This is a genomic window from Kocuria sp. CNJ-770 (genome assembly GCF_001942375.1).
GTDB classification, from domain to species: domain Bacteria; phylum Actinomycetota; class Actinomycetes; order Actinomycetales; family Micrococcaceae; genus Kocuria; species Kocuria oceani.
The window spans coordinates 1-55,514 of record NZ_MKJW01000076.1 but is presented as its reverse complement, the minus strand read 5'-3'; the positions used below and the strand labels follow the sequence as shown (position 1 = coordinate 55,514).

The window sequence follows — 55,514 nt, the reverse complement described above, 5'->3', positions numbered from 1 at the left end:
CGCTTCATCTCCGCGGCGTTCCCCTCCGCGTGCGGCAAGACCAACTTCGCGATGCTCGAGCCCACGATCGAGGGCTGGAAGGCGGAGATGGTCGGCGACGACATCGCCTGGATCCGCTTCGGCAAGGACGGCCAGGCCCGCGTGACCAACCCGGAGGCCGGCCTCTTCGGGGTGGCCCCGGGCACCGGGTGGCCCACGAACCCCAACGCCATGCGCGCCATCGCCCGGGGCAACACGATCTTCACGAACGTGGCGCTCACCGACGACGGCGGCGTCTGGTGGGAGGGCATGACCGAGGAGGTCCCCGAACACCTGACCGACTGGAAGGGCCGCGAGTGGACCCCGGAGTCCGGCCGTCCGGCCGCGCACCCGAACTCCCGGTTCTGCACCCCGATCAAGCAGGTCGACATCCTGGCCCCCGAGTACGACGACCCCGAGGGCGTGCCGCTGTCCGCGATCGTCTTCGGCGGGCGCCGCAAGACCACGGTGCCGCTGGTCTCGCAGTCCTTCGGCTGGGAGCACGGCGTCTTCCAGGGCGCCACGCTCTCCTCGGAGACCACGGCCGCCGCCAAGGGCGCCGTGGGCGTGGTGCGCCGGGACCCGATGGCCATGCTTCCCTTCATCGGCTACAACGCCAACGACTACCTCGCCCACTGGGTCGAGATCGGCGAGCGCGTGGGCGAGGAGAACATGCCGAAGGTCTTCTACGTCAACTGGTTCCGCCGCACCCCGACCGGCGGGTTCGCCTGGCCGGGCTTCGGCGAGAACTCCCGGGTGGTCAAGTGGATCGCGGAGCGCCTCGACAGCACCGCCGGCGGGCAGGACACCCCGATCGGGACCGTGCCCACCCCGGAGGACCTGGACCTGACCGGTCTGGAGCTGGCCCCCGAGGACCTCGAGGCCGCCCTGAAGGTGGACCCCGAGGAGTGGAGGGCGGAGCTGCCCAGCATCGACGAGTGGTTCCACCGGCTGGGCCACGTGCCCGAGTCGATCCTGGAGCAGCGCGCGGGCCTGGAGGACCGTCTGCACCAGGCCTGAGCCGGTGGCCCGGGCGGCGCGGCCCGGGCTCTCGCACCCACGGAGGGGTCCCCGCACCGGGGGCCCCTCCTTCGTGCGTGGGAGAATGGGGGAGTTCCCGCGGACGGCCGGGAGCGCCGGGATCCGGGAAGGAGCCGCCATGAGGAACGGGAGGGGCCGGTCGTGCGGCTGACAGCATTCTCCGACATCGCCCTGCGGGTCCTGCTGCTGGCCGGGGGCGCCCCCGAGGGGGAGAGGCTCACCACCCGTGCCATCGCCGAGGGGGTCGGCGCGCCCTACCACCACGTGACCAAGACGGTCGGCCGGCTGAGCGGGCTCGGTCTGCTCGCCTCGAGCCGCGGGCGCACCGGCGGGGTGTCCATCACCTCCGCGGGGCTGGACGCCGGCGTGGGCACCCTGCTGCGCGAGCTCGAGGCCGGTTCGGCGATGGTCGCGTGCGAGGCCCCGGACGGGCACTGCCCCCTGGACCACGAGTGCCGGCTGCGCCGGGCGCTCGCGGACGCCCGGGAGGCCTTCTACCGGGCGCTCGACGACGTGCGGGTGCGCGATCTCGTGAGCGAGCGGCAGGTGGGGCCGGTGCTCCTGTCCATCGGGATGCGGCCCCCGGGGGAGCCGGAGGGCCGGCCGGCGGTCCCGGCGGCACCGGTTCCTTAATAAAGCATCTCAAATGCTATTTTCGGGGTGTCAGATACCGGCACCCCAGGAGGCAACGATGCTGTCCGAGAAGTCCCGCCCCGTCATCGAGCAGACCATCGGCGTGGTCGCCGAGCGGATCCCGTTCATCACCCCCGAGTTCTACCGCTCCATGTTCGCGGCGCGCCCGGATCTGCTCGACGGCATGTTCAGCAGGGCGAACCAGGAGAACGGGAGCCAGCCGCAGGCGCTCGCGGGCTCCATCGCGATGTTCGCGTCCTGGCTGCTGTCCCACCCGGAGGGCTACCCGGACGAGCTGCTCTCCCGCGTGGCGCACAAGCACGCGTCCCTGGGCGTGCTCCCGGAGCACTACCCGGTCGTCCACGAGCACCTGTTCGGTGCGATCGCCCGGGACCTCGGTGACGCGGCGACCCCCGAGGTGGTCGCCGCCTGGGACGAGGTGTACTGGCTGATGGCCGACGCCATGATCAGGATCGAGGAGGGGCTGTACGGGTCCCGGGCCAACGACGTCGTCGTCGCCCCGTTCCGCGTCGCCGCGAAGGAGCAGGCCGGGGTGGGCACCGTCGCCCTCACCCTCGAGCCGGCCGACGGCACCCCCATGACCCCCGCCGTGGCCGGGCAGTACGTGACGGTGCAGGTGCGGATGCCCGACGGCGTGCACCAGCCGCGCCAGTTCACCCTGGTGCCCGGTCCCGAGGGGACCCGCCGGATCGCCGTCCGCCTCGACGAGCGCGGTGAGGTCACCCCCGTGCTGCACCACGACGTCCGGGTGGGCGACGTCCTGCAGGTCTCCAACCCCTACGGCGACGTGGTGCTCCCGGAGGGGGACGGGCCGCTCGTGCTGGTCTCCGCCGGCATCGGGGTCACGCCCATGCTGGCGTTCCTGGACCGGCTCGTCCGCCAGGAGTCGCGGCGCGAGGTCCTGGTGCTGCACGCCGACCGCTCGGCCGCGACGTGGCCCCTGCGCGAGCTGCACGAGCTGCTCGTGGCCGAGCTGCCCGGTGCGCGTCTGGAGACCTGGATGGAGGCCCCCGGCGAGGGCGACCACGACGGGTTCATGGACCTGACCGGAGTGCGGCTCCCCTCCGGTGCCCAGGTGGTGCTGTGCGGTCCGCTGCCGTTCATGCGGGCGGCCCGCTCCGCCGCGGTCGCCCAGGGCGTGCCCGGGCGCAGCATCGCCTACGAGATCCTCGGCCCGGACCAGTGGATGCTGCACGACGACGCCCGCGAGGCCGCCGTCGCCTGAGCCCGTCCCGGCAGCACGGAGCCCCGCGGGACGCGCTGTCCCGCGGGGCTCCGTGCTGCCGGCCCCGGAAGGCCTGCGGGTCCCGCCGCGCTCAGGAGCGCACGAGCCCCAGCACCCGGTCCCGGACCCGCTCCATGGTCTCGACGTCCTTCGCCTCGACGTTGAGGCGCAGGAACGGTTCCGTGTTGGAGGGCCGCAGGTTGAACCACCAGCCCTCGTCCGGGCAGCTGAGCGTCGTCCCGTCCAGGGTCTCCACCACCACGTCCCGGTCCGCGAGGGCGTCCACGACGCGGCGGACGGCGCCCGCCTTGTCCTCGACCGTGGAGTTGACCTCCCCCGAGGCCGCGTACGGGTCGTACTGGTGCATCAGCTCGCTCAGCGGGCGCTCCTGCTCGCCCAGCGCCGCCAGCAGGTGCATCGCGGCGAGCATCCCGGTGTCCGCGTTGAAGAAGTCGCGGAAGTAGTAGTGGGCGGAGTGCTCGCCGCCGAACACCGCGGACTCCTGCGCCATCACGGCCTTGATGAACGAGTGGCCCACCCGGGTGCGCACCGGCCGGCCGCCGCGGGCGGTGACCAGCTCGGGGACGGCCCGGGAGGTGATGAGGTTGTGGATGATCACCGGCGTCTCGACGCCCTCCGCCCGGGCCCGCTCGATCTCCCGCTCGGCCACGAGCGCGGTGACGGCGGACGGGGAGACCGTCCCGCCCCGCTCGTCGACCACGAAGCAGCGGTCGGCGTCGCCGTCGAAGGCGATGCCTAGGTCCGCCCCGTGCTCCTGCACGGCGCGCTGGAGGTCCACGAGGTTCTCCGGCTCCAGCGGGTTGGCGGGGTGGTTGGGGAACGTGCCGTCCAGCTCGAAGTACAGGGGCACGATCTCCAGGGGAAGGGCCGGCAGGACCGCGTCGCCCAGCACGGCGGGAGTGGTCAGTCCGGCCATGCCGTTGCCGGCGTCGACCACCACCTTGAGCGGGCGCGTCCCGGAGAGGTCCACCAGGGAGCGCAGGTACTCCGCGTAGCCGGCCAGGACGTCCCGCTCGGTCACGGTGCCCGGAGCCGGGGCGGCCGGTATCCCGTCCTCGTCGAGGTAGCGCTGCGCCAGGTCGCGGATGTCGTAGAGCCCGGTCTCGGAGGAGACCGGCACGGCCCCGGCCTTCGACATCTTCATGCCGTTGTACGCGGCGGGGTTGTGGCTCGCCGTGAAGGTCACCCCGGCGGCGTCGAGGGTGCCGGAGGCGTAGTACAGCTCGTCGGTGGAGATCAGCCCGATCTTCAGCACGTCCGCGCCGCGGCGGACGGCGCCCTCGGCGAAGGCGTCCATGAACTCCGGGGAGGAGGGGCGCATGTCCCCTCCGACCAGGACCGTTCGGCCGGCGAGGTCCAGGACGTCCACGAACGCGGCTCCGGTGGCCCGGACGGTCTCCGCGGTGATGGACTCGCCCACGATGCCGCGGACGTCGTAGGCCTTGAACGAAGCTGAGAGATCGATAGTCACAAGCGCCGATCTTAGGCCACGACCGTCCCGGGTCGCCGCCGGACCGGCGGGTGGTCTGTGATTGGATGACGGGCATGGGTGAGATCCTCCGCATGCGCAATCCGGTCCAGCACTATGCCTGGGGCTCGCGCGAGGTGCTGGCCCGGCTCCGGGGCGAGCCCGTGCCGAGCCCCGAGCCCGAGGCCGAGCTGTGGGTGGGAGCGCACCCCTCCGCCCCGTCGGTGGTCCTGCTCGACGGCCGCGAGCGGCCGCTGGACCGGCTCGTGCAGGAGGATCCCGAGGGCTTCCTGCCCGCGTCGGCGCGCGGCGGCGAACTGCCCTACCTGCTGAAGATCCTGGCCATCGACGCCCCCCTGTCCATCCAGGTCCATCCCTCCCCGGAGCAGGCGGAGGAGGGCTACGAGCGCGAACAGCGGGCGGGGATCCCCCGGGACGACCCGCGGCGCAACTACAAGGACCGCTCGGCCAAGCCCGAGACCGTGGTGGCGCTCACGGAGGTGGAGCTGCTCACCGGGGTGCAGCCGGCGGAGCGGCTGCGGGCCACGGCCGACCGGCTCGGCCTGGCCTGGCTGCGCGCGGCCGCCGACGGCGAACGTCCCGTGCTGCCCCGGGTGCTCGCCCTCGACGACGACGCCGCCGCGGACGCCGTGGCGGAGACCGTCGCCGCGGCCCGCGCCGCCGGCCCGCAGGACCCGGTGGCCGCGCTGGTCCGGTACGTGCACGACCGCCACCCGGACGACCGCGGCCTGCTGGTGGCCGTGTGCATGCGGCACGTGCGCCTGGCCCCCGGCCAGGCCCTGCACACCCCGGCGGGACAGGTCCACGCCTACCTCTGCGGAACGGCCGTCGAGGTGATGAGCTCCTCGGACAACGTCCTGCGGGCGGGTCTGACCGGCAAGCACGTGGACGTGCCGGAGCTGCTGGCGGTGCTGGCCGAGGTGCAGTCCGACCCCGAGGTGGTGGAGCCCCCGGCCGACGAGCACGGCGCGCGCGTCTACCCGCTGTGGGACGAGCGGCTTTCACTGGTCGCCCACGAGCTCGTGCCGGGCCGCGCCGTGCCGTTCGAGCTGCGCGGGACCGCCGTGCTCCTGGCCGTCGGGGACCGCGCGGTGGTGCGCACCCCGGAGGCCGAGTGGACGCTGGGCGGCGGGGAGTCGCTGCTCCACCGGGGCGCCCCCACCGCCGTGGAGCTGTCCGGGGACGCCCGGGTCTTCACCGTCTCCTGCGGCTGAGGCCGGTCCCCGTCCGGGGTCACTAGACTGGGCCCACCGGCCCCGGAGCGCCCGGTGCCTGTTCTCCCCGGGAGACCCGCCATGAGCACCACCCCGTCCGACGGTCTGCGCGGCACCACCGCGCCGTGCCCGCGCTGCGGCGCCACGGGCTTCGAGCTCGTCTACGTCCAGATCATGCCCGACGACTGGGACACCGCGCGCGACGTCGAACTGGCGTCCCCGTCGATGATGCTGCCCGACGGGCGCGCCCCCGAGTTCTCCTGCCAGAACGGGGCCTGCCGCCACCTCTGGTGAGCCGGCGGACCCGCTCGTCCGGCTCAGCCGACCGGGGCCTGCGGGCCCTCGGTCATGCCCGGCGCGGCCGGGCCCTCGAACCGGGACATCTCCGGTCGCGGCCCGTAGTAGCGCCGCAGCCACCGGGAGAGCCCGTCGAGGCCGGGGAAGAGCACCCGTTCCGTCACGTTGGCCTGGTCCAGGTGGTCCCGGATCCGCCACTTGAGCCCCGCCGGGATGATCACCTTGCGGTAGAGCTCCGGGTGCTCGCCCAGCCAGTCGTGCAGGGAGGCGCTCGCCCCGGACATCGCGGAGAAGACGGCCGACTGGTTGACGATCCGCTCGTCCAGCGAGGGCGGCTCGAAGAACAGGGGCGCGGTCTGCGCGCCGCCGCTCACGCACCGGTCGAAGTCCTCGAGGGTGTAGGCGATCCGGCCGAGCATGCCGGTGGTGAACAGGCCCGCCTCGTGTGCGCGGATCTCGCGGCGCAGCTCGGCGGGGAGGAGCTCGTGGGCCGCGGCGTAGTCGACGCACCACACGGCGCCCGGGGCGTCGTAGCAGCGGGGGTCCGCGGTGGCGAAGTGCAGCGCCACGTAGGGGGAGTTCGTCCAGTCCAGCAGCCGGGTGGGCAGCCCGTGGTGCTGGGCCACGGACAGCCAGTTCCAGTCGGAGTCCCCCGGCGAGGTGTCCCGGGCGGCGTACTTGCGGAAGTTGCGCAGGATGTGGGACTCGATCCGGTCGCTGGCCCCGCCCCGGAGCCGGTACAGGCTGGTGTGCAGGTCGTGGTCGGCCAGCGCGTGCCCGCGGTAGACCACGTTGATCCGGAACTGCCCGCGGGAGGGCTGCCAGTCGCTGTGCGTGAGGGCGTCGATCAGCCCGTAGAGGTCGTCCTCGGCGATCTCGATGACCGGGTCCATGAACGGCGTCCCTGCCTCTCCGCGGGTCTCCCTCGACAGCGTGCGCTCCACCGTAGTGCGCGCCCGCCGTCCGGGGAAGACCCGCGGTCAGCGGAGGACCCGCGGTCCGGGACGGCCCCCGGACCGGGGCGGCTCAGTTCGCGAAGACGTCCTGCAGCCGGTCCTCGTCGGTCCACAGGGCCACGGAGTCGCCGCCGTTGTTGAGCACGGAGGCGGAGCGGCCGTTGTAGGAGGCGTCGTCGGTGTCGGTGCCGGGGCCGGTGTACACCCGCAGCTGCTCGCCCGGGGCCAGCTCGTAGCCGGCGCCCACGGACAGGACGTTGTTCGCCGCGTCGCGCAGGATCCAGCCGCTCACGTCCACGGTGCGGGGGCCGGTGTTGGTGAGCACCACGTGCTCACCGGTCCCGAACTGGACGTCGTCGCCGGGCACGTCGTTGACGGCGCCGGAGATCTCCACGCCGTGGTCGCCCGGGTAGGGGTCCAGGCCGTCGAGGAGGCGGTCGGTCTGGATCGGGAAGTCGCCGGTGACCATGTCCACCCCGAGCTCGAGCACGTGCTGGACGGCCTCCGGGGAGTTGACGGTGTACACGCCCAGGTCCAGGCCGGCGGCGTCGACGCGCGCGACGTCCTCCGCGTCCAGGGCGCGGTAGTTGGTGCCGACCGAGTCCACGAAACCCGCCCAGCGCTGGATCGTGGCCGCGTCGGGCACGGACCCGGTCAGCTGCTGGAGGGGGACCTCGGGCGCGAGACCGGCGAAGGTGCGGTTGGAGGCCTCGTCGAAGCCGATCACGGTGACCTTGCCGGCCGCCAGCAGCTTCGACCAGTCCTTGTCCTGCGCCAGGGCGTCGGCGACGACCTGTTCGATGCCCGGGGAGTTCCGCGGCGACTTGATCTCGATGTAGACCCCGGTGTTGACCGTGGCGACCTTCGCGGCGTCGTCGAGGTGGGGGATCCGCTCGCCGGCGAACCGCGGGCCGAAGTAGGACCCGGCGTCGAGCTGCTGCAGCTCCGCCCAGGTGAAGGAGGTGACCGGGTCGTTCTCCCGGCCCGGGAAGACCTCCGCCACGTCCGTGGTGCGCGCCGGGGTGTCGTCGTGGAAGAGGAACGGCACGCCGTCGGCGCTGAGCTGCACGTCGATCTCGAGGTAGTCCACGCCGGCGGCGCGGGCGTCCTTGAACGCGGAGACCGTGTTCACGGGCGCGGTGCCGGCGGCGCCGCGGTGGCCGATCACGAGCGGGCGGTCGGCGTCGGCGGGGGCCGCGACGGCCGGCGCCGCGACGGTCAGCACGGTCGCCGCGCCGAGGGCTCCGGCGGTCACGGCGCGCAGGACGGGAACGAGGGGATCGGACACGGGGGTGCTCCTTCGAGCTCGGGGACGGTGCCCCGCCAGTCCAGCCGGGCCGGGTGACGGCGTGGCCGACGCGAGGTGAAGCGCCGGTGATCTCCTGGCGTCCCGGGACCGGCCGGTACCGTGGGCGGCATGGACTCCGACACCCTGGTCAACCTGCTGCTGGTCCTGCTGTTCGTGGTGGTCGGGGGTGTCTTCGCCGGCACCGAGATGGCGATCGTGAGCCTGCGCGAGAGCCAGATCCGCCGGATCGAGCGCTCCGGGCGCAAGGGCGCCCGGACCGCGGCGCTCGTGCGCAACCCCAACCTGTTCCTCTCGGCGGTGCAGATCGGCGTGACGGTGGCCGGGTTCTTCTCCTCGGCCTACGGCGCCTCCACCATCGCCCCGGACCTCGCCCCGCTGATCGAGCGGGCCGGGCTCTCTGAGTCCGCCGCCCGGACCACCGCGCTGATCGGGATGACCCTGGTGATCGCCTACCTGTCCCTGGTCTTCGGGGAGCTCGTGCCCAAGCGCCTGGCCATGCAGCGCTCGGTGGCTTCACCCAGCTGCTGGCCCCGCCGCTGAACCTGTTCGCCAAGCTGATGCGCCCGGTCATCTGGCTGCTCTCGGCGTCCACGAACCTCGTGGTGCGGCTGGTCGGCGGGGACCCCCACGCCGTCGGGGAGGAGGTCTCGGCGGAGGAGATCCGCGACCTGGTGGTGGACACCCGGGGGATCGGGCCCGTCTCCCGCTCGATCCTCACGGACGTCTTCGAGGCCGGGGAGCGGCGCCTGGCCGAGGTCATGCGGCCCCGCCCCGACGTGCAGTTCCTCGACGGCACCCTGTCCATCACCGAGGCGTACCGCACGGCGCTGGGCCTGCCGCACTCCCGCTACCCGGTCACGGGCGCCACCGTGGACGACGTGCTCGGCTTCGTGCACATCCGCGACCTCGTGCAGGCCGACGCCGACGGTGACGGCGTGATCGAGGCCCCGCCCCGCACCCTGCGGGACGTGGTGCGGCCCATCCCCTTCCTGCCGGAGACCAACCACGTGCTGCGCACCCTCCAGGCGATGCGCAAGAACGGGCAGCACATCGGTCTCGTGGTCGACGAGTACGGCGGCACCGCGGGCATCGTGACCCTGGAGGACCTGGTCGAGGAGCTCGTGGGAGAGATCTACGACGAGTTCGACGCCGGGGTCCGGGAGCACGAGGACACGGTGCTGCGCTCGGGCGAGGCCGTGCTGGTCGACGGCGGGCTCATCATCCAGGAGGTGCCGGAGGAGACGGGACTCACCATCCCGGAGGGGCACTACGAGACCGTGGGCGGGTTCGTCATGGACCGGCTGGGCCGGGTGGCGCGCCCGGGCGACGCCGTGCAGGTGGACGGGTGCCGGCTCGAGGTCCTGGCCGTGGACCGCAGCCGGGTGGAGCGGGTCCGGATCACCCGGCTGCCGGACGACGGGCCGTCCTGACCGGGGCCCGCGCCCGGCGCGGACCCGGTGGGCTCAGTGCCCCCGGAAGGCCTCGGCCAGCCACCACGCCCCGCCGTCGGAGGCGATCTTCGCGTCGATCACCAGCGGGCGGTCCCGGGGCCCGTCCGCCCAGGCGCGCACGGCGGCGAGGTCCTCGACCGTGCGCACCACCACGCCCTCGGCGCCGAATCCGCGGCCGACCGCGGCGATGTCCACGTCGGGGAACACGACCGTGTCCAGCGGGACGTCACCGGCGCCCGGACCGGAGAAGTGGTGCACCTCCGCGCCGTAGGCGGCGTCGTCGTAGACCACGCAGACCAGCGGCAGGCCCAGCCGCACCGCCGTCTCGAGCTCCGCGACGCCCATGAGGAAGCCGCCGTCCCCGGTGCCCAGCACGGGCAGCCGGTGCGGCTGCGCCAGGGCCGCGCCGATCGCGGTGGCCAGGCCCAGGCCCACCGACTGGAAGGCCTGGGTGAAGCAGAACCCGCGCTCGTCCGGCACGGAGAGGTACTGGCTGGGGTAGCCCATGAAGTTGCCGCTGTCGACCGCCACGACCCGCTCGGCGGGCAGCAGCGCGTCCAGCTCGCGGGAGAGCACCCGCGGGTCGATCCGCTCGCCCGTGGAGAGGTCCTCGAACGGCACGTCCCGCCAGCGCCCCTCCCGGGCGATCCGTGCCGCCAGCTCCGGGGTGCGCCAGGACGACGACGCCGCGGGCGCGCCCTCCAGCGCGGCCAGGACGTCGCGGGCGGTCTGCCCGCACTCGCCCACGACCCCGAGCTCCAGCGGGCGGTCCACGGGCCGGTGCGCTCCCAGCGCGGTCTCCTCGAGGTCGACCTGCACCACGGCGGCCTGCGGGCCGAGCAGCCGTCCGTGCCGGGTGGTCCACATGTTCAGGGCGCAGCCCCAGCCCACCACGAGGTCGGCCGCGCCGATCAGCTCCGCGGCCAGCGGCGTGGAGAAGCCGCCGGAGATGCCGAGGTCGAACTCCTCGCCGGCGAACAGGCCCCTGGCCACCGCGGAGGTCGCCAGCAGCGCGCCCGTGCGCTCGGCCAGGGCGGCCAGCTCGGCCCGCGCCCCGCGCGCCCCGCGGCCGGCCACGAACACCGGCCGCCGGGCGGCGGCCAGCAGCGCGGCGAGCCGGCCGGCGTCGTCGCCGTGCGGGCGCACCCGCGGGGCGGGCGGGAGCACGGGGACCTCGGAGGTCTCCGGCGCGGCGGCGGCCTGGACGTCGAGGGGCACGCTGAGCACCACGGTGCGGCGGTCGTTGCGGGCGCGGCGGAAGGCCCGGACGACGTCGGCCACGGCGCTCGCGGGGGAGTGCACCCGTTCGGCCACCGCGCCCACGGACCGGGCGAGGCCGTCCTGGTCGACCCGGAAGTTCGAGTGCACGGCCGAGGCCTGGGCGTCGGCGGTGAGCACGACCAGCGGCGTGCGGGACTTGGCGGCCTCCCCGATCCCGGTCACCGCGTTGGTCAGCCCGCAGCCCTGGTGGGTGCTCAGCACCGCGACGCGCCCGCTGGTGCGGGCCCAGGCGTCGGCCATGGTCGCGGCCCCGCCCTCGTGCCGGGCCGCGGTGAACGGCACGCCCGCCGCGATCAGCGCGTTGGTCAGGTGGAAGTTGCCGCTGCCGACCACGCCGAAGACGTGTCCGGCCCCCAGCTCGGCGAGCGTGCGGCCCACGAGCTGGGCGACGGTGCCGGTCACGCCCCGGCCCGCTCGACGAGGGCGAGCACCCGGGCGGGGCTGCCGGTGCCGCCCACCACCGGCAGCGGGGCCACGACCAGCTGGGCGCCGAGGACCGGCAGCCGGTCGAGGCCGCGCAACGACGTCAGCCCGTACTTGTCGGCGCCGAGCAGGTGGTGGTGGGCGGGGAAGGGCGGGTCGAACCCGCCCGCGACGCCGGCGTCGATGCCGACGGTCTCCACTCCGAACCCGCTGACGTGCGGGTGCGCGGCCAGCCACTGCGCGGCCGCCACGGAGGGCCCCGGCGCGTGCAGGCCGTGCTCGTCGGCGTTGAGGAACCGCGTGGGGTCCTCCCCGCGCGCGGACCAGCCGGTGCGCAGCAGCACCCAGCAGTTCCGCGGGAACCGCCCGTGCTCGGCCTCCCACCGCTCCAGGTGCTCGGGCTCGAGCAGGGCGTCGGCGTCCGCCTCGGCCTCCGCGGTGAAGTCCACCACCGCGGCGGGCCCGACGAGCCGGGCCGGCTCGATCCGGTCCACCGACTTCCCGTGCCGGCCCGTGATCCAGTGGACGGGGGCGTCCAGGTGCGTGCCGGCGTGCTCGCCCAGCCGCAGGTCGTTCCACGCCCAGCCCGGCCCGGCGTCGTCGAAGGCGCTCACGGGGGTCATGGACAGGCCCACCGTGTTGGCGAAGGGCGCGGGCAGCTGCAGGATCGGCGTCTCCGGCGTCAGCGGCGTGGTGAGGTCGACGACCTCCACCGTCCCGGCGGCCAGCGCCGCGCCCAGTTCGGTCAGGACGTGCATGGGACGGTCCTCCTCCGCCCCCAGCGGGGGCCCTCTGCGCCCGTGGCCTCCGTCGCGGGCCCGGTGCCCTCGCCATGGTGCGGTCCCCGCCATTGTGCCCCGCCCGGGCCGGCCCGGGCACCCGGCCCGGGCACCTGCTCCGGGCCGGCCGGGAATCGGGCACGAAAAGTTGTGCTATCCATGGCCGCCGATGCGGCGCATCCTGGAAGGACGAAGAGGCCGCCGCCGCCGGCCCGGTCTCGTGGACATCCCCAGGAGGATCAGCCATGGCCACCACCGAGTTCGTTCCCGTCTCCGACTGCAGCGTGGGGCAGTGCTCCTACAACCACGACCACGAGTGCACCGCCCACGCCATCACCGTCGCCGGGTCCTCCGGCCACGCCCACTGCGGGACCTTCATCCCGCTGGGCAAGGAGGGCGGTCTGCCCACCGTCCACGCCGAGGTCGGCGCCTGCCAGCGGGCCGAGTGCGTGCACAACTCCCACCTGATGTGCACCGCCCACGACGTGAAGATCGGGGCGGGTGCGGACGAGGCCGACTGCCTCACCTACCAGGCCGCCTGAGCCCGTCCGCCCGACGCCACCCCCTGGTCCCGGCAGCCTGCCGGACCAGGGGGTGGCGCCGTCCCCGGGCCGTGGCGTTCCGCGCCCCGGGGCGGCCTCGCGTCGGTGCCCGGGGACGGTGCCGCCCCGGACGCCGGGCGCTCAGGGGCAGGCCCCGGTGCGCCCGGCGGGGGACAATGGAGGTGTCCGAACGGAGACCACCGACGACGAGAGGACGGTACGGCCATGGACGAGGAGATCCGGCTCAGCGGAGCCGACCACCCGCACGTGCAGATCCCACGGCTCGGGGAGCTCGATGCGATCTGGGCGCGGCGGATCGTCCTGGCCGCCGTGCTCAGCCTGGTCGTCGGCCTGCTGGGCGGCATCGCCGCGGCGCTGCTGCTCGGTCCGGACGGCCTGCTCGGCCCGGCGCAGTGGGGGCTCCTGGCCGGTGGCGCGGCCCTGCTGCTCAGCGGCGTCGTCCTGTCCCTGGTCCGCGCGGACGACGCCCCCCGCAACGACCTGATGGACGCCCGCGCCCGGGCGAGCAAGGGACTGCGGATGTCGGTGCGCCGGGGTGCGATCCCGCAGGACCCGGTGCTGCGGGAGATGCAGGACTACATGGCGGTGGAGATGGTGCAGTACGCCTGGCCGATCGCGCTCGCCGTGCCCGGCATGGCGCTGGTGGTCTGGGCGATCTTCGTGCCGGCGCCCGTCGTGGTCGTGGCGCTGCTCCTGGTGCTGGTGTGGGCCGCGATCCGGGTCAACGGGACCGTGGTGGGCCGGCGCTACTACGGGCTGCGGGGCCTGCGCTGACCGGCGGTCCCGCTCCCGCCGGTCCGGTCCGCCGGCTCAGCGCCGCGGGAGGCGGAGGAGCTCCACGTCGGTGAGCCGGCCACCGGCGGCGACGGCCGTGACGTAGGTGCAGTACGGCTGCCGCCGCCGGTCGGTGGGGGAGCCCGGGTTGAGCAGCCGCATCCCTCGGGGGGTCGTGCTGTCCCACGGGATGTGGCTGTGGCCGAAGACCAGGACGTCGAGACCGGGATGGGTCCGGTCCATGCGGGCCTCCCGGCCGGCCGCGGCCCCGGTCTCGTGGACCATGCCGAGGCGCACGCCTTCGATCGTCTCGCGGGCCACCTCCGGCATCCGCTCGCGCAGCTCGGGGCCGTCGTTGTTGCCCCACACTCCCACCAGCCGCGCGGCCCGCTCCCGGAGCCGCTCGAAGGTGGCGAGGTCGACCCAGTCGCCCGCGTGCAGGACCACGTCGGCCTCGTCCACCGCCCGCCACACCGGCTCCGGCAGGTCGCGGGCCCGTTTGGGGACGTGCGTGTCGGCGAGCAGCAGGAGTTTCACCATGCGCTCAGCCTCGCACGGGCAGCGGGTCGCCGTCGCGCCGCACCCGTTCCACCAGGCGGGCCGCGAGCCAGGAGAGGACGAAGAACGCGAGCACGCCGATGCCGAGGACGTTCAAATCCACGGCGGCGACCGCGGCCAGCGGGCCGCCCGCCGGCCGCAGGAGCTCCGCGGCCACGGACAGCAGGCCGGTGCCGCCGATCACGAAGGCGATGGCGACCGAGACGGTGGTGACCGTGAGGTTGTACTCCAGCGTGCGGTGGGCGTCCACGCCGGCCCACCCGTAGACCCGGTGCATGAGGATGCCGTCGGCGCTGTCGAACAGGGTCATGCCCGCGGTGAAGAGCACCGGCAGCACCAGCACGGCGTACCACGGCAGGTCCGGGGCGAGCCGCCCGCCACGACGAACAGGCCGATCGATGCGGCGGTGTCGAGGCCGAGTCCGAACAGGAGGCCGACCGGGTACATCCGCGCCGGCCGGTCGACCACGCGGGTCACGGGGTGCAGCAGGCGGTGCAGCAGCCCGCGCCCGTCGACGTGGGCGTCCAGCTCCGCGGGGCCCAGGGCGCCGGCCCGGGCCGAGCTGTGGGCGCGGCGCAGGCGCAGCAGCACGGCCAGGTTGAGGAGCCCCGCGGTGAGCAGGAACAGCCCGGACACGGTGCCGCCCCAGAGGCCCGCGGCCCGGCGCAGCCCGGAGCCCTCGTCCGCGAGACCGCCGGCGAACACCTCGACGCCCAGCGCCAGCAGCAGCACGGACAGCAGGACCACGGAGGAGTGGCCCAGCGCGAACCAGAAGCCGGTGGCCGCGGACTCCCGGCCACGGGCCATGAGGGCCCGGGTGGCGTTGTCGATCGCGGCGATGTGGTCGGCGTCGAACGCGTGCCGGACCCCGAGGGCGTAGGCGCTGAGGCCGAGCCCCAAGAGCAGCCCGTCCCCGCCGGGCCCGGCGCCCGCTGCCAGGCCCAGCAGGGCGCCCCAGCCGATGAGGTGCAGGAGGACGACGGCGGCGCCGATCGCCGGCACGGCCCGCCGACCGGCGCGGGACGGGCGGGGGGAGCGGAACGGGGGCGAGGTGCGGGTGGAGCTCTCGGGAGGCCTTTCACGGGGCGGTGGGCGTCGGGTGCTCGATCCGGTGGCCGAGGGCAGGGCGCGGGGACCTGGCGCCCGCCGCCGGTCCCCGGCCCGGTCACCGCTCGAGCGGGACGCCCGACCGCTCGGCCTCGTCGAACATCGCGTCGATGTGCACGGCGTCCCTGCCGGCGCGCTCCAGCAGGGAGGCGGCCACCCCGGAGCGGTAGCCGGAGCCGCAGTGCACCCACAGCCTCCCCGCGGGCAGCTCGCCCAGGCGGGGCAGCAGCTCGTGCAGCGGGATGTTGATTGCGCCCGGGATGTGCGAGTCCTGGTACTCGTCCGCGCGGCGGACGTCCAGGATCGGCTCGTCGGCCGGACGGTCGGCGAGCACGTCCTGCCAGCCCACCCGCGGGTAGGAGGACACGGCCGCCCCGGGGGCGAGCCGCCGCGGGTCCTCGCCCAGCGCCGCGTCGGGGGAGTCGATGCCGATCCGGGACAGGTCGCGGATCGCGTTCTCGACGTCCTCGCGGGAGCCCACCAGGGTCAGCTGCCGGTCGTAGGGGAAGACCCAGCCCAGGAAGGTGGTGAAGCTGGAGCCGTCGCCGTACTCGAAGCTGACCGTGCCCCTGAGATGGCCGGCGGAGTACGCCACGCGGTGGCGCAGGTCCACGACCCACTCGCCGGCCGCCAGGCGCGCCCGGAGCTCCTTCGGGGCCAGGGACTCCGGCACGGACAGGTCGGCGGCGGAGGGTCCGGCGGCGTTGGCCGGACCCATGTGCACGTAGTAGTTCGGGTACGCGGTGAGATTGGCGATCAGCTCCGTGACGAAGTGCTCCTCGTCGGGATCGGTGAACACGTGGTTCGTCTCGAGCTGCTCGCCCATCGTGGACCCGGAGGCCCCGGTGGCCGGTCCGGAGGAGCAGAAGGAGCCGAATCCGTGGGTCGGGTACAGGGCGGCCTCCGCCCCGGCCTCCTGCGCCAGGCGCCGTGCCGAGGCGTACTGGTCGTGGGCCAGGCCCACCGTGTGCTCCCGGCCGAGCAGGTCCGTGCGGCCCACGGAGCCGTAGAGGACGCTGCCGCCGGAGAACACGGCCTGTTCCTCCCCGTGCTCCACCACGAAGGAGAGGTGGTGGTGGGTGTGCCCGGGGGTGGCCACGGCCTTGACGGTCATTCCCCCGACCCGGACGGTCTCGCCGTCGGTGATCGGGGTGCGCTCGAAGGAGACGTCGTCGGCGGCGTTCACGAGGTACGCGGCCCCGTGCTTCTGGGCGTAGACGTAGCCGCCGGTGACGTAGTCGTTGTGGATGTGCGTCTCGGCCACGTGGGTGACCCGTACCCCGGCCTTCTCGGCCGCGGCCTCGACCCGGTCGATGTCGCGCTGGGCGTCGACGACGAGAGCGACCGTGCCGTCGTGCACGAGGTAGCTGCGGTCGCCGAGCTGGGGGGTGTCGATGACGGTGATGTCCATGGTGCGTTCCTCCTGGTGTCGTGCGGCGCGGGGCCCGACACCTGCGCGGTGTCGGCGCCGGCCGCGGCCTCGGTGCGGGTGCCGTCCCGGACGGCGGCCGGGTGGCGCCCGGATGCCGGTCCGGCCGGTGGCGGTGCGGCCGGGCTCAGGCCCGCGCGGACTGCCCGCCGGTGGTCCCGGCGGCGGACCGCCGGGCGGCGAGCTGGGCGTGGACCTGTGTCATGTCCAGGTCCCGCACCGCGGTGACGACCTGCTCGAGTCCGGCGGCCGGCAGCGCGCCGGGCTGGGAGAAGACGAGCACGCCCTCCCGGAAGGCCATCAGGGTCGGGATGGAGCTGATGCCGGCGGCGGCGGACAGGCGCTGCTCGGCCTCGGTGTCGACCTTGGCGAACACCACGTCCGGGTGCTTCGCCGAGGCGGTCTCGTAGGTGGGGGCGAACATGCGGCACGGGCCGCACCAGGACGCCCAGAAGTCCACGAGGACGATGTCGTGCTGCTTGATGGTGGAGGCGAAGTCGGCTTCGGTGAGGTCGATGGTGGCCATGGGATTCTCCTTGTCGGTGCTCGGGCTTGTCGGTGGGATGTCGGTGGTCGGGGGCTCGGTGGGTTGCCGGTGCTCCGGGGTGCCAGGGGGCGGCCGGGCGGCGCGGCCCGGGCGCGGTGCGGCGCGGGTCAGGCGGTGAGGGGGTGCGCAGCGGGCACCGGGGCACCGCGAACCAGCACACCGCGGCCGCCACGCCGGCCGCCGCGGCGGTGACCCCGACGACGGCCCCGGCGGCGCCGGGCAGTTCCTGGACCAGGACGAGGACGCCCATGGCCAGGACGAAGACGCCGAAGCCCTGCCGCAGGGCGGCCTCGGGGATGCGCCCGGCGAGCCGGGCGCCCGCGAACGAGCCCAGGACGGCGGCGACGGTCACGGCCCCGACCAGGCCCCAGTCCAGGGAGACCGTGGTGAGGTAGCCGCCGAGGCCGGCGAAGGACTTCATGGCGATGACGACCAGGGAGGTGCCGACGGCCACGGGCATGGACAGACCGCCGAGCAGGGCCAGGGCCGGGACGACGAGGAAGCCGCCGCCGGCCCCCACCAGGCCGGTGACCAGGCCCACGACCAGGCCCTCGGCGACGACCTTCAGGACGGGCAGCTCGCCGTCGTGGGCGCCGGCGGGCCCGTTCCTCCGACCGCGGAGCATGGCCAGGGAGGTCGCGACCATCATCAGGGCGAAGGCGATCATCAGCACGGCGCCGGGGATGCGTCCGCCGAGCAGGCCGCCGGCGAACGCTCCGGCCATGCCGGCGGCGCCGAAGACCAGGCCGGTGCGCCACTTCACGCGGCCGTTGCGGGCGTGGTGGACGGCGCCGACGGCCGAGGTCACCCCGACCACGAAGAGCGAGGCCGCGATGGCCTCCTTGGGGTCCAGGCCGGTGACGTAGGTGAGGATCGGCACGGTGAGGATGGACCCGCCGCCGCCGAGCAGTCCGAGCGAGATTCCGATCAGCACCGCCAGCAGCAGGGTCAGCACGAGGGTGAGAGTCATGGGTCGTAGTCCTTTGCCTTCGCCCGGCGCCTGTCGTCCGGCGCGGGTCGTGCGGCGGGCCCCGGGGCTCCGGGTGCCGCTCAGGAGGTCGTCGCCAGTCTGGCAGATACCCCAGGGGGTATGCAAGTACCCCCTGGGGTATTCCAGGAGCCCGGATGATCGCCGTGCGAGAACGGGCCGCCGGCAGGCTTCCCGATCCGGGCCGTTGCGGCGAGAGTGGACGGGTACGACCGGGCGGGACGCAATCCGTGGGACGCAACCCGTGGGACGCACCGGCGAGAAGCGGTCGCGCGACAGGCCGCGGCGGGACCGGCACGGCAGCCGGTGCCGCGGTTCCCAGTGACCGCGCGTCCGTGCCCACCCGCCCGCGTCCGTCCGTCCATGTCCGTCCACCCAGCAGGAGGTATGCGCATGACCACCGACATCACCGGCAAGAAGATCGCGTTCATCGCCACGAACGGCGTCGAGGAGCCCGAGCTCACCGAGCCTGGAAGGCCGTGCAGGAGGCCGGCGGCACGCCCGTGCTGCTGTCCCCGGAGCAGGGCAGCATCACCGCCATGCAGGGCGACTGGGACCACGCCGGCAGCTACGACGTCGACGCCACGCTGGCCGACGCCAGGGCCGAGGAGTTCGACGCCCTGGTCCTGCCCGGCGGCACCCTCAACGCCGACAACGTGCGCGTCGACCAGGACGCCCTGCGCCTGGTCAAGGAGTTCGACGCCGCGGGCAAGCCGATCGCGGCCATCTGCCACGCCCCCTGGATCCTCATCGAGGCGGGGCTCGCCCAGGGGCGGCGGCTCACGTCCTACAACTCCCTGGCCACGGACCTCAAGAACGCCGGCGCGGAGTGGGTCGACGAGGAGGTCGTCGTCGACGGCCGGCTCGTGACCTCCCGCAACCCCGGTGACCTCGAGGCGTTCAACCGGGAGGCCCTGAAGCTCTTCGCGGGCTGACGGCACCGAGCACGCGAGAGACCCCCGTCCGGGATCCCGGGCGGGGGTCTCTCTCGTGCGGGGACCGGGCGCGGCGGCCCGGCGGCTCAGCGGCGGCCGTCCGGCCGGACCTCGCCCTCCTGTGCGGCGTCCTGCCGCGCCTCGTCCTCCTCGTAGACGTCGGGGATGCCGTCGTGGTCGGCGTCGACCGACTCCAGCCGCTCGATCTCGCGGTAGCGCCTGTTGCGGGCCCGCAGCAGCACCGAGGCCACCGTGGCCGCCAGCAGGGACGCGGTGAGGATCGCCACCTTGGCCTGGTCGCCCGGCAGGCTCCCCGGGTCGAAGCTCAGCTCCGCGATGAGCAGCGAGACGGTGAAGCCGATGCCGGCCAGCAGGGCGACGCCCACGAGGTCGATCCACTGGAAGGCGGGGTCGAGCCGGGCGCGCGTGAGCTTGGTGACCAGCCACGTGGCGCCCACGATGCCGATCGGCTTGCCCAGCACCAGTCCGGCCACGATGCCCAGCGTCACCGGCGCGGAGAGCGCGGAGGTCAGGCCGTCCCAGCCGCCCACGGCCACGCCGGCGGAGAAGAAGGCGAACACCGGCACCGCGAAGCCGGCGGAGAGCGGGCGGAAGCGGTGCTCGAAGACCTCGGCCAGGCCCGGCCCGGCCGAGGGGCCGCCGCTGGCCTGGCTGCGGATCACCGGAACGGCGAAGCCCAGCAGGACGCCGGCCACGGTGGCGTGGATGCCGGCCTCGTGCACGAGCGCCCAGACGACGACACCGAGGGGCAGCAGGATCAGCCAGGCGGCCGGGGCCCTGAGGCCGAAGAACCGCCGGTACCTCTGCGCCAGGAACAGGTACAGCGCGAACGGGATCAGGGCCAGCAGCAGCGGCTGGACCGAGACGTCCTCCGAGTAGAAGACGGCGATGATCGTGATGGCCAGCAGGTCGTCGACCACCGCGAGGGTCAGCAGGAACAGCCGCAGCGAGGTGGGCAGGTGCGAGCCGATGATGGCCAGCACCGCCACGGCGAAGGCGATGTCGGTGGCGGTGGGAATGGCCCAGCCGCCGGAGGTCTCGGGGTCGGAGAGGTTGATCGCGGCGTAGATCGCGGCCGGCACCACGACACCGCCGACCGCTGCCGTGATCGGCACCACGGACTTGCGGAACTCGCGCAGGTCACCGGCCACGAACTCGCGCTTGAGCTCCAGGCCCACCAGGAAGAAGAAGATCGCCAGCAGGCCGTCGGCCGCCCACGTGCCGAGGCTGAGCTTCAGGTGCCAGGGCTCGTAGCCGACCTCGAGGTCGCGCAGGGCGAAGTAGCTGTCCGCGAAGGGGGAGTTCGCCCAGACGATCGCGACGAGGGCTGCCGCCACGAGCAGCAGTCCGCCGACGGTCTCCTTGCGCAGGATCTCCCCGACGCGCAGCGCCTCCCGGTAGCTGCCCCGGCGCAGCGTGTCGTTGCCGTGGTTCTGCGCGCGGTGGTCGGGGTGGTCCTCAGGTCGGACCGTGGGGTCGTGGCTGGACATGGTGGCTCCTTCGTCCGGGGTCGCTGAATGTGCTCATGCCGACCAGACTTCCCGGCTCACCTGGTGCTCAGTCTACGGAACTCGGTGGCGTGCGCGATCCGGGGCCGGCCCCGCGGAGGCGCCCGCGCGACCGGCCGAGGGGCCGCGCACCCGGCCGTCTCCCCGCGTCCCGCCCGCCCGAGGACCGCGGGCGGGCGCGCCCGGGTCAGCCGATCAGGTCCCGGCGCCGGAAGCCCGCGGCGGCGGCCGCCACGAGCGCGAGCCCGGCGGTGGACAGCCCCAGCAGGGGAGCGGCCGCCCAGCCCTCGGAGGGCAGCAGCGGCGTCAGCTGCACCGGGGAGAGGTTCATCGCCCACTCGGGCAGGTCCAGGAGCATGCCGAACCAGGCCACGAACACCACGTACGCGACCACGGCCCAGCTCAACCCCGCCGCCCGGGGCACGATGCCCACCAGGGCGGCCGTGAGACCGCCCACGGCGAGGACCGCCGGGGCGTAGGCGAGCGCACCGACGGCCAGCTCGCCGGTCCAGGAGGTCTCGCCGGTGGTCGCGGTGACCCCCGCGCCCAGGGCGGCCCCCGAGAGCAGCAGCGCCAGGAGGGCCTGCACCCCGACGACGGCCAGCCAGCCCAGCCACCAGCGCAGCCGCGGCACCCCGGCGGCGAGGACCAGCCCGGTGCGCCCGGCCTCCTCCTCGCCGCGCAGCCGGAGCACGGCCGAGACGGCGAACGCGACCACGCCCAGCGCCAGATAGGACAGCATCGCCGCGGCGAAGGACTCGGTGAGGGCGTCGAGGTCCACCACGAGCATGTCGGTGATCGCCGGGATGTCCGCGATGCTGTCCTCCAGGGAGTCGGCCAGGGTGCCGAAGGCCAGGCCGAACAGCACCAGCCCGGCCGTCCAGCCGAGGAACCCGCCGCGGAGCAGGCGGTGGGCCAGTCCCGTCACCGAGAGGAGGGAGCCGCGGGCCGCCGCGGGACCGGGCCGGGCCGCCCGCAGGCCGGCGCCCAGGTCCCGGTGCTGGGCGAGCACGACGGCCGCCGCGAGGAGGACCAGGGTCAGCGCCGCGGAGAGCGCCAGCGGCCACCAGCGCAGGTCCACGTACATCCGGGTCTGCTGCGCCCACGCGAGCGGGGAGAACCAGGACAGCCAGGACCCGGTCGGTTCGAGCACGTCCCCGGTCCCGCGCACCAGGAAGGCCGCCCCCAGCACGGCCAGGGCCGCGCCGGACGCCGCCCGGGCGTGCTCCGTCAGCTGGGCGGTCACGGCGGCCACCGCGCCGAAGACCAGCCCGGTCAGCGCCGTCGCCAGCCCCAGGCCACGGCGTCGGGGCCGCCGAGCCCCGCGGCGGTCAGCGCCAGCACGACCGCGGCGCCGACCGCCGCGTCCGCCACGGCGACCGCCCCGAGGGCGGCCGCCGGCGGGGCGAAACGGCCCACGGGCAGGGCGCGGACGGTCTCCAGGCGCCCGGACTCCTCCTCCGCGCGCACGTGCCGGCTCGCGAGCAGGATGCTCATCACGGCGGCCGCCACGAGCACCGACAGGCTCAGCTCGTTGACCGTCATGGCGCCCAGCGTGTAGTCGTCGGCGCCGAAGGCCGGGCCGGTCATCATGACCGCCGCGGGGTTCTCCAGCAGCGCCGCCCTGGCCTGGCGGGCCTGGTCGTCCGGGAAGGTCGTCTCCAGGGTGCGCACGGTCCCCCAGACGGTCCCGGCCAGGGCCAGCACCCAGATGAGGATCCGCACCCGGTCCAGCCGCAGGTTCAGCCGGAACAGCCGGTCGGTGGCCGCCCACGGCTCGGCGGTCCTCATCGCGGCGCCCCGGCCCCGTGCTCGTCGAGCCGGTCGCCGTAGTGCCGCAGGAACAGCTCCTCCAGGGAGGGCGGGGCCACGGTGAGGTTCTGCACGCCCAGGTCGGCCAGCACCCGGAGGGCCTCGCCGGCCCGTGCGTCGTCGACGTCGAAGGACAGCCGGCCGTCCTCGTGCACGAGGTGGTGGACCCCGGCCACCGCCGCCAGCCCGGCGGGGTCCGCGGCCGTGGTCGCGGTGACGGAGGAGCGGGTCAGGTGGCGCAGCTGGGCCAGCGTCCCGCTCTGCACGTCCCGGCCCGCCCGGATGATGGTCACGGTGTCGCAGAGCTTCTCGACCTCGGCCAGGATGTGGCTGGAGAGCAGCACCGTGCTGCCCTGCTCGCTCAGCCGGCGGACCTCGTCCGTGAACACGGCCTCCATCAGCGGGTCCAGACCGGAGGTCGGCTCGTCCAGGACGTAGAGCTCCGCCTCGGCGCTCAGGGCCGCCACCAGCGCCACCTTCTGCCGGTTGCCCTTGGAGTAGCTGCGGGCCTTCTTCGTGGGGTCGAGCTCGAAGCGCTCGACCAGCTCGTCCCGGCGGCGCCGGCGTCGGCGGCCGCCGCGGATGCCGGTGAGCAGGTCGATGATCTCGCCGCCGGTGAGGCCCGGCCACAGGCTGGTGTCCCCGGGACGTAGGCGGTGCGGCGGTGGATCCGCACGGCGTCGGCCCAGGCGTCCTGGCCCAGCACCCGCGCCGTCCCGGCGTCCGCCCGGAGCAGCCCCAGCAGCACCCGGATCGCGGTGGACTTGCCGGAGCCGTTGGGCCCCAGGAAGCCGGCGACCTGTCCCGCGTCCACGGTCAGGTCGAAGCCGTCCAGGGCCGTGGTGCTGCCGAAGGTCTTGACGAGCCCGCGGGCCTCGATGACCGGGGTCTCCATGGGCTCTCCTGACGGACTCGGTGCCGGTGACGGGCTCGGTCCCACGCTAGGCACGGGCCGGGCGGCGGACAAGGGACGCGCCGCCCGGCCCGCCCCCTGTCACAAACGTCCCGGGACGCGGCGGGGCTAACGCGCTGGTCAGGGCGCGTGCGAACCTGTCAGCAGATCCGCCCGAGGAAGGGGAACCCCGTGCTGGAGATCCGAGGCGCCGCCCAGAACCGGGCCACGGCCGAGCCCCGGCGAGCCGCCGAACCGGCGGCCCGGGAACGGCCCGCCGCGGTGCCGGTGGCACTGGTCGTGCTCGGCGCGGCGCTCGTCGTCGGCGCCTCGCTGGGCGGGGCGCCGTGGTCCGGGGTCCTGCGGGACGCCGGCATCGTGCTGCTCACCGTGGGCGGGGTGGGCCTGCTGCTCGCCGCCGCCCCGGCGCGCCGGTCCGCCCCCGTGCCCGCCGAGGCGCCGGCCCGTCCGGCTGCCGAGCCGGCCGTGCCCCGCGGCGACCAGCTGGGCCTCGTGGGGGTCCGCGAGGAGCTCGACGTCGTCGACGTGCTCCGGAGCGTGCGCCCCGGCCAGGAGCTGTGGTGGATGGACACCTTCCCGCTGACCCTGGCCGGTGATCTCGACGCCATCCACCGCTCGCTCCGCGCCGGGGTCCGGGTGCGGCTGCTGGTCCTGGACCCGCGGTCGCCGGCGCTCGCGGCCCGGCTGCGGGAGATTCGCCACCACTACGGGCTCTCCCCGATGGACCTGCGCCGCAGCTTCGACACCCTGGTCCACCAGCTCCGGGCGCTCGGGGAGACCGACCCCGTGGTCGCCGAGCGCCTGGCGGTGCGGGTCCACGACGGTCCGCCGGGAGCGCCGATGTTCCTGGTCCTCGGGGAGTCCGCCCCGGCGGAGGGCGCCGCAGCGGAGGCCGGCGCGGCCGCGGAGCAGGTCCCCGCCAGGCCGGAGGTCGTGCGGGCCTTCACCAGCTACTACCTCCTCGACGCGAGCCAGGACATGCCCTACCTGGAGTGGCGGGAGGGGTCGTTCGCGGAGCGGCTGCACGACTACGCCCGGCACCACTGGACCGAGGGCCACACGGTCTTCCCGCTCGAGCCCGGCGACCGCTCGGCCTCGGCGTTCAACGTCCGGAGCGAGCACGTGCCGCGCAACGGCCGCAGCGCCGCCGGCTCCTGACGTCCCCTCCCGCGCACGCCCCACGGGACCGTCCCCGGAACGCCACGGCACATGGCAACAGGACCGTGAGTCTGCTGAGATGGCGGCATGGACGTTTCGGACTTCAAGACCCTCTTCGGGGAAAGCATCCGCACCTGGCTCGACTGGGACGCGCTCGACGACGAGAACGCCCGGGTCGAGGACCTGGTGCTCTCGTCCCGGGAGGACATCGGCGCGCTCTACACCGTGTGGCACGTGGACCCCGAGGGCAATCCCGGCGAGTGGTCGCACCCCCAGCACCGGCCGCTGACCATCGAGCAGGCGGCCGGGACCGGCTGGCCGGAGGACCGGCAGGCCAAGCTCGACGGGATCCGTGAGGAGCTCGCGGACGACGACGAGCCCGTGGTGCTGACCCTGCCCGTCTACCGGGCCGACGACAACCTCGTGGTCCTGGACTCGAACCACCGCATCGTGGGGGCCTACCGCGCCGAGGCGGAGCTGCGGGTGCTGCTGGTGGTGCTCGCCGGACCGGCCTCCTCCCTGATCCTGCCGGGTCTGGCCCAGGTGGAGAACGACCGGGCCGACCGCATCTGAGGCGGTGTCCGCGGCGGGAGGGGCCCGGACCCGGTGCCGGCCGAACCGGTCGGCGAGCAGGCGAGCCGGGCGCTGGACCTCGACCGGTCCTCGGCCGCGACGGTCTCCTCGGCCCGGTCCAGACCGGACTGGTCGGCCGGCCGGTCCACGAGACCTTGCGGTCAGCCCGTCGCCGAGGCGTTGGCCCCCATGACCAGCAGCCCGGGGACCGCGTCCGCTGGGCCGACGTTCTCGACCCACAGCGCGTAGTGCTCGTCCACGCGCACGGTGTGTTCCACGGAACCCACCACGGCCGTTCCGTGTGCGGCGTCACACCCGCCGGTAGCATGGCTCCATGAGCGACCACGACGCCCGCTGCCCCGTCCCGCACGGTGATCCGTCCGGTGATTCGCACGGCGATCCGCACAGTGACCGGCGCCGGACCGCGCCGCCCGGGGAGCGGACCACACCCCGGGTGGAGGTGCGCGACGGCGTCTGGCACGTCCGCGCCCTGCCGCTGGTGCGCCAGGTGCTGCGGGAGGCCGACGCCACGGTGCAGGCCGGGTTCAGCGCCGAGACCGCCCGGCAGGGCCTGACCGGCGACCACCCGCCCGTGCTCTACGCGGACGGCCCGGAGCACCGGCGCCAGCGCAGCGCCACCGCCAAGTTCTTCACCCCGGCCACCGTGCGCCGCCGCTACCGGGACCTGATGGAGGAGCGGGCCGACGAACTGGTGGAGCGGATCCGACAGGACGGCGGGGCGGAGCTCTCCGCCGTCACGCTGCGCTACTCGGTGGAGGTCGCCGCCCAGGTCGTGGGACTGACGAACTCGGACATCGACGGGATGTCCCGGCGCCTGGAGCGCTTCTTCAGCGGCCCCGTCACCGGCTCCTCCGGGGCCCCGCAGCGCCGGCTCCCGGGGCGGCTGGGCACCGTCGTCGGCGCCGTGCGGCCGGTGTGGGCGATGAGCGCCTTCCGGCTCCGGGACGTCCGCCCGGCCGTCCGGGCGCGGCGGAGGCAGCCGCGGGAGGACGTGATCTCGCACCTGCTCCAGCAGGGCTACACGGACCGGGAGATCCTCGTCGAGTGCCTCACCTACGCCGCCGCGGGCATGGCCACCACCCGGGAGTTCATCGCGGTGGCGGCCTGGCACCTGCTGGAGGACGACGGGCTCCGCGCGGAGTACCTCGCCGCCGAGGAGCCGGCCCGGCACGGGATCCTGCACGAGATCCTGCGCCTCGAGCCGGTGGTGGGCCACCTCTACCGCCGCACCACCCAGGACCTGGTCCTGGAGGACGGCGAGGAGCGCCACGAGGTGCCGGCGGGGGCGCTGCTGGACCTCTACGTCCGGCAGGCCAACGCGGACCCGCAGGAGCTGGGGGAGGACGCCCGGCAGCTGTGCCCGGAGCGCTCCCGGCCCAAGGGCGTGCGCCCCGAGGTGATGTCCTTCGGCGACGGCGCCCACCGCTGCCCGGGCGGGTTCATCGCGATCCAGGAGACCGACGTCTTCCTGCAGCGGCTGCTGCGGCTGCCCCTGGAGTTCGCGCACCCGCCCCGGGTCTCCTGGGTGGAGCTCATCGCCGCCTACGAGGTGCGGGACGTGGTGCTGCGGGTGGGCGCCGGTCAGGGATGGCGCGAACCCTCCCCGGCGAGCACCGCCCGGTAGCCCTCCCGGTAGGTGGGATAGCGCAGCTGCACCCCGGACGCCCGCAGCCGGGCGTTGGACAGCCGCTTCGAGCCCCGCCGCGGCGCGTCGGCCTCCGGCACGTCCTCGGGCAGCGGGGCGCCGAGCTCCTGGGCCAGGAACTCCAGGACCTCCCGCTCCGGCACGGGCTCGTCGTCCGTGCCCAGGTACAGCGTCAGCGGCTGGGCCTCCATGGTCAGCAGGTGCACGGCGGCCGCGGCGGCGTCGTCGCGGTGGATCCGGTTGGTCCAGGCGGCCCCGGCCGCCGTGTCCCCGGAGCGCACCTTGTCGATCAGCCGGGTCCGGCCCGGCCCGTAGATCCCCGACAGCCGCAGGACGGTGCCGTGCGGGAACTGCTCGTGGAACAGCTCCTCGGCCTCCAGCAGGATCTGCGCGGTGGGGGTCGCGGGGGCCGGGGGATCGTCCTCGGTGACCTCGGCGCCGTCGGCGTCCCCGCACACGGCGGTCGAGGAGATCAGCAGCGCGCGGCGGGGCAGCGCCCCGGCGGTGCGCAGCCCGTCGAACAGGTGGCGCTGCCCGTCGAGGTAGGCGGCGCGGTAGGCCTCCGGGGTGCGCCCGTCCGCGGCCGTGGCCACGACCAGCAGCTCCACGTCGCCCGGCAGCCCGGGCGCCTCCGCGCTCAGGTCCACGGGCACCCCCGCCAGGGGCGGCGGCACCAGCTCCGCCCGGCGGCGCAGCCCCAGCACCTCGTGCCCCTGGTCGGCCAGCCGCAGCCCGATCTCCGTGCCCAGGTCTCCGCATCCCGCGATCACCACGCTCATGCCGGCCATTCTCGCACTCCCCGCCCGTTGGGCATGACCGTTCCGCCGGCCCGTTCCGCCGGGCCGGTGCGTCATGCCGTTCCCTCTGCGCCCGGCCCGGCATAGGTTGGGCACAGGCACGCCCCGCGGAAGGCACCGCGGGGGAGGCGCCGCTGGACGGGCGCCGCTGGACGGGCGCCGTGGCGGGACGCGAGAGGCAGGAGCCGGTGATGGAGTGGTACCGCAAGGACGTGGAGGAGCTCCCGGCCGGGGCCTGCTGGCAGCTGCTCAGCACGGCCGGGCTCGGCCGGCTGGCCGTGGTGGTGGACGGGGCACCCGAGATCTTCCCCGTCAACTACGCCGTGGACGGGGAGTCGGTGGTCCTGCGCTCCGCGGCGGGCACGAAGACGGCCGCCGCGATGGCCGCCGCTCCGGTGGCCTTCGAGGTCGACGGGCACGACCCGGCGACCTCCACGGCGTGGAGCGTGGTCCTCAAGGGCCCCGCCGAGGAGGTGCGGCGGGGCCACGCGCTCATGGCCGCGCTGGAGCTCCCGCTGTTCCCGTGGCAGGCCGGGATGAAGGACCGGTTCGTGCGGATCGTCCCGGACGCCGTGACGGGGCGCCGCTTCCCGGTGGTGGACCCGGCCGCGTGGAACAGCCCGGCGGCCGTGGACCGGCGGACCCCGGGCGGCTCGGCCCGCTGGACCGAGGCCGGGCCCGGCGAGCCGTGAGACCCCGCGGCGGCCGCAGCCGCCCCAGCGGCCGCGGAACCGGCCGTGTCGGCCCCGGAGGGCTCCCGTGGGGGCGGTCAGTAGGGTGGGGGCATGGCAGCGCACACCCTCCACACCGTGGGGCACTCCACCCGCTCCGCGGGGGAGCGCGGGGAGCTGCTGCGGGAGTTCGGCGGGCAGCGCGTCGCCGGCATCCGCACGGTGCCGCGCTCGCGGACCGATCCGCAGTTCGACCTCGACCGGCTGCCTGCCACGCCCGCGCGCGCCGGGACCGGCCACAATCACTGCCGGGGGCCGGGTGGCTGCGCCGCGCGTCGAAGAACCCGGTGAGCACCGCCTGGCGCAATGCCTCGTTCCGCGGCGACGGCGACCGGATCACCCACCTAGGAGGAGAACCATGCGGCACCTGAACGAGATCGCCCTGCAGCACCTCAACGAGGCCCGCCACAACGGCCACGGCCGCAGCTCGGAGCGCCTGCTGCACCAGAGGGTGCTCCGCCAGACGCTGGTGGCTCTGAAGGAGGGCACGGTGCTGGCCGAGCACAACGCCCCGTACGCCGGCAGCCTCCAGGTCCTGCACGGACGCATCCGCGTCACCTCGGGCGAGGATCTGGTGCTCGAGGCCGGGCAGCTGCACGTGCTGCCCGTGGAGCGGCACTCGGTGGAGGCCCTGGAGGACGCGGTCCTCCTGCTCACCGCGGTGACGGGCATCGAGGACGCCGCCGAGTAGCCGCGGCCGGACCGCCGGCACGCGGCCCAGCGCCCGGAGCGCCCCCGGGACGGCTCAGCGGCGGCCCAGCTGCTTCTCCCTGCGGTAGGCGATGAACACCCCGGACAGCGCGATCATCAGCATCATCGCCGCGATGAGCGCGAGGGTCGCCGCGCCGTCGATCAGCGCGGCGACCAGCAGGACCAGGGCGATCGTGGAGAGCAGGACCTGGAAGATCAGCACGGGGAGCCTTCGGTCGGGAACAAGGGCCGCACCGAGGCTACCCGAGCCGGACCCCGCGGCGGTGGGGCCTGCGCGCATTCCCGGTTTCGCCCTGCGCGTGAGCCGTGTCCCTGTGGCCCGGACACGGCTAGCGTCGGGGAGGAAGACGCACTCCCTCCCCACTGTTAGGAGCACCCCCATGTCCCACGTAGCCATCATCGGCGGCCACGGCAAGGTCGCACTCATCCTCTCCCAGCTGCTCAAGACCGGCGGCAACGACGTCACGAGCATCTTCCGCAACCCGGACCACACGGACGACGTCGAGAACACGGGGGCGAGCCCCGTGGTCGCCGACGTGGAGCAGCTCTCGGTCGCGCAGATCGCCGACCTGCTCGAGGGCCACGACGCCGTGGTGTGGAGCGCCGGTGCCGGCGGCGGCAGCCCCGAGCGCACCTACGCCGTGGACCGCGACGCGGCCATCCGCGCCATGGACGCCGCCGAGGTGGCGGGCGCCAAGCGCTTCGTGATGGTCTCCTACTTCGGGGCCGGCCAGGATCACGGCATCCCCGAGGACGACCCCTTCTACGCCTACGCCCAGGCCAAGGCCGACGCCGACGACCACCTGCGCGCCTCCGCGCTGAACTGGACCATCGTGGGCCCGGGCGGCCTCACCGAGGACGAGGCCAGCGGCAAGATCGACGTCTCCACGGGCGAGCGCGACGGCGAGCGCAAGACCTCCCGCGCCAACGTGGCGCTGGTGGTCGGGGCCGTGCTGGACGACCCCTCCACCGTGGGCAAGAAGATCGACTTCTCCGACGGGGACACGCTGATCTCCGACGCCCTCGAGGTCGTGGGCTGAGCGGCTGATCCCGTCCGGACCCGGGGCGGCGCAGGGGCCCGCACGGGTCCCGGCGCCGCCCCTCGTCGCGCGGGCCCTCCGGGACGCCCCCGGGCGCCCACCGCGGCGTCGAGCCGGGCCGCCCGGGCGGCCCGGCGGCCGACACACGGTTCCGCCCACGAAGAATTCCCGCGCCCCGCCGTGCCCCGGAGCACGGTCGTTCCCTACGCTGGGCTCATGAGCACGCACCAGGATGACATCCAGCACATCGTCGAGTTCGTGAACCGCACCCGCGTGGGCATGCTCGGCACCCGGGAGCCCACCGGCAAGCTCGTCAGCCGGCCCATGACCGTGGTCGACGTCGCCCCCGGGGAGGACCTGGACTTCTTCACGAGCCGGGACACCTCCGCCGTGCGGGACGTGCGGGCCAACGACGCCGTCAACGTCGCCTTCGTGGGCGACCACGAGTGGGTGTCGATCTCCGGCGCCGCCGAGGTGGTCGAGGACCCTGCGGTGGTCGAGGGGCTGTGGTCGGACGCGCTGAGGGCCTACTACCCGGACGGGCCCTCGACCCCCGGCCTGGTCGTGCTGCGCGTGCGCACCGAGACCGCGGAGCACTGGCGCGGCCCGGGAACGGTTGCCACCGCCCTGCGGTGGGCGAAGGCCCGGGCCACCGGCGAGCAGATTGACCCCGGCGAGTCCACGGTGGTGGACCTGTGAGCCTGCCGCCGGTCCACCAGGGCGCCTCCGAGGGCCGGGACCCGGACGAGCTGGACCTCGACGAGCCGCTGCGGCTCACCGCGGTGGTGCACGGCGCCGTGCAGGGCGTCGGCTTCCGCTGGTGGACCGCGCACCGGGCCGAGGAGCTGGGCCTGGTCGGCTCGGCCGTCAACAACAGCGACGGCACCGTGGGCATCATCGCCGAGGGTCCCCGGCGGGCCGTGCGGGACCTGCTCCAGGCCCTGCACGGCCGCGAGGCGCCCGGCGCGGTCATGAAGGTGGACTCGCACTACGGCCCGGCCACCGGCGAGTTCAGCGCCTTCGGCACGGGCTGAGCCCGCCGGTGCGCCGGCCCCGCCGCGCTGCGGCGAAGGCACGCCCCCGCCGTTCTACGATGGAGGCATGGTGCACGACCACACCGGAGTCCGCGGGCGCGCGGCGGACGGGCACGACCACGGGCCCGGGCACTCGCACGCCGGGCCCGGCACCGACCGGTGGCGGATCGCCACCGCGTTCGGCATCACCGCCGCCCTGTTCGTCGTCCAGCTCGCCGGTGCGCTCTGGACCGGGTCCCTGGCCCTGCTCCTCGACACCGCGCACGTGCTCACCGACGCGGGGGGGCTGCTGCTCGCCCTGGTTGCCGCGCAGCTGAGCCTGCGCCCGCCGACCGCCCGGCGCACGTGGGGCTGGCGGCGCGCCGAGATCGTGGCCGCGGCCCTGCAGGCGGGGGTGCTGCTCGCCGTGGGGCTGTTCGTGCTGGTGGAGGGGGTGCGCCGCTTCGTCGAGCCGCAGCCGGTGCCTCCGCCGAGCTGATCGTCTTCGGCGTGCTGGGGCTGGTCGGCAACCTCGTGGCGATGGTCGTGCTCTTCGGGGGCCGCCGCTCCAACCTCAACCTGCGGGCGGCGATGCTCGAGGTGCTCAACGACGCGCTGGGCTCCGTGGCGGTGATCGTGGCGGCCGTGGTCATCACGCTCACCGGCTGGGTTCAGGCGGACGCCGTCGTGGCCCTGCTCATCGGGCTGCTCATCGTGCCCCGCACCATCCGGCTGCTCACGGAGTCCCTGTCCGTGCTGCTGGAGAGCGCGCCCCCCGGCCTGGACCTCGCCGACGTCCGCGGGCACATCCTCGGCCTGCCCCACGTGGTGGAGGTCCACGACCTGCACGCCTCCCGGATCTCCTCGGACCTGCCCGTGCTCACCGCCCACGTGGTGCTCGAGGAGGAGTACTTCTACGCGGGCGGGTCGGCCGAGGCCCTGGGCCGGATCCAGCGCTGCGTGGCCGAGCACTTCCCGGTCTCCGTGCAGCACTCCACGATCCAGCTGGAACCCGCCGACCACATCGAGCCGGAGGTGTGCGCACCCCATGACCCCTGAGCCCCCGAGCGAGCCCCCGGGCGCCGGGCAGCACTGCCTGGTCGTCTACGTCCCCGCCACGCACGCGGAGCAGGTCCTGCAGGCCCTCGGCGACGCCGGGGCCGGCCGCGCCGGTCACTACTCCCACGTGGCCTTCGTCAGCCCGGGGACCGGCCGCTTCACGCCGCTGCCCGGGGCCGACCCCGCGATCGGGGAGGTCGGCCGGCCGGAGGAGGTCGACGAGGTCCGGATCGAGACCCTCTACCCGGCGGCCGAGCGCGAGCGCGTGCTGCGGGCGATGGCCGGGGCCCACCCCTACGAGGTCCCGGCCTTCGCCACCTTCCCGGTCCACGACCGGGGCCCGTCCTTCGACGAGCAGGGCCGGCTCAGGGGGCGGCCGGGTCGGTCATGAGCGCGGAGCGGATGAGGAACCGCTTGCCCTCCGGGGCCTCCACCGAGAAGCCCGAGCCGCGCCCCACCACCACGTCCACCGTGAGCAGGGTGTGCTTCCAGTACTCGAACTGCTCCCGGGACATCCAGAACTCCAGCTCGGCCGTGGCCGGGTCGCCGGGCAGCCGGAAGACGCCCAGGAGCACGTCCGCCGGACCGGTGAGGAAGTCCCCGGCCGGATAGCACATGGGCGCCGACCCGTCGCAGCACCCGCCCGACTGGTGGAACATCAGCCGGCCGTGCCGCTCCCGCAGCGTCCCGAGCAGCTCCACGGCGGCCGGGGTCAGGGCCACCCGGGAGAAGGTCTCGCCCTCGACGGCGGGGGAGGACTCCAGGACGGCGGTGCCCGCGGAGCGGTCCGCGGCGCCGCTCCCGGCGGTGCCCGGCACGGTGTGGTCGGTGCTGCTCACGGCGCGCTCCTCGGCTCGGCGGTGTGAGCCAGGCTACAGGCGGGCGAGCAGTTCCTCCAGGCCCAGCCCGTCCAGCACCCCCGCCGGGTGCGGCCCGGCCGCCGCGAAGGCGCCCGCCCACTCCCGGGGCAGCGGGCGGCGGCCGGCCACGAGGACCAGGTTGCCCGGGTAGCGGCCGGTGAGCAGCCGCTCCTCGGCCAGGCACCACACGTCCGCGAACGCCGAGCGCACGGCCCGGGCCTGGCCGGCGAAGAAGTCCAGCCCGGGGTCGTCGCCCACGTTGACGGCGAGCACGCCGCCCGGCGCCAGCAGCCCGGCGGCCTCGGCGTAGAAGGACGGCTCCGTGAGGTGCCCGGGCGCGTCCCGGCCCGAGAAGACGTCGAGGACCACGAGGTCGGCGGTCCCGGGGGCCACGACGTGCGGCAGCGCCGCCCGGGCGTCGTCGACGACCACGCGCACCTCCGCCCCCGCGGGCAGGGGCAGCGCCTCGAGCACGAACGCGGGCAGCTCCCGCTCGAGCTCCACGGCCGCCTGCGGCGACCCGGGCCGGGTCGCCGCCACGTACCGGGCCAGGGTCAGCGCCCCGGCGCCCAGGTGCACCGCGGTGACCGGCGCGCCCGGGGGAGCCACGACGTCGACGACGTTGGCGACCCGGCGCAGGTACTCGTAGAAGATCTCCTCCGGGCGGGCCAGGTTCACGTGGGACTGCTCGGCCCCGCCGATGGACAGGACGAACCCGCCCTCGGTGAAGCCGTCCGGGATGATCTCGGCGTGCACGCCGGCGTCCTTGAGATATCTGCGCATGAGCCCATTGTCACGTCCCGGACGGGAATGAACCGGGGCGCGGTGCGGCTGCACCGGTGTACCCCTGCTGCGTCCCGAAGGATCCCCCGCCCATGAGCCCCGACGTCCCCGTGTCCGAGACCGCGCCGGTCCCCGCCCCCGCACCCACCGCCGGCGTCCCGGGCACCGGTGCCCCGGCCTCGGGCACCGACCACTCCGCCCGCAACCGCCTGGTGATCGGGCTGCTGCTCGTCTCCACGTTCGTGGTGATCCTCAACGAGACGATCATGGGCGTGGCCCTGCCCCGTCTCATGGCCGACCTCTCCGTCACGGCGGTCGCCGGCCAGTGGCTGACCACCGCATTCATGCTCACCATGGCCGTGGTCATCCCGGTGACGGGGTTCCTGCTCCAGCGCCTGCACACCCGGCCCGTGTTCCTGACCGCCATGACCCTGTTCAGCCTCGGCACCCTCGTCTGCGCGGCCGCGCCCGGGTTCGGGACCCTCCTCGCCGGGCGGGTGGTGCAGGCCTGCGGCACCGCCATCATGATGCCGCTGCTGATGACCACGGTCCTGACCCTCGTGCCGCCGGCCGGGCGCGGGCGGGTCATGGGCAACATCTCCATCGTCATCTCGGTCGCCCCCGCCGTGGGGCCGACCATCTCGGGCGTCATCCTCAGCGTGCTCGAGTGGCGGTGGATGTTCATCCTGGTGCTGCCCATCGCGGTGGGCTCCCTGCTGCTGGGCGCGTGGCGGATGCAGAACGTCACCGAGCCCCGCCCGGCGCCGCTGGACGTGGTCTCCGTGGTGCTCTCGGCGCTGGGCTTCGGCGGCCTGGTCTACGGCCTGAGCACGCTCGGCGAGGGCGGGGAGGCCGCCGTCCCGGCGTGGGCCCCCCTGGCCGTGGGGCTGGCGGCGCTGGCCGTGTTCGTGCGGCGCCAGACCCGGCTGCAGCGCACGGACCGGGCCCTGCTGGACCTGTGGACGTTCCGGTTCCGGGTGTTCACGGCGTCCACGGCGGTGCTCGCGGTCAGCATGATGGCCCTCTTCGGCACGCTGATCGTGCTGCCCATCTACCTGCAGACCGTGCACGGTCTCGACCCCCTGGGCACGGGCCTGCTCCTGCTGCCCGGCGGTCTCGTCATGGGCCTGCTCGCGCCCGTCGTCGGGCGGGTCTACGACCGTTCGGGCCCCACCGTGCTGCTCGTGCCGGGCTCGGTCCTGCTGAGCGGATCCCTGTGGTACCTGGCGTCCACCTCGGCGGCCACGCCGGTGCCGATGGTGCTGCTCGCCCACGTGGTGCTCAGCACGGGCCTGGCCCTGATGTTCACCCCGCTGTTCACCGCGGGCCTGGGCTCCCTGCCGGAGCGGCTGTACTCGCACGGCTCCGCCATGGTGGGCACCCTGCAGCAGGTGGCGGGGGCCGCGGGCACGGCCCTGTTCGTCACCGTCCTGACCCTGGGAGCCGCCGGTGCCGCGGCCTCCGGGGCCGCGGGGCCCGAGGCCACCGAGGCGGGCGTGCGCAGCGCCTTCCTGTGCGGCGGGATCATCTCGCTGCTGGCCGTGGCCGGGTCCTTCGCGGTGCGCCGGCCCGCGCTCAGTCCTGGACCCGCTCCCGGATCCGCCGGCTGAGCTCCGCGGCGTCCTCGACGGCCCGCTCGCCGCGGGCCGCCTCCGCCCGCAGCCGCTCCACCACGGACTCGTCCTTGAGCGCGCGGACGTTGATCTCCAGGGTGACCAGCGCGGTCGCGACGGCGGCGCGGGCGGCCTCCACGGCCGCCGCGACGTCGCTGAGCACGTTGGGGTTGCACCAGCCGGTCAGCTCCCGGGCCAGGCCCAGGACCTCCGCGCCCACGCCGATCAGCTCCTGCGGCGGCCGGGCCGCCCCCGCGGTGGCCTCCTGCACCGCCCGCGACCGGGCGGTCCGCTGCTCGTCGGTGTCCCGGGGCAGCCCGTACGCCGCGGAGAGCTCCCCGAAGGCCTCCGCGTCCGCGTCGGCGAGCCGCAGCGCGGCCGGGATCAGCTCCTCGGCGCGGGCGGCCGCGTCCGCCGCGTGCTCCGAGCCGGTGGAGTACCGCGCGGACATGGCGAGCAGGGCCGCGCCCAGTGCCGCCTGCAGCGCCCCGGCGGCGCCGCCGCCCGGGGCGGGCGCGTCCGAGGCCATGCGCTGCACGTAGGTCCTGATGTTCTCCGAGTTGATCTTCTGCGGGCTGGTCATCTGCGGGCTGGTCATCTGCGGGCTGGTCCTCTCGGGACCGGTGTTCTGCGAGCTGCTCACGGCGGATCCTTCCGGTGGCGGGCCGGCGCCGGGACGGGCGCGGCGTCCGCACGAGCCTAACGGCCCGTGGCCGATCTCACAGGCCTCCCGGCGTGACGGCACGCTCCGTCAACCGGACCGAAACGTCCCGGCCACATCGGCGGACGATCCTGGGGACGTCCGACGAAACCGCAGTCGACGGCCCCGGCCCCCACAGGGCCCGGCCCCGATAGGACGTGCCCCATGACCGCTCTTCCCGCCCCCGCCGGCCCCACGATCCCCGCCGGTCCCACGATCGCCGCGGCACCCGCCGACATCGTCCCCGTCCCCGCCGCTCCTCCCGCCGACTCTCCTGCCGGCTCTCCCGCCGAGGCGACCCCGGTCGACGAGACCTGGCTCGGGGACCCGGCCCTGATCCGCCCCGGGGACCGGATCGAGGTGTGGGAGCAGGGCACCCTCTGCCACGTGGGCACCGTGGGCCAGTCCGCCCCGCACCTGGGCCTGCTCTGGATCCTGGAGGCGGGAACCGGCGCCCGCCGGCTCGTCCCGGTCCACGGCTACCGCCTGCGCCGGTCACCGCTCGCCCGCGCCGCCTGAGCCGCTCTCCGTTCAACCGTTGTTCGCCCGGACCCGCTACCGTCGGCGCTGACAGCCGGGCGGACGAGGAGGATCATTGGGACCGAGCAGATCGACGGCGGCAGTGGGGCTCGCGGCGCTCCTGATGGGCGCCGGCCTCCCGGCCGCCGCCGGAGAGGGCCCGGCCCGGGCGCAGGGCCACGACCGGGCCCCCGGACACGGGAGGGAGCAGGCCGTGGCGGCACAGGACCCGGTGCGCTTCATGACCTACAACGCGTCCCTCAACCGCGCGGCCCCGGGGCAGCTGCAGCAGGACCTCGCCACCCCGGACGACGCCCAGGCACGGGCCGTGGCCGAGGTGGTCCAGCGGACCGCCCCGGACGTGCTGCTCGTCAACGAGTTCGACCACGACGCGGCGGGCCGCTCGGCGGAGCTGTTCCGCACGAACTACCTGGAGGTCCCGCAGCGCGGACAGGACCCCGTGCACTACCCGTACGTCTACACCGCCCCGGTGAACACGGGGGAGCCCTCGGGCCTGGACCTGAACCGGGACGGTGTCGTGGGCGGGCCCGAGGACGCGTGGGGCTTCGGGCTCTTCCCCGGCCAGTACGGCATGGTCCTCTACTCGAAGCACCCGCTCGACACCGACGGGATCCGCACCTTCCGGGACTTCCGGTGGGCGGACATGCCCGGCAGCCGCCTGCCCGCGGAGCACTACGCCCCCGGGCACGCGGAGCGGCTGCGGCTGTCCAGCAAGTCCCACTGGGACGTCCCGGTGCGCATCGGGAGCACGACGGTGCACGTGCTGGCGTCCCACCCGACCCCGCCGACCTTCGACGGGCCCGAGGACCGCAACGGCCGGCGCAACGCCGACGAGATCCGGTTCTGGGCCGACTACGTGCGCGGTCCCGCGGCGTCCTCCTACGTCTACGACGACGAGGGCGCGCGCGGCGGGCTGCGGCCGGGGGAGCGGTTCGTGGTGATGGGCGACCAGAACGCGGACCCGCTCGACGGCGACTCGTGGCCCGGGGCGATCCAGCAGCTCCTGGAGCACCCGCGCGTGCAGGACCCCCTGCCCGCCTCCGCCGGCGGCCCCGAGGCCGCCGCCCGGCAGGGCGGGGCGAACCTCGCCCACCGCTCCGACCCCGCCCACGACACCGCGGACTTCGCCGACGACCCCGCCCCCGGCAACCTGCGGGCCGACTACGTGCTGCCCTCGCGGAACCTGCGGGTGACCGGGGCCGGGGTGTTCTGGCCCGTCCCCGGCGAGCCGGGCGCCGAGCTGACCGGCGAGCACCCGTTCCCCACCTCCGACCACCGCCCCGTGTGGGTCGACGTGGCCCCCGGAGGCCGGCGATGACCGCCCGGCAGGAGCGCGCCGCGGAGCTGCTCGACCGCCTCCTCGCCCTCGTCGAGGTGGTCGCCGCGGCCCGCCGCGCCGCGGTGCCGGAACTGGAGCGGGTGACCCCCCGCCACCGCCGCTCCGCCCTGAACCTCGTGGACTACGTGGCCGTGCGAAGCCAGGACGTCCGGGACCTGCAGCGCGACCTCAGCCGTCTGGGCGTGTCCTCGCTCGGACGGATGGAGGCGGGCGTCATGACCCACCTGACCGCGGTGGTGGAGACCCTGCAGGTGCTGGCGGCCCGCACCGACGAGGTCTTCGCCGCCCCCGACCCCGGGGTCCCCCTCGAGGAGCCGGAGCTCCCCGGGGCCGAGGTCCTGCGCCGCAACACCGACGCCCTGCTGGGACCGGGCCGGGAGGACCGGCCCACCCGCATCATGGTGACCCTGCCCGCGGAGGCGGCCGGGGACCGCCGTCTCGTCGAGTCCATGGTCCGCGCCGGGATGGACGTGGCCCGGATCAACTGCGCGCACGACGGCCCGGAGCAGTGGGAGGCCATGATCGGGCACGTGCGGGCGGCCGAGCGCGCGACCGGGCACGAGGTGCGCGTGGCGATGGACCTCGCCGGGCCCAAGCTGCGCACCGGGCCGGTCGAGCCGGGCCCGCAGGTCGAGAAGATCAAGCCGGTCCGGGACAGCCGCGGCCGGGTCACCGCACCGGCCCGCCTGTGGCTGGGGGACCCGGACCCGGGGGTGGACGACGACGCCCCCGCCGTTCCCGTGGCCGACCCCGCCTGGATCGCGGCGCGCGTGCCGGGGGAGAGGCTGCGGCTGAAGGACGCGCGCGGCTCCGGGCGGACGCTGCGGGTGCTGGAGGCGACCGGCCCGGGGGTGCTGGTGGAGTGCTCCAAGACCGTGTACTTCGCCACCGGCCTGGCCGTCGAGGCGGAGGACGGCGCCGAGGGCGTGCTCGGCGAGCTGCCCGCGGTCGAGCAGCACCTGCGCGTGCGCACCGGCGACGTGCTCGTGCTGACCCGCGACATGGCCCCCGCTCCGGTCCGGGCGCAGGGGCCGCACCGGATCGGCTGCTCGCTGCCCGAGGCCTTCACCGACGCCCGGGAGGGGCAGCCCGTGTGGCTCGACGACGGGAAGATCCGGTGCCGGATCACGGCCGTGTCCCCCGAGGAGATCGAGCTCGCGGTGCTGCAGGCCGCGCCCGGCGGCGCGAAGCTCCGGGCGCGGAAGGGCATCAACCTGCCCGAGACCGACCTGCGGATCTCGGCGCTCACCGACGAGGACCGCGCGCACCTGCCCTTCGTGGCCGAGCACGCGGACGCCGTCAACATGTCCTTCGTGCGCTCGCGCCAGGACGTGACCGACCTGCTGGAGGAGCTGGAGGCCGTCGGCCGCCGCGAACTGGACATCACCCTCAAGATCGAGACGGTGGGCGGCTTCCAGGCCCTGCCGCTGATGCTCCTGGAGGCGATGCGCTGGCAGGACGTGGGCGTGATGATCGCCCGCGGCGACCTCGCGGTCGAGGCCGGGTTCGAACGGCTCGCCGAGGTGCAGGAGGAGATCCTGTGGCTGTGCGAGGCCGGGCACGTCCCGGTCGTGTGGGCCACCCAGGTGCTCGAGTCGCTGGCCAAGAAGGGCCTGCCCTCCCGGGCCGAGGTCACCGACGCGGCGATGGGCCAGCGCGCCGAGTGCGTGATGCTCAACAAGGGGCCGTTCGTGGTGGACGCGATCGAGGCGCTCGACGACATCCTGGTGCGCATGGAGGGGCACGCGCACAAGAAGTCGGACATGCTCCGCCGGCTCAACGCCTGGGCGCCGTTCGCCCGGTGAGACCCGGCCCGGGGCGACCGTGCCACACTGGTGCCATGGCCGCCCGTGACACCGCTGTGCTCCGTTTCCTCGCCGCCCCGACCGACGCCGGGCGCACCGGCACCGTGGACGGCGGGCGCGTGCTCGAGTGGATCGACAAGGCCGCGTACGCGTGCGCCGTCGGCTGGTCGCGGGCCTACTGCGTCACCGCCTACGTGGGCAACATCCACTTCGACCGCCCGGTCAGCGTGGGGGACATGGTCGAGGTCGCCGCGCAGATCGTGCACACCGGCCGCTCCTCGATGCACATCCGGGTCGAGGTGGCCTCCGCGGACCCCCGCGAGCAGGGGGTGACCCTGCGGGACACCTGCCTGATCATCATGGTGGCCGTCGACGGCGAGGGCCGCCCCACCCCGGTCCCGCAGTGGACGCCCGAGACCGAGCACGAGCGCCGGCACCAGGCGGTCACGAAGCGGCGGATCGAGCTGCGCAACAGCATCGAGGCGCTGATGGCGGAGCAGAAGTACACCGACGAGGGCACGGCCGAGGAGACGGTGCTGCGCTTCCTCGCCGCGCCCACGGACATCAACTGGGGCGGGAAGGTGCACGGCGGCACGGCCATGCGCTGGATCGACGAGGCCGCGTTCGTGTGCGGGTCCCGGTGGGCCGGGCGCCCGGTCATCGCCGTGTACGCGGGCGGGGTCCGCTTCTACCGGCCCATGCACATCGGCCACCTCGTGGAGGTCCGGGCGCGGCTGATCCACACCGCGGCCCGGGGCCTGCACATCTCCGTCAACTGCTGGTCCGGGGACCCCGCCACCGGCGAGCTCCAGCTGACGACCAACTGCCTCATGGTCATGGTCGCCCTGGACGACACCGGGCACGCCCTGCCCGCCCGGCAGTGGCACCCGGTGAGCCAGGAGGACCGGGACCTGGACGCCTTCGCCCGCGAGCTGGTCCGGCTGCGCGCCGAGTTCCCGGACTCCTTCCAGCGGGTCGACCCCTCGGTCTCCCTGCTGCCGGGGGACTGAGGGTCCTCACCTCCGCCGTCGGCGAATCCCGGCGCCTGCTCAGTGGGCTGTGCATATAGTGGGCCGCAGACCACCGTCCCGGCACTGCACGAGGAGAGCACCCCCATGGACCTGAACCCCCTGAGCTCGGCCTTCGACGAGCACGGCAAGCCCAAGCCGGCCATGAACAAGTTCCTGGACACCGTTCTGCGCGCCCAGCGCCCGGTCGTGCTCGCGTTCGTGAAGAAGGTGCGCGCCAAGTACCCGGACGAGACGCCCGAGCAGCTGGCCCGGCGCCTGGAGAAGATCTACGTCCGGTCCGTCACCGTCGAGGGCGGCGCGGTCGGCGCCACCGCGGTGGTCCCCGGCGTCGGCACCGTCGCCTCCCTCGGGCTGTCCTCCTTCGCGGTGGTCGGCTACCTCGAGGCCACCGCCCTCTACGCCCAGGCGATCGCCGAGCTGCACGGGGTGCACACCGAGGACCCCGAGAGGACCCGCACCATGGTCATGGCCCTCATGCTCGGCGAGGACGGCCGGCAGGTCATGAACCAGATCCTGGCCAGCGGCACCAAGGGCAAGGGCATGATGTCGTCCTGGGGCCTGATGATGGGCAAGGACGACTCGAAGACCTTCGACGTCAGCCGGATCATCCGCAACATGTTCGTCAAGCGCTTCCTGCTCAAGCAGACCGGAGCGGTCTTCGGCCGCGCCCTGCCGTTCGGGGTGGGCGCGATCGTCGGCGGCGGCGCGAACCTGGCCATGTCCAAGCAGGTCATCAGCGCGACCCACGAGGCGTTCGGGCCGCTGCCCGCCGACTTCCCCGCCGAGCTCGCCCTCTCCGAGCGGGCCCCCCGGTTCGGCGGCGGGGACAGCACCGCGGACACGACCGCCCACGGCGAGATCTCCGGCGGGAAGTAGCCGCCGCACCGGCCCCGCGCTCCGACGACGCCCCGCCCTCCGGCGGGGCGTCGTCGCCGTTCACGGCCCATCCGCCCGGACGTGGCGGCCCGTTCACCGCGCCTCCCTAGTGTGGCGCCGAGAGCGGGGTCACCGCCCCGCCCGGAGCCGAGGGAGCGCCGTGCGACCGATCGTCTACGCCCACCGGGGATCCAGCGCGGCCTACCCGGAGCACACCCGGGCCGCCTACGTCCAGGCGCTGCTGGACGGGGCGGACGGCGTGGAGTGCGACGTCCACCTGACCCGGGACCGCCATCTCGTCCTCCACCACGACGCCCAGCTGGGGCGCACGAGCGACGGCCGCGGTCCGGTCTCGGCGCGCACGCTCGCCGAGCTGCGCCGCCTCGACTGGGTGTCCTGGAAGGGTGTGCCGATCCCGCCGAGCCACGGGTCCCGCGACCGCCAGCTGCTGACCCTGCCCGAGCTGCTGGACCTGCTGCGCGGGGCCGGCCGGCCCGTGGGCCTGGCCGTGGAGACCAAGCACCCCAGCCCGTACGGCCACCAGCTCGAGGAGGAGGTCCTGAACGTGCTGATGCGGGAGGGGTGGGACCCCGAGACCGGCCGGCTGGGCCGGATCACGGTCTCGCTGATGAGCTTCCACCCCGACGCCGTCCGCCACCTGCTCGAGACGGTGCCCGCCCGCCACGTGTGCCAGCTGGTGGAGACCACCACCCGCCGCACGGTCCGGGAGAGCCTGCGCGTGAACCGCACGACCGCCGCCGTGCTGCACGCCGGGATGCGGCTCGTGGTGCCCCCGGCGCTGCCCGTCATCGCGACCGGGCTCGTGGACATCGTGGGACCCGGCATCGACTTCGTCCGCGCCCGGCCCGACCTGGTGCGCCGGTGGGCCGCCGACGGGCGCGTGCTGCGGGCCTGGACGATCGACACGGCGCGGGACGTGGACCTGTGCCGCGCCCTGGGCATCCAGCAGCTGACCTCCAACCGCCCGGCCGACGTGCTGCGCTGGACCGCGGCGGCCGGCGGGCGGGACGGCGGCGCCGGGATCCCCGCCGGCCCGCCGGTGCCGGCGATCGGACCGGGGCGCCCCCGCTCCGCCGCGATGACGGTCAGGTAACGAGCGGTCACGTCACCGTCCGGCGGGCCCAGCCGCGCGTATGCTCGGCACCACCTGCCCGTTGTCGCGCAGGGCCTTCCGCGTCCTCCGGCACGCGCCGACACGAGACCGCCAGGAGACGGCCATGTCCACCCCCACCCCGCCCGGGGCGCCGAGCCGGGACACCGTCCGCGCCCCCGCCCCGGACCTCCAGGAGGAGGCCCGTCGGCTGGCCGAGCGCGTCCACCGCGAGGTCTCCGCGGCCGTGGCGCCCGAGCGCATCGACTCGGAGCTGTCCCTGCTGAACCGGTTCGCCGAGCACGAGGACGTCGACGTGGTCGTCGGTCCTGTGCTCGCGCAGATCCTCGCCGCGGCGCTGCGGGCCACCCGCCTCACCAGCGGACTGGTCGACCCCACCACCGGCGACGCCGCATGGCGGGCCCAGGACGGTCTGCCCGCCCGCCCGGCCCCGGGGATCGCACACCTGGACTTCGACCTGTCCGCCCGCCGCCTGCGGATGCGGCGGGGCACCGTGCTGGACCTCGCCGAGGTCGCCGACGCCTGGGCCGCGGACCGCACGGCCCGGATCTTCGCGGAGACCTTCCCCGGCCACGGGCTCGTCGCCCGCACCGGCGCGGTGCTGGCCGTCGCCGGCCCTCCCGCCGAGGCCGCCGCCCTGGCCGCGACCCTGGGGACCGGTCCGGGCCCCGCCCCGGACCCGGCCCTGGGCGCCGCCGCCTGGGCCGGCCTCCTGGCGGCGGGCCACCGGGGTCTCGCCGTGCTTCCCCGGCCGGGGAGCGCCCTGGTCAACCCGGTCACCGGTGCCGCGGCGGAGAGTCCGTGGGACCGTGTCGTGGTGGCCGCGCGGAACGCGGTGGAGGCCCAGGCCTACGCCCGCGCCGCCCACGTGCTCGGCGGGGACGCTCCCGGCTGGGTCGCGGCGTGCGGCGCGGAGGGCGAGTTCACCGGCTCGCGGCCCGGCAGCACGCTCCGGCGCCGGCTCCGGACACCCGGTTGGCCCGGCCGGACGGGACACGCGGCCGCCTGACCGGCGCCGCCGGCGCGCGCCCGTGAACACCCTCGTCGTGGGCGGCACCGACGGCGCGATCGCGGCGGCCGACCTCGCCGTGCCCCGCCGGTCGGCTCCCCGCTCCCCGGCCGGCTGAGCACGGCCCGCCGTAAGGTCCAGCGCGCGGTCCACCCCACGGCCCGGCGCACGGCCCGTCGCAGGGTCCAGCCCACGGTCCGTCGCGCGGCTCCGGCGCGGGGACATGGCCCGGACGGGCCCCGTCCGGGCCCCGGCGCCGAGCGCCCGTGCGAGAGCCCGGGCATTCACGAAAAGTAACACGGCGGGGTTTTTCTCCTCCGGGGACCGTGCCCGCCGGCGAGGCCCGAGGACCCGCCTGCCGGGCCCGGCGCGCGCGGCGACCCGCTCCCGCCGACGGCCGCCGGCCCGGGAACCGCTCGATTGCAGTCGAAAACGACCCCTCGGACGGGGCTGCGCCCTGTGATCTCTCCCACGTCCGGCCCGCGCCCCTGCCGGGCGCGCCCCGCCGCCGCCCGGGACGGACTCGACTATGACGCATCGATAACGCCGCGGTGACGGCGGCGTGAGGGGGGCATAACAGCCCCCTGCGTAGAACGGACCTGCCGGTAACACCGGTGTTCGCGCGTCGAAAGGAGTTGGACATGACCTCAGCACCACAACGCTCACACCGCCGCGACGGGGGGTCGTCGGCAGAGCGAGTGCTGTGGGGCGAGGCTGCGGTGAAGGGGGGCGCCGCCGGAGCGCGGTCGAGGCCGGACTCCTCGGCACGGGAGGCCCGGGGCGCCGGGACGAGGCCGAGCCGGCTCCACCACTTCTTCGAGCGCAGCTGCGACCTCACACCGCACGCCCAGGCCCTGCACGCCGACGGCCAGGCCTACACGTACGCGGAGCTGGACGAGCTGGCCAACCGCATGGCCCACCTGATCGCGAGCTACGGCCTCGCCGTCGGGGACCGCGTGGGCATCCTCCTCCAGCGCTCCACGATGCTGTACGCGTCGCTGCTGGCCGTCCTCAAGACGGGCGCCACCTTCGTCCCGATCGACCCGAACCTGCCCGCCGACCGCGTGCAGTTCATCGCCGAGGACTCGGACCTGGCCCTGCTGCTCACCTCGGCGGAGCTCGTGCCGCTCGTCGAGGACGCCGCCGCCGACGTCGTCGACGTCGGGCGGATCGAGGAGCAGCTCGCCGCGGCGCCCGCCCACCGGCCGGAGGTCCGCCACGAGGGCGACCCCACCTGCTACATCATCTACACCTCGGGCTCGACCGGGCGCCCCAAGGGCGTGGAGGTCGCGCACTCGAGCATCTGCAACTTCATCGAGATCGTGCCCGAGGTCTACGACGTCCGTCCCGAGGACCGGGTCTACCAGGGCATGACCATCGCCTTCGACTTCTCCATCGAGGAGATCTGGCCGACCTGGGCCGTCGGCGCCGCCCTGGTGGCCGGCCCCACGGACGAGGCGCGGCTGGGCCGGGGACTCGTCGAGTTCCTGCAGCGCATGGAGATCTCCGTGCTGTACTGCGTGCCGACCGTCCTGGCCACCCTCGAGCACGACCTGCCCGGCATCCGCAGCATCCTCGTGGGCGGAGAGGCCTGCCCGGCGGATCTCGTGGAGCGCTGGTCCACGCCCGGGCGCCGGATGCTCAACACCTACGGGCCCACCGAGGGCACCGTGACCGCCACGTGGGGCGAGCTGACCCCCGGGCGGCCCGTGACCATCGGCAAGCCCCTGCCCACCTACGAGGTGCGCATCCTCGACGAGTCGATGAACGAGGTGCCCGAGGGGGAGCCCGGGGAGATCTGCATCGCCGGCCCGGGCGTGGCCCGCGGCTACGTCAACCTCCCGCACGTGACCGAGGAGCGCTTCCGGCCGCACCCGGACGGACCCCGGGCCGGGCGGATCTACCGCACCGGCGACCTGGGCCGGATCCTGCCCGACGGCGAGATCGAGTACCTCGGCCGGGCCGACAGCGAGGTGAAGATCCGCGGCCACCGCGCCGACCTGCAGGAGATCGAGAACGTGCTCCGGCGCGACGACGCGGTGGCGGACGCCGCCGTGAAGCTCGTCTCCGGGGGCGACGACGTGGCGGCGTTCCTCACGCTGCGCGGCGAGGTCCGCGACGAGCGCGCCCTGTTCGAGCTGCTCCACGACTCCGTGACCGCGGCCCTGCCGCCGTACATGGTGCCGTCCTTCTACGAGATCCTGCCCGCCATGCCGATGATGGTCAGCGGCAAGGTGGACCGGAAGAACCTCCCCGACCCCAGCTCTCCCCGCTTCGTGACGACGGTGGGCCTGGTCCCGCCGCAGACCGAGTCGGAGTGGCAGCTCACGGAGGTCTGGTCCCGGGTCTTCCGGATCCCCGTCGACCAGCTCTCCGCGGAGGCGGACTTCTTCCTGGAGCTCGGCGGGCACTCGCTGCTCGCCGCGACCGCCACCTCCGAGCTGCGCCGGGAGCTCCCCGAGCAGGACATCGCCATCGCGGACATCTACACCTACCCGACCGTCCGGGACCTGGCCCGCCACCTCGACGCCGCCCCGGCGGCCGTCCCGGCCACGGCCGACCCGGACGACCGCCCCACCGCCCTGCACCACACGAGCGGGCGGGTGGCCCTCTGCGGGACGGCCCAGGTGACGACCATGGTCCTGGCGGCCATGGTCGTGGGCTCCCCGCTCGCCGCGGTCCTCTACTCCTACGGCGGGCAGTTCAGCTACCCGCTCATGTGGGACATGCTGCTCGTGGGCGTGCTGGTCTCCGTGCTCGCCCGCTTCTTCCTGCCGTTCCTGGGCTCGCGGGTGCTGGGCCGGTTCGTCCGGCCGGGGCACCACCCGCTCTGGGGGAGGCAGTACTTCCTGCTGTGGTGCATCGACGGACTGACCCGGCTCTCCCCGCTCAGCCTCCTGACCGGCACGCCGATGGCCGCCGGCTACCTGCGCCTGCTGGGCGCCGAGGTCGGCGCCGGCGCCCACGTGGGCACCGCCGCCGTGGGCCTGCCCTCCCTCGTGAGCATCGGCTCCCGCGCCAGCATCGGCTACGGGTCCTCCGTGCAGACCGCGCAGGTGGAGGAGGGCTGGGTGACCATCGCCCCGGTGCGGGTCGGCGACGACGCGTTCGTGGGCGCCAACGCCCTGCTGCAGCCCGGCTCCCGGGTCGAGGACGGCGCCCGGCTGGCGGAGCAGTCCCTGGCCGCGCGCAACCAGGTGATCCCCGCCGGGGAGCACTGGCTGGGCTCCCCGTCCCGGCCCGCCGACGGGGACGACGAGCTGCTCGAGCGGATGGAGCGACGTCCCCTGCCGGGCGGCCGCTGGCCGGCCCCGCTCGTGGCCGCTCTGCTGCTGGGCTGGGCCGCCCTCGAGGTGCTGCCCTTCGTCCTGGTGCTCCCGTCCTTCCTGATGATCTGGATCGCGGCCATCGAGTTCGGTCTGCCGGTGGGCCTGGCGCTCACCCCGGCCGTGGGCGTGGTCTACGTCCTCACGGTGTGCACCGTGGTGGCCGTGGGCCGGGCGATCGTCCTGCGCCGGACCCCGACGGGCATCCACCCGGTCCGCAGCGGCCTCGGCGTGCGCAAGTGGATGGCCGACCAGCTGCTGAGCACCAGCCTGGAGAGCACCAACGCCCTGTACGCCACGCTGTACACCGTGCCCTGGCTGCGCGTTCTCGGCGCCCGGGTCGGTCCCCGCTCCGAGGTGTCCACGGTGGGCCACATCGACCCCGACCTGCTCACCCTCGGGGAGGGCAGCTTCGTCGCGGACATGGCCAGCGTGGGCAGCGCCGTGTACCACCACGGGCACCTGCACATGGAGCGCACCGTCGTCGGCGACCGCTCGTTCGTGGGCAACGCCGCGTTCGTCCCGTCCGGGACCCGGATGGGCGACGGCTCCCTCGTGGGCGTCGCCTCGGTGCCCCCGGCCGACGTGCCGGAGGGGACCTCGTGGCTGGGCTCGCCGGCCATGTTCCTGCCCCGCCGGCAGGACAGCGGCAACTACGACGAGAGCCTCACCTTCCGGCCGTCCCGCGGCAAGGTGGCCGCCCGGCTGATCATCGAGGCGCTGCGCATCACGGTGCCCCCGGCCCTGATCGGCCTGATCGGCTACCTCGGCCTGCTGGCCTCGGTGAGCCTCGTGCCGCAGCTGAGCCTGCTCGGCTTCGTCGCGGTGCTGCCGCTCGTCGCGCTCGCCACCGGGTTCACCGTGGTGCTCGCCGTCGTCGTCCTCAAGTGGGCCATCGTGGGCCGGTACCGGCAGCGGATCGAGCCCCTGTGGGACAACTTCGTGCGGCGCAGCGAGTTCGTCACCGGCGTCTACGAGTCCGCCGCGGTCCCCGCGCTCGTCGGCGGCCTGGTGGGCACCCCGCTGATCGGCCCGGTGCTCCGCCTGTTCGGCGCGCAGATCGGCCGGCGGACCTACATCGGCACGACCTACCTGACGGAGTTCGACCTCGTGCACATCGGCGACGACGCCGCCGTCTCGACGGACGTGTCCCTGCAGACGCACCTGTTCGAGGACCGGGTCATGAAGATGTCCTACGTCGAGATCGGCGAGGGCGCCAGCGTCGGAGCGCGCTCCATCGTGCTCTACGACACGACGGTCGGCGCCGGCGCCACGGTGGACGGGCTGTCGCTCGTGATGAAGGGCGAGCAGCTGCTGCCCCGGACGAACTGGCGCGGCATCCCGGTGCGCTCCGCCTCGGCGGCGCTCACCACGGGCCGCTGAGCCGGCCGTGGACGGCACACGGGTGTCCCCGCGACCCGGGTCGCGGGGACACCGTGCCCACCGGGACGAGGATGCCTCAGGCGCTGCGCATGTAGCCCATCAGCTGGGTGATCTGCGGGGAGGGCGGGGCGCCGAGCTCGTCGGCCATCGTGCTGCAGAAGCTGCGGAAGGTCTGCAGGGCCGGGGCGTTGTTGCCCAGGCCGAGATCCGCCTCGATCAGGACGCGGACCGCGCTCTCCCGCAGGGGGTCCAGGGCCCGGACGTTGGCGGCCAGCAGGTGCGCCCGATAGAAGTCCCCGTGCTCGAGGGACAGCCGCGCCAGGTGCTCCACGGCGTTGACGTAGAGCGTCCGCAGCCGGTCCTGCTCGGCCATCACCCAGCCGTCGTACCAGCCGGGCAGCAGCTGCGCGCCGGCCGGGTCGAGGAACCACGGGTCCTCCGTGGGGGGCGCGGTCGCGGCGGCCGCCTCGTGCAGCGACTCGCGCAGCTCGTGCAGGTCCACCACGACCGGGTCGGCCAGGGCGATGTTGTTGCCGCGGGTGCCCACCGCCCCGGGGACCTGGCGGGAGAGGTTGAAGACGGTGGTGCGCAGGCTGCCCATGGCGCGCTCGGCCGTGCGGTCCGGCCACAGCAGCTCGCCGAGGAAGCGCCGCGGCTTGGGGCCGAGGACGGCCAGGGCCGCCAGCAGCCGCTGCTGCCGCTGGCCCAGGGCCAGCACCGAGCCGTCGAGTTCCACCTCGACATTGCCCAGCAGCCGCAGCGTGATCGAGTGTTCCCCATCCATTGCCATGATCCCCCACTGTCATGAGCCGATTGCCCCGGTGCGCCCTGCCGGTCTTCCCCCGAAGACCGTGGGCGGGACATCCTCCCCCCGGTCCCGCGGCGCCGGATCGGGGGCCGCAGGAAGAGAGGGGTCAGCACCGATGATCCCGGCAGACGTGCTGTGAGTCAAAAGCGAACGGCCGGATGTCGTCGAAAGCAAACGATCGACACGGGTTGACGAGCGCGAACCGACCCGAGGTTTGTGCCGCACCCCGGACAGTGTTACAAGGCTGATCCCCGGGCCGGCCTCACCGGACCGGGCACCTACTCAGGAGATCACCGATGACCGACCATCGACCCGTCACCGGGGTCCGCACGGACCCCCTCGGCAACATCGTCGCCCTGTGCAACCCCACGGAGGTGTGGTCCCCCCGCTCCACGACCCGGGTCATCCGGGACATCGAGTGCGGCGTGCACGACTACTACGTCCCCGGCACGACCGGCCGGCTCCGCGTCCGCGTGGTCTCGGCGGGGTGCGAGAAGCGCCTGTGGGCCGCACCGGAGGACACCGTCTGCAACAACCTGCACGACCTGCCCTCCGTCTGAGCCCCCTGTGCCCTCACCCCCTTCCGCGGGGATGGCGCCCACGGCGGGCCGACCGGGCCGTGCGCCCGGGCGGCCCGCCGCCGGCCGGGGGTCAGAGGTAGCGCACGAGCTCGGTGGCGATGCCGGTGTAGGTGGCAGGGGTCAGCGCGGAGAGCCGCCGGGCGGCCTCCGGGGAGAGGCCCAGGCCCGCCACGAACTCCTGGAGCCGGTCCGCGTCCACCCGCCGCCCGCGGGTCAGCTCCTTGAGCCGCTCGTAGGGGTTGTCCATGCCCTCGACCCCGGCGATCGCCTCGGCGCGCATGACCATCTGGACGGCCTCCGCGAGGACCTCCCAGTTCTGGTCGAGATCGGCGGCCAGCACGTCCTCCGCGACGTCCAGGCGGGCCAGGCCCTTGCGCACGTTGGAGACCGCGAGGAGGGAGTGGCCGAAGGCCACGCCGATGTTGCGCTGGGACGAGGAGTCCGTAAGGTCGCGCTGCCACCGCGACGTCACCAGGGTCGCGCCCAGGACGTCGAGCAGGGCGTTGGAGAGCTCCAGGTTCGCCTCGGCGTTCTCGAACCGGATGGGGTTGACCTTGTGCGGCATGGTGGAGGAGCCGGTGGCCCCCTCCACCGGGACCTGCTGGAAGTAGCCGATCGAGATGTAGGACCACACGTCCGTGCAGAAGTTGTGCAGGACCCGGTTGAACCGCGCGACATCGGCGTAGAGCTCCGCCTGCCAGTCGTGCGACTCGATCTGGGTGGTCAGCGGGTTCCAGGTCAGGCCCAGGGCCTCCACGAAACCGCGCGAGACCTCGGTCCAGTCCGCGTCCGGGACGGAGGCGTAGTGCGCCGCGTAGGTGCCCGTGGCGCCGTTGATCTTGCCGAGGTACTCCGTGCGCTCGATCCGGGAGAGCTGGCGGCCCAGGCGGTGGGCGACCACCGCCATCTCCTTGCCCAGCGTGGTGGGCGTGGCGGGCTGGCCGTGGGTGCGGGAGAGCATCGGCGTGTTCGCGGCGGACTCGGCGAGGCCCGCGACGTCGGCCACGAGCGCACGGGCGGCCGGCAGCCACACGTCGGTCGTGGCGTCCTTGACGCCCAGGGCCCAGGCGAGGTTGTTGATGTCCTCGGAGGTGCAGCCGAAGTGCACGAGCGGCACCAGGTGCCCGAGGCCCAGGGCGGGAAGGCGGCGGCCGATGTAGTACTCCACGGCCTTCACGTCGTGCACCGTCACGGCCTCGATCTCCGCCAGCTCGGCGACCGCGTCGGCGTCGAAGCCCGTGACGATCCTGCGCAGCCCGGCCTTCTGCTCGTCGCCGAGGGGCGCCAGGCCCGGCAGCACCGCGTGCTCGGCCAGGTGGATGAACCACTCGACCTCCACGTGCACGCGATTGCGGTTGAGGGCGGCCTCGGAGAGGTGGTCGACGAGCGGGGCCACGGCCGGCTGGTACCGGCCGTCGAGCGGGCCCAGCGCGACGGGCGGAACGGCGGCGGCGAGCGAGGCGCGCCCGGAGGACAGGATGCGATCGGTGTGGGGCATGGGCACATTCTCCCACGGCGTCCGGGCCGCCCCGGGCGGACGAATTGTCGTCGGCCACCAACTTTCGCGGGACCCGGTTGTAGCTTTCGCGCCCAAAAAATGCCGGGTCGTCCGGAGGGGCGTCATCCACCCGGGAACCCCGGGGGAGCGGGGATAGCATGGCCCCCATGAGTACCAGCGACGCTACCCGCACCCTGGCCGGGGACGCCCCGGCACAGGACGCGGCCCCCGCCACCACCCCGGCGGTCCGGCCGCGCCCGGCTCTGTCCCGGCTTCCCCGCTACGTGGCCGGCAAACCGCCGCTCGTGGTCGAGGGACTGCCCTCCTACAAGCTGTCCTCCAACGAGAACCCGTTCGGGCCCGTCCCGGCCGTCCGCGAGGTCCTCGCCGACTGGGACGCCGTGCACCGCTACCCCGAGACCACCTCCGCGGAGCTGCGGGAGGTCCTGGGCGAGTTCCTCGGCGTGCCCGCCGAGGACGTCGTCACCGGCGCCGGCAGCCTCGGCGCCCTCAACCAGCTGCTGGGCGCCTTCGTGGGCACCGGAGAGGACGGCGCCCCGGACGAGGTGGTCCACGCGTGGCGCTCCTTCGAGGCCTACCCCATCAGCATCGGGCTCTCGGGCGGGCTGAGCGTCCCGGTCCCGAACCGCCGCGACGGCTCGCACGACCTCGAGGCCATGGCCGCCGCCGTCACCGACCGCACCCGGGTCGTGCTGCTGTGCACGCCCAACAACCCGACGGGCCCCAGCCTCACCACCGCCCAGGTCGAGGAGTTCCTCGCCGCGGTGCCCCGCGACGTCCTCGTGGTCATCGACGAGGCCTATCAGGAGTTCCAGCGCCGCGACGACCTCGTGGACGGCATCGACGTCTACCGCCGGCACCCCAACGTCGTCGTGCTGCGGACGTTCTCCAAGGCGCACGGGCTCGCCGGCCTGCGGATCGGCTACTCCGTGGCGGGCCAGGGCATCACCCAGTACCTGCGCCAGAGCTCCCCCGCGTTCTCCGTGACCGACCTCGCCCAGCGCGCGGCCATCGCCTCCGTGCGCCACTACGACCAGGTCGCCGAGCGCGTCCAGCGGGTCGTCGACGAGCGGGAGCGGGTGCTGGCCGGACTCGACGCGCTGGGCTGGCCGTACCCGGAGACGCAGGCGAACTTCGTGTGGCTGAACCTCGGCGAGCACAGCGGGCGCTTCGCCGAGCTGTGCGACGCCCACGCCCTGGCCGTGCGCCGCTTCGGCGACGAGGGCGCCCGCGTCACCGTCGGGGAGCCGGAGGCCAACACCCGGTTCCTCGAGCTCTGCGCGCAGTTCCCGCACGCACCCGTGCTCTGAACCCCGGGCACGAGCGCTCCGCTCCCACCCGAGCACACCGAAAGGACGTCCTGACCATGGATGCCGCCCCGTTCACCCCGGCCGCCCACGCGCCGGACCGTCACGCGCCGACCCCGGAGCCACGCACCCGGCTGGTGCGGCTCCTCGACCGGGAGGGCGTGCCGGCCGAGGACCCGGTCTTCTCGCCGTACGTCGCCGACGTCGGCGCCGAGGAGCTGCGGGACCTCTACCGGTCCATGGCGCTCGCGCGCCGGTTCGACGAGGAGGCCACCCACCTGCAGCGGCAGGGCCAGCTGGTGCTCTGGGCGCCGATGCGCGGGCAGGAGGCCGCTCAGGTGGGCTCCGTCCGCGCCCTGCGCCCGACCGACCACATCTTCCCGACCTACCGCGAGCACGCGGTGGCGATCGAGCGGGGGGTGGACCCCGCCGAGCTGCTCATGGTCTTCCGCGGGCACGCCGCCGGCGGGTGGAAGCCCTCGGAGCACGGCATGAACGTGTACTCGATCGTGCTCGGCTCCCAGGTGCCGCACGCCGTGGGCTACGCCATGGGCATGGACCTGGACCGCCGCGCGGCCGAGGAGGAGGGGCGCGAGGTCGAGCCCGCCGCCACCATCGCGTACTTCGGGGACGGCACCTCGACCCAGGGCGAGGTGCACGAGGGCATGGTCTTCGCCGCCTCCTTCGACGCCCCGGTCGTCTTCTTCGTGCAGAACAACCAGTGGGCCATCTCGGTGCCGTTCTCCACCCAGTCCCGTCTGCCGCTGGCCGAGCGGGCCGCCGGCTACGGGTTCGAGGGGATCCGGGTGGACGGCAACGACGTCCTGGGCGTCCTGGCCGTCTCCCGGTACGCCATGGAGCAGGCACGCGCCGGGCGCGGCCCGGTGCTCGTGGAGGCCGAGACCTACCGGCTGGGCGCCCACACCACTGCCGACGACCCGACGAAGTACCGCCGCCGGGAGGACGAGCGCCACTGGGCCGAGCTCGATCCGCTGCTGCGCCTCGAGACGCACCTGCGCCGGCACCACGGCACGGACGACGCCTTCTTCGACGAGGTCGCCGCGGCCGCGCAGGAGTTCGCCGACCAGACCCGCGCCCACGTCCTGTCCATGGACCCGCCCTCCTTCGAGGAGTTCTTCGACAAGGCCTACGTCGAGCGTCATCCCCTGATCGAGGAGGAGCGCGCCTGGTACGCGGCCTACCAGGCCGGGTTCGACGAGGACGGCCCCGAGGACGGCTCCGACGGCAGTTCCGGCGTCGACGGCACCGCCGGGCCCGATCGCGGCACGCAGGCCTCGAGCCTGACCGTCGCGGCCGATCCCGTCACCGGGGTCCCCGACGAGCGCTCCGCCGGCACCGAGGAGGACCTCGCATGAACGCCGCTCCCGACCTGACGATCGCCAAGGCCGTCAACGCCGGCCTGCGCCGGGCCATGGAGAAGAACCCCCGGGTGCTGCTCATGGGCGAGGACATCGGCTCCCTGGGCGGCGTCTACCGCGTCACCGAGGGGCTCAAGAAGGACTTCGGCGGACACCGCGTGATGGACACCCCGCTGGGGGAGGCCGGGATCGTGGGCACCGCCGTGGGTCTCGCCCTGCGCGGCTACCGGCCCGTGTGCGAGATCCAGTTCGACGGCTTCTCCTTCCCGGCCTTCAACCAGATCACCACGCAGCTCGCGAAGATGCGCAACCGCACGAACGGGGACGTCACGGTCCCCGTCACCATCCGGATCCCCTACGGCGGGGTCATCGGCTCGGTGGAGCACCACTCCGAGTCCCCGGAGGCCCTCTTCGCCCACACCGCGGGGCTGCGCATCATCACGCCGTCCAACGCCCAGGACGCCTACTGGATGACCCAGCAGGCGATCACCTGCGACGACCCGGTGATCGTCTTCGAGCCCAAGCGCCGGTACTGGCTCAAGGGCGCGGTCGACACGCAGCGCCCCGCCGCCGACCCGTTCACCGCCCAGGTGGTCCGGCCGGGGGAGGACGCCACGGTGGTGGCCTACGGCCCGCTCGTGCCGGTCGCCCTCGCCGCGGCGCAGGCCGCCGAGGAGGACGGCCGCAGCGTGGAGGTCATCGACCTGCGGTCCCTGTCGCCGATCGACTTCGACACCGTGGAGGACTCCGTGCGCCGGACCGGGCGCCTGGTCGTCGCCCACGAGGCCCCGACCTTCGGCGGCCTCGGAGGGGAGATCGCCGCCCGCATCACCGAACGGGCCTTCTACTCCCTCGAGGCGCCGGTGCTCCGGGTGGGCGCCTTCCACCTGCCCTACCCCGTGGCGGCCGTCGAGGACCAGTACGTGCCGGACCTGGACCGGATCCTCGAGGCACTGGACCGCTCCTTCGCCTACTGACCCCGCCGACCCCGGCCGCCGGCCCCTCCGGGCCGGCGGCGCCGTCGCCGACCCGGAGGGGCCGCGCGAGAGAGGAAGTACTGACATGCCGCAGATCTTCAACCTGCCCGACGTCGGCGAAGGCCTGACCGAGGCGGAGATCCTCGCGTGGCGAGTGGCGCCGGGGGAGACCGTCACGGTCAACCAGGTGCTCGTCGAGATCGAGACCGCCAAGTCCGTGGTGGAGCTGCCGTCCCCGTACGCGGGCACCGTGCTCGACCTGCTGGTGCCCGAGGGCCGCACCGTGGAGGTCGGCACCCCGATCATCGCCGTGGGCTCCCCCGAGGAGGCCGCCGGCACGGGACCCGCCCCGGAGGGGACGCCGGGGATCCTCGGGGAGACCCCGGCGGCGCCCGAGGCCGACGGCGACCGCCCGCTCGTGGGCTCCGGGCCCAAGGCGCCCGAGGCCGACGGCGACCGCCCGCTCGTGGGCTCCGGGCCCAAGG

General features: G+C 74.5%; 51 protein-coding genes and 5 pseudogenes (1 of these 56 running past the window's edge). 34 read left to right on the top strand and 22 right to left on the bottom strand.

Going from position 1 to position 55,514, the window contains the following annotated elements; genetic code table 11:
• The 3 genes from BJF77_RS04095 to BJF77_RS04085 all read left to right on the top strand — a co-directional run.
• Window positions 1–1,038, top strand: partial view of a phosphoenolpyruvate carboxykinase (GTP) gene (locus BJF77_RS04095; RefSeq protein ID WP_075871341.1) — the 3' portion only. The gene continues 828 nt to the left of window position 1, outside the view; only the last 1,038 of its 1,866 coding nucleotides appear in the window; the start codon falls outside the window, past its left edge; the stop codon is at window positions 1,036–1,038.
• 162 nt (window positions 1,039–1,200) lie between these two features.
• Window positions 1,201–1,692, top strand: coding sequence for an Rrf2 family transcriptional regulator (locus tag BJF77_RS04090; protein WP_075871340.1), 492 nt, complete (start codon window positions 1,201–1,203; stop codon window positions 1,690–1,692).
• A gap of 58 nt (window positions 1,693–1,750) precedes the next feature.
• Window positions 1,751–2,938 carry a globin domain-containing protein gene (locus tag BJF77_RS04085; RefSeq protein WP_075871339.1) on the top strand — a complete coding sequence of 396 codons (1,188 nt, stop codon included), beginning with the start codon at window positions 1,751–1,753 and terminating at the stop codon, window positions 2,936–2,938.
• 91 nt (window positions 2,939–3,029) lie between these two features.
• Here the strand turns inward: BJF77_RS04085 and BJF77_RS04080 are convergent, their stop codons facing one another.
• Complete coding sequence (locus tag BJF77_RS04080; protein WP_047803738.1) at window positions 3,030–4,430, bottom strand: phosphomannomutase/phosphoglucomutase; 1,401 nt, start codon at window positions 4,428–4,430, stop codon at window positions 3,030–3,032.
• 74 nt (window positions 4,431–4,504) lie between these two features.
• Between BJF77_RS04080 and manA the strand changes: the two genes are divergently transcribed.
• Together manA and BJF77_RS04070 are read left to right on the top strand one after the other, a co-directional pair.
• Window positions 4,505–5,662 carry a mannose-6-phosphate isomerase, class I gene (manA, locus tag BJF77_RS04075; protein WP_075871338.1) on the top strand — a complete coding sequence of 386 codons (1,158 nt, stop codon included), beginning with the start codon at window positions 4,505–4,507 and terminating at the stop codon, window positions 5,660–5,662.
• Between the two features lie 81 nt (window positions 5,663–5,743).
• Window positions 5,744–5,956 carry a hypothetical protein gene (locus BJF77_RS04070; protein ID WP_047803740.1) on the top strand — a complete coding sequence of 71 codons (213 nt, stop codon included), beginning with the start codon at window positions 5,744–5,746 and terminating at the stop codon, window positions 5,954–5,956.
• 23 nt (window positions 5,957–5,979) lie between these two features.
• Here the strand turns inward: BJF77_RS04070 and BJF77_RS04065 are convergent, their stop codons facing one another.
• Both BJF77_RS04065 and BJF77_RS04060 read right to left on the bottom strand, forming a co-directional pair.
• Window positions 5,980–6,852, bottom strand: coding sequence for an FRG domain-containing protein (locus BJF77_RS04065; protein ID WP_139318430.1), 873 nt, complete (start codon window positions 6,850–6,852; stop codon window positions 5,980–5,982).
• Window positions 6,853–6,985: 133 nt separating this feature from the next.
• Window positions 6,986–8,203, bottom strand: a complete 1,218-nt coding sequence (locus BJF77_RS04060) for a glycerophosphodiester phosphodiesterase family protein (protein ID WP_255396129.1) — start codon at window positions 8,201–8,203, stop codon at window positions 6,986–6,988.
• Between the two features lie 129 nt (window positions 8,204–8,332).
• Between BJF77_RS04060 and BJF77_RS04055 the strand changes: the two are divergent.
• Window positions 8,333–9,654: pseudogene (locus BJF77_RS04055) on the top strand (hemolysin family protein).
• 33 nt (window positions 9,655–9,687) lie between these two features.
• Here BJF77_RS04055 and BJF77_RS04050 read toward each other — a convergent pair.
• Window positions 9,688–11,358, bottom strand: coding sequence for a thiamine pyrophosphate-binding protein (locus BJF77_RS04050; RefSeq protein ID WP_075871337.1), 1,671 nt, complete (start codon window positions 11,356–11,358; stop codon window positions 9,688–9,690).
• A complete protein-coding gene (locus BJF77_RS04045; protein ID WP_047802955.1) occupies window positions 11,355–12,137 on the bottom strand; it encodes a cyclase family protein in 783 nt (260 codons plus the stop codon). The genes BJF77_RS04050 and BJF77_RS04045 overlap by 4 nt, the downstream gene beginning before the upstream one ends.
• A 266-nt stretch (window positions 12,138–12,403) precedes the next feature.
• Between BJF77_RS04045 and BJF77_RS04040 the strand changes: the two genes are divergently transcribed.
• Both BJF77_RS04040 and BJF77_RS04035 read left to right on the top strand, forming a co-directional pair.
• Window positions 12,404–12,700 carry a DUF1540 domain-containing protein gene (locus BJF77_RS04040; RefSeq protein WP_047802954.1) on the top strand — a complete coding sequence of 99 codons (297 nt, stop codon included), beginning with the start codon at window positions 12,404–12,406 and terminating at the stop codon, window positions 12,698–12,700.
• Between the two features lie 225 nt (window positions 12,701–12,925).
• Entirely contained in the window at window positions 12,926–13,495 is a 570-nt protein-coding gene (locus BJF77_RS04035; protein ID WP_047802953.1) for a hypothetical protein, read from the top strand.
• Window positions 13,496–13,531: 36 nt separating this feature from the next.
• On the opposite strand, the gene BJF77_RS04030 is transcribed toward BJF77_RS04035, so the two are convergent.
• From BJF77_RS04030 to BJF77_RS04010, 6 genes and pseudogenes are all read right to left on the bottom strand, one after another.
• Window positions 13,532–14,035 carry a metallophosphoesterase gene (locus BJF77_RS04030; protein ID WP_075871336.1) on the bottom strand — a complete coding sequence of 168 codons (504 nt, stop codon included), beginning with the start codon at window positions 14,033–14,035 and terminating at the stop codon, window positions 13,532–13,534.
• Between the two features lie 4 nt (window positions 14,036–14,039).
• Window positions 14,040–14,396, bottom strand: a complete 357-nt coding sequence (locus BJF77_RS20980) for a hypothetical protein (protein WP_222844958.1) — start codon at window positions 14,394–14,396, stop codon at window positions 14,040–14,042.
• A complete protein-coding gene (locus tag BJF77_RS04025) occupies window positions 14,360–15,055 on the bottom strand; it encodes a hypothetical protein (RefSeq protein ID WP_222844957.1) in 696 nt (231 codons plus the stop codon). Before BJF77_RS04025 ends, BJF77_RS20980 begins: the two co-directional genes overlap by 37 nt.
• A gap of 163 nt (window positions 15,056–15,218) precedes the next feature.
• Entirely contained in the window at window positions 15,219–16,571 is a 1,353-nt protein-coding gene (locus BJF77_RS04020; protein WP_075871335.1) for a rhodanese-like domain-containing protein, read from the bottom strand.
• Window positions 16,572–16,716: 145 nt separating this feature from the next.
• Window positions 16,717–17,115, bottom strand: a complete 399-nt coding sequence (gene trxA / locus BJF77_RS04015; RefSeq protein ID WP_075871334.1) for a thioredoxin — start codon at window positions 17,113–17,115, stop codon at window positions 16,717–16,719.
• 133 nt (window positions 17,116–17,248) lie between these two features.
• Window positions 17,249–18,106: pseudogene (locus BJF77_RS04010) on the bottom strand (sulfite exporter TauE/SafE family protein); the annotation flags it as partial.
• A 411-nt stretch (window positions 18,107–18,517) separates the two neighbouring features.
• Between BJF77_RS04010 and BJF77_RS04005 the strand changes: the two are divergent.
• Window positions 18,518–19,059: pseudogene (locus BJF77_RS04005) on the top strand (type 1 glutamine amidotransferase domain-containing protein).
• Between the two features lie 86 nt (window positions 19,060–19,145).
• Here the strand turns inward: BJF77_RS04005 and nhaA are convergent.
• The 4 genes and pseudogenes from nhaA to BJF77_RS03990 form a co-directional block, all read right to left on the bottom strand.
• The gene (gene nhaA / locus BJF77_RS04000) at window positions 19,146–20,570 is read right to left on the bottom strand and encodes a Na+/H+ antiporter NhaA (RefSeq protein ID WP_083664954.1); all 1,425 of its coding nucleotides are present in this window, start codon (window positions 20,568–20,570) and stop codon (window positions 19,146–19,148) included.
• A 205-nt stretch (window positions 20,571–20,775) separates the two neighbouring features.
• Complete coding sequence (locus BJF77_RS03995; RefSeq protein WP_255396128.1) at window positions 20,776–21,834, bottom strand: hypothetical protein; 1,059 nt, start codon at window positions 21,832–21,834, stop codon at window positions 20,776–20,778.
• 29 nt (window positions 21,835–21,863) lie between these two features.
• Window positions 21,864–22,379 (bottom strand): hypothetical protein, encoded by a 516-nt coding sequence (locus tag BJF77_RS21375; RefSeq protein WP_255396127.1) that lies wholly within the window; start codon window positions 22,377–22,379, stop codon window positions 21,864–21,866.
• Window positions 22,376–23,295 (bottom strand): annotated as a pseudogene (locus tag BJF77_RS03990) (ATP-binding cassette domain-containing protein). Before BJF77_RS03990 ends, BJF77_RS21375 begins: the two are co-directional and overlap by 4 nt.
• Window positions 23,296–23,484: 189 nt before the next feature.
• Between BJF77_RS03990 and BJF77_RS03985 the strand changes: the two are divergent.
• From BJF77_RS03985 to BJF77_RS03975, 3 genes are all read left to right on the top strand, one after another.
• A complete protein-coding gene (locus BJF77_RS03985) occupies window positions 23,485–24,471 on the top strand; it encodes a hypothetical protein (protein WP_047802945.1) in 987 nt (328 codons plus the stop codon).
• 87 nt (window positions 24,472–24,558) lie between these two features.
• A complete protein-coding gene (locus BJF77_RS03980; RefSeq protein ID WP_047802944.1) occupies window positions 24,559–25,044 on the top strand; it encodes a hypothetical protein in 486 nt (161 codons plus the stop codon).
• 334 nt (window positions 25,045–25,378) lie between these two features.
• The gene (locus BJF77_RS03975) at window positions 25,379–26,689 is read left to right on the top strand and encodes a cytochrome P450 (RefSeq protein WP_075871333.1); all 1,311 of its coding nucleotides are present in this window, start codon (window positions 25,379–25,381) and stop codon (window positions 26,687–26,689) included.
• On the opposite strand, the gene BJF77_RS03970 is transcribed toward BJF77_RS03975, so the two are convergent.
• Window positions 26,647–27,489 (bottom strand): SDR family oxidoreductase, encoded by an 843-nt coding sequence (locus BJF77_RS03970; protein WP_075871350.1) that lies wholly within the window; start codon window positions 27,487–27,489, stop codon window positions 26,647–26,649. The two genes, BJF77_RS03975 and BJF77_RS03970, sit on opposite strands and share 43 nt — an antisense overlap.
• Window positions 27,490–27,698: 209 nt before the next feature.
• On the opposite strand from BJF77_RS03970, the gene BJF77_RS03965 reads away from it, so the two are divergent.
• The 3 genes from BJF77_RS03965 to BJF77_RS03955 all read left to right on the top strand — a co-directional run bounded on the left by BJF77_RS03965 (window position 27,699) and on the right by BJF77_RS03955 (window position 28,929).
• Complete coding sequence (locus BJF77_RS03965) at window positions 27,699–28,199, top strand: pyridoxamine 5'-phosphate oxidase family protein (protein ID WP_047802942.1); 501 nt, start codon at window positions 27,699–27,701, stop codon at window positions 28,197–28,199.
• Between the two features lie 93 nt (window positions 28,200–28,292).
• On the top strand, window positions 28,293–28,529 hold the full coding sequence (locus tag BJF77_RS03960; protein WP_075871332.1) for a hypothetical protein: 237 nt from the start codon (window positions 28,293–28,295) through the stop codon (window positions 28,527–28,529).
• Window positions 28,530–28,596: 67 nt separating this feature from the next.
• Entirely contained in the window at window positions 28,597–28,929 is a 333-nt protein-coding gene (locus tag BJF77_RS03955) for a cupin (RefSeq protein ID WP_047802941.1), read from the top strand.
• Window positions 28,930–28,983: 54 nt separating this feature from the next.
• On the opposite strand, the gene BJF77_RS20440 is transcribed toward BJF77_RS03955, so the two are convergent.
• Window positions 28,984–29,151, bottom strand: a complete 168-nt coding sequence (locus BJF77_RS20440) for a hypothetical protein (protein ID WP_156266881.1) — start codon at window positions 29,149–29,151, stop codon at window positions 28,984–28,986.
• 178 nt (window positions 29,152–29,329) lie between these two features.
• Between BJF77_RS20440 and BJF77_RS03950 the strand changes: the two genes are divergently transcribed.
• The 5 genes and pseudogenes from BJF77_RS03950 (at window position 29,330) to BJF77_RS03930 (ending at window position 32,452) form a co-directional block, all read left to right on the top strand.
• Complete coding sequence (locus BJF77_RS03950) at window positions 29,330–29,989, top strand: SDR family oxidoreductase (RefSeq protein WP_047802940.1); 660 nt, start codon at window positions 29,330–29,332, stop codon at window positions 29,987–29,989.
• 216 nt (window positions 29,990–30,205) lie between these two features.
• Window positions 30,206–30,688: a pyridoxamine 5'-phosphate oxidase family protein gene (locus BJF77_RS03945; protein ID WP_047802939.1), complete on the top strand. Its 483-nt coding sequence runs from the start codon at window positions 30,206–30,208 to the stop codon at window positions 30,686–30,688.
• The gene (locus BJF77_RS03940; protein ID WP_082157305.1) at window positions 30,685–31,023 is read left to right on the top strand and encodes an acylphosphatase; all 339 of its coding nucleotides are present in this window, start codon (window positions 30,685–30,687) and stop codon (window positions 31,021–31,023) included. Before BJF77_RS03945 ends, BJF77_RS03940 begins: the two co-directional genes overlap by 4 nt.
• Before the next feature lie 67 nt (window positions 31,024–31,090).
• A pseudogene (locus BJF77_RS03935) lies at window positions 31,091–32,061 on the top strand (cation diffusion facilitator family transporter).
• Complete coding sequence (locus BJF77_RS03930) at window positions 32,051–32,452, top strand: hypothetical protein (RefSeq protein WP_047802937.1); 402 nt, start codon at window positions 32,051–32,053, stop codon at window positions 32,450–32,452. The pseudogene BJF77_RS03935 and the gene BJF77_RS03930 overlap by 11 nt, the downstream one beginning before the upstream one ends.
• Here BJF77_RS03930 and BJF77_RS03925 read toward each other — a convergent pair.
• Window positions 32,427–32,825: a DUF779 domain-containing protein gene (locus BJF77_RS03925; protein WP_187347248.1), complete on the bottom strand. Its 399-nt coding sequence runs from the start codon at window positions 32,823–32,825 to the stop codon at window positions 32,427–32,429. The genes BJF77_RS03930 and BJF77_RS03925 overlap by 26 nt on opposite strands.
• Before the next feature lie 108 nt (window positions 32,826–32,933).
• Window positions 32,934–33,704 carry a spermidine synthase gene (locus tag BJF77_RS03920; protein ID WP_075871331.1) on the bottom strand — a complete coding sequence of 257 codons (771 nt, stop codon included), beginning with the start codon at window positions 33,702–33,704 and terminating at the stop codon, window positions 32,934–32,936.
• Window positions 33,705–33,796: 92 nt separating this feature from the next.
• Between BJF77_RS03920 and BJF77_RS03915 the strand changes: the two genes are divergently transcribed.
• Window positions 33,797–35,314, top strand: coding sequence for a DHA2 family efflux MFS transporter permease subunit (locus tag BJF77_RS03915; protein WP_075871330.1), 1,518 nt, complete (start codon window positions 33,797–33,799; stop codon window positions 35,312–35,314).
• Here BJF77_RS03915 and BJF77_RS03910 read toward each other — a convergent pair.
• The gene (locus tag BJF77_RS03910; protein WP_255396126.1) at window positions 35,280–35,960 is read right to left on the bottom strand and encodes a cyclodeaminase/cyclohydrolase family protein; all 681 of its coding nucleotides are present in this window, start codon (window positions 35,958–35,960) and stop codon (window positions 35,280–35,282) included. The two genes, BJF77_RS03915 and BJF77_RS03910, sit on opposite strands and share 35 nt — an antisense overlap.
• 222 nt (window positions 35,961–36,182) lie before the next feature.
• Here BJF77_RS03910 and BJF77_RS20435 point away from each other — a divergent pair, with 222 nt between their 5' ends.
• From BJF77_RS20435 to BJF77_RS03870, 8 genes are all read left to right on the top strand, one after another.
• A complete protein-coding gene (locus BJF77_RS20435; RefSeq protein WP_075871329.1) occupies window positions 36,183–36,536 on the top strand; it encodes a hypothetical protein in 354 nt (117 codons plus the stop codon).
• 76 nt (window positions 36,537–36,612) lie between these two features.
• Window positions 36,613–37,875 carry an endonuclease/exonuclease/phosphatase family protein gene (locus BJF77_RS03900; protein WP_369821354.1) on the top strand — a complete coding sequence of 421 codons (1,263 nt, stop codon included), beginning with the start codon at window positions 36,613–36,615 and terminating at the stop codon, window positions 37,873–37,875.
• Window positions 37,872–39,701, top strand: coding sequence for a pyruvate kinase (locus tag BJF77_RS03895; RefSeq protein ID WP_075871328.1), 1,830 nt, complete (start codon window positions 37,872–37,874; stop codon window positions 39,699–39,701). The genes BJF77_RS03900 and BJF77_RS03895 overlap by 4 nt, the downstream gene beginning before the upstream one ends.
• A gap of 35 nt (window positions 39,702–39,736) precedes the next feature.
• Window positions 39,737–40,711: an acyl-CoA thioesterase gene (locus BJF77_RS03890; RefSeq protein ID WP_047802934.1), complete on the top strand. Its 975-nt coding sequence runs from the start codon at window positions 39,737–39,739 to the stop codon at window positions 40,709–40,711.
• Window positions 40,712–40,816: 105 nt separating this feature from the next.
• Complete coding sequence (locus tag BJF77_RS03885) at window positions 40,817–41,608, top strand: di- and tripeptidase (RefSeq protein ID WP_075871327.1); 792 nt, start codon at window positions 40,817–40,819, stop codon at window positions 41,606–41,608.
• A gap of 160 nt (window positions 41,609–41,768) precedes the next feature.
• The gene (locus tag BJF77_RS03880; RefSeq protein WP_075871326.1) at window positions 41,769–42,722 is read left to right on the top strand and encodes a glycerophosphodiester phosphodiesterase family protein; all 954 of its coding nucleotides are present in this window, start codon (window positions 41,769–41,771) and stop codon (window positions 42,720–42,722) included.
• Window positions 42,723–42,846: 124 nt separating this feature from the next.
• Window positions 42,847–43,749, top strand: coding sequence for an FAD:protein FMN transferase (locus BJF77_RS03875; protein WP_075871325.1), 903 nt, complete (start codon window positions 42,847–42,849; stop codon window positions 43,747–43,749).
• A gap of 719 nt (window positions 43,750–44,468) precedes the next feature.
• Window positions 44,469–48,458, top strand: a complete 3,990-nt coding sequence (locus BJF77_RS03870) for a Pls/PosA family non-ribosomal peptide synthetase (protein ID WP_255396125.1) — start codon at window positions 44,469–44,471, stop codon at window positions 48,456–48,458.
• 76 nt (window positions 48,459–48,534) lie between these two features.
• Here the strand turns inward: BJF77_RS03870 and BJF77_RS03865 are convergent, their stop codons facing one another.
• On the bottom strand, window positions 48,535–49,242 hold the full coding sequence (locus BJF77_RS03865) for a BTAD domain-containing putative transcriptional regulator (protein WP_075871323.1): 708 nt from the start codon (window positions 49,240–49,242) through the stop codon (window positions 48,535–48,537).
• Window positions 49,243–49,562: 320 nt separating this feature from the next.
• Here BJF77_RS03865 and BJF77_RS03860 point away from each other — a divergent pair, with 320 nt between their 5' ends.
• Window positions 49,563–49,826 carry a hypothetical protein gene (locus BJF77_RS03860; RefSeq protein WP_075871322.1) on the top strand — a complete coding sequence of 88 codons (264 nt, stop codon included), beginning with the start codon at window positions 49,563–49,565 and terminating at the stop codon, window positions 49,824–49,826.
• A gap of 91 nt (window positions 49,827–49,917) precedes the next feature.
• Here BJF77_RS03860 and purB read toward each other — a convergent pair whose 3' ends face one another.
• Window positions 49,918–51,345, bottom strand: coding sequence for an adenylosuccinate lyase (gene purB / locus BJF77_RS03855; protein ID WP_075871321.1), 1,428 nt, complete (start codon window positions 51,343–51,345; stop codon window positions 49,918–49,920).
• Window positions 51,346–51,512: 167 nt separating this feature from the next.
• On the opposite strand from purB, the gene BJF77_RS03850 reads away from it, so the two are divergent.
• The 4 genes from BJF77_RS03850 to BJF77_RS03835 all read left to right on the top strand — a co-directional run.
• The gene (locus BJF77_RS03850; protein WP_083664956.1) at window positions 51,513–52,676 is read left to right on the top strand and encodes a histidinol-phosphate transaminase; all 1,164 of its coding nucleotides are present in this window, start codon (window positions 51,513–51,515) and stop codon (window positions 52,674–52,676) included.
• A 56-nt stretch (window positions 52,677–52,732) separates the two neighbouring features.
• Window positions 52,733–54,049 (top strand): thiamine pyrophosphate-dependent dehydrogenase E1 component subunit alpha, encoded by a 1,317-nt coding sequence (locus tag BJF77_RS03845; RefSeq protein ID WP_083664951.1) that lies wholly within the window; start codon window positions 52,733–52,735, stop codon window positions 54,047–54,049.
• Window positions 54,046–55,029 carry an alpha-ketoacid dehydrogenase subunit beta gene (locus BJF77_RS03840; protein WP_075871320.1) on the top strand — a complete coding sequence of 328 codons (984 nt, stop codon included), beginning with the start codon at window positions 54,046–54,048 and terminating at the stop codon, window positions 55,027–55,029. Before BJF77_RS03845 ends, BJF77_RS03840 begins: the two co-directional genes overlap by 4 nt.
• A gap of 85 nt (window positions 55,030–55,114) precedes the next feature.
• Window positions 55,115–55,514: biotin/lipoyl-containing protein (locus tag BJF77_RS03835; RefSeq protein WP_304440990.1), on the top strand; the 400-nt coding region annotated here is incomplete at its 3' end.

Bases quoted from the DNA above. Each gene is read 5' to 3' on its own strand.
- BJF77_RS04020 (WP_075871335.1), bottom strand. From the start codon at position 16,571: ATGGACATCACCGTCATCGACACCCCCCAGCTCGGCGACCGCAGCTAC.
- BJF77_RS04085 (WP_075871339.1), top strand. From the start codon at position 1,751: ATGCTGTCCGAGAAGTCCCGCCCCGTCATCGAGCAGACCATCGGCGTG.
- BJF77_RS03955 (WP_047802941.1), top strand. From the start codon at position 28,597: ATGCGGCACCTGAACGAGATCGCCCTGCAGCACCTCAACGAGGCCCGC.
- BJF77_RS03860 (WP_075871322.1), top strand. From the start codon at position 49,563: ATGACCGACCATCGACCCGTCACCGGGGTCCGCACGGACCCCCTCGGC.
- BJF77_RS03875 (WP_075871325.1), top strand. From the start codon at position 42,847: ATGTCCACCCCCACCCCGCCCGGGGCGCCGAGCCGGGACACCGTCCGC.
- BJF77_RS03840 (WP_075871320.1), top strand. From the start codon at position 54,046: ATGAACGCCGCTCCCGACCTGACGATCGCCAAGGCCGTCAACGCCGGC.
- BJF77_RS03895 (WP_075871328.1), top strand. From the start codon at position 37,872: ATGACCGCCCGGCAGGAGCGCGCCGCGGAGCTGCTCGACCGCCTCCTC.
- BJF77_RS03920 (WP_075871331.1), bottom strand. From the start codon at position 33,704: ATGCGCAGATATCTCAAGGACGCCGGCGTGCACGCCGAGATCATCCCG.
- nhaA (WP_083664954.1), bottom strand. From the start codon at position 20,570: ATGTCCAGCCACGACCCCACGGTCCGACCTGAGGACCACCCCGACCAC.
- purB (WP_075871321.1), bottom strand. From the start codon at position 51,345: ATGCCCCACACCGATCGCATCCTGTCCTCCGGGCGCGCCTCGCTCGCC.
- BJF77_RS03975 (WP_075871333.1), top strand. From the start codon at position 25,379: ATGAGCGACCACGACGCCCGCTGCCCCGTCCCGCACGGTGATCCGTCC.
- BJF77_RS03915 (WP_075871330.1), top strand. From the start codon at position 33,797: ATGAGCCCCGACGTCCCCGTGTCCGAGACCGCGCCGGTCCCCGCCCCC.
- BJF77_RS04065 (WP_139318430.1), bottom strand. From the start codon at position 6,852: ATGGACCCGGTCATCGAGATCGCCGAGGACGACCTCTACGGGCTGATC.
- BJF77_RS03965 (WP_047802942.1), top strand. From the start codon at position 27,699: ATGGAGTGGTACCGCAAGGACGTGGAGGAGCTCCCGGCCGGGGCCTGC.
- BJF77_RS03850 (WP_083664956.1), top strand. From the start codon at position 51,513: ATGAGTACCAGCGACGCTACCCGCACCCTGGCCGGGGACGCCCCGGCA.
- BJF77_RS03865 (WP_075871323.1), bottom strand. From the start codon at position 49,242: ATGGATGGGGAACACTCGATCACGCTGCGGCTGCTGGGCAATGTCGAG.
- BJF77_RS04035 (WP_047802953.1), top strand. From the start codon at position 12,926: ATGGACGAGGAGATCCGGCTCAGCGGAGCCGACCACCCGCACGTGCAG.
- BJF77_RS03885 (WP_075871327.1), top strand. From the start codon at position 40,817: ATGGACCTGAACCCCCTGAGCTCGGCCTTCGACGAGCACGGCAAGCCC.
- BJF77_RS03930 (WP_047802937.1), top strand. From the start codon at position 32,051: ATGACCCCTGAGCCCCCGAGCGAGCCCCCGGGCGCCGGGCAGCACTGC.
- BJF77_RS03980 (WP_047802944.1), top strand. From the start codon at position 24,559: ATGGACGTTTCGGACTTCAAGACCCTCTTCGGGGAAAGCATCCGCACC.
- BJF77_RS20435 (WP_075871329.1), top strand. From the start codon at position 36,183: ATGACCGCTCTTCCCGCCCCCGCCGGCCCCACGATCCCCGCCGGTCCC.
- BJF77_RS03960 (WP_075871332.1), top strand. From the start codon at position 28,293: ATGGCAGCGCACACCCTCCACACCGTGGGGCACTCCACCCGCTCCGCG.
- BJF77_RS03945 (WP_047802939.1), top strand. From the start codon at position 30,206: ATGAGCACGCACCAGGATGACATCCAGCACATCGTCGAGTTCGTGAAC.
- BJF77_RS04070 (WP_047803740.1), top strand. From the start codon at position 5,744: ATGAGCACCACCCCGTCCGACGGTCTGCGCGGCACCACCGCGCCGTGC.
- BJF77_RS03890 (WP_047802934.1), top strand. From the start codon at position 39,737: ATGGCCGCCCGTGACACCGCTGTGCTCCGTTTCCTCGCCGCCCCGACC.
- BJF77_RS04030 (WP_075871336.1), bottom strand. From the start codon at position 14,035: ATGGTGAAACTCCTGCTGCTCGCCGACACGCACGTCCCCAAACGGGCC.
- BJF77_RS03970 (WP_075871350.1), bottom strand. From the start codon at position 27,489: ATGAGCGTGGTGATCGCGGGATGCGGAGACCTGGGCACGGAGATCGGG.
- BJF77_RS04040 (WP_047802954.1), top strand. From the start codon at position 12,404: ATGGCCACCACCGAGTTCGTTCCCGTCTCCGACTGCAGCGTGGGGCAG.
- BJF77_RS03950 (WP_047802940.1), top strand. From the start codon at position 29,330: ATGTCCCACGTAGCCATCATCGGCGGCCACGGCAAGGTCGCACTCATC.
- manA (WP_075871338.1), top strand. From the start codon at position 4,505: ATGGGTGAGATCCTCCGCATGCGCAATCCGGTCCAGCACTATGCCTGG.
- trxA (WP_075871334.1), bottom strand. From the start codon at position 17,115: ATGGCCACCATCGACCTCACCGAAGCCGACTTCGCCTCCACCATCAAG.
- BJF77_RS04045 (WP_047802955.1), bottom strand. From the start codon at position 12,137: ATGCACGTCCTGACCGAACTGGGCGCGGCGCTGGCCGCCGGGACGGTG.
- BJF77_RS03845 (WP_083664951.1), top strand. From the start codon at position 52,733: ATGGATGCCGCCCCGTTCACCCCGGCCGCCCACGCGCCGGACCGTCAC.
- BJF77_RS21375 (WP_255396127.1), bottom strand. From the start codon at position 22,379: ATGAGGACCGCCGAGCCGTGGGCGGCCACCGACCGGCTGTTCCGGCTG.